Genomic DNA, 57,076 nt, shown 5'->3' with positions numbered 1-57,076 from the left:
CCGCCCAGGTCCCGCTCGGCGTCGCAGGACCCGCCCTCGGCTTCGGCGTAGGTCTCGGGCTGCCGGTCGTCCCCGGCGTCGTAGAACACCCGGGACTCGCAGTCCTGGTCGGAGGGCCCGGCGAACGGGAGCAACAACTGGGCGGCGACCCAGAGCCAGATGCCCGACGCCGCGGCGAGCAGGCCGAAGCCCCAGGCGAGCCGCCGGGCGGCCTTCTCACGGAAGTCCCGGTCGTACACCAGTGCACTCATGCGCCCGAAGCTAGCAAGCGGCCCCCGCCCCGGGCTGCGGGGGGCGGCGAGGACGGCACGGGACAGAAGCCGAAAACGGATGCCGAAGGGCAATCCGGGCGACTGGCCCGGGCCTTGGGCCACCCGCCCGCGCGGCCCCGGTGAAGCCGAGACGAATGGTGCGTCACATCTGCAGGGGGGACGGCGAGTCGCTGCCGAATACCTGATAGACAGTGGATATTCACGGCCCGACCGGCCGTACGCCTTTGACGGCTCCTGGGGGGATCGCCGCACTGTGAAGCCGCTTCACCGTCACCTCGTCAACACCTCGCGCAAGGTCCTGTGCACGGCCGCCCTCGCGGCCAGTCTCACCACCGCAGCGGTCGTGAGCACCCCGACGACCGCCGACGCGGGCGAGTCCGAGCCGACGCCGGACAGCCCCCAGGCCGCCGACCGCGGCGACGCGCGGCTGGACCTGCCCGGGGAGGTCGCCGACCCGCAGGTGCCCGCGGGCGCCGCGACGCAGGAGGGGGCCAACGGCATACCCGCCACCGCCCTCGACGCCTACCAGCGCGCCGGGCTGTCGGTGGCCGCCGCGCTGCCCCACTGCCAGCTGCCCTGGGAACTCCTCGCCGGCATAGGCCGGGTCGAGTCCGTGCACGCCTCCGGATACGGCCTCAAGACCGACGGCTCCACCGAGAAGCCGATCCGCGGCCCGCGCCTCGACGGCAACGGCTTCGCCGAGATCCGCGACACCGACCGGGGCGAGTGGGACGCGGACGTCGTCTACGACCGCGCCATCGGCCCGATGCAGTTCATCCCCTCCACCTGGCGGACCTGGGGAGCCGACGGCAACGGCGACGGCAAGCGCGACCCCAACAACCTCTACGACGCGGCGCTCGGCGCGGGCCTCTACCTGTGCGCCGGCGACAAGGACCTGACGAACGCCGCCAAGCTCGACCAGGCGATCCTCAGCTACAACAACTCGCGCGAGTACGTGAACACGGTGCTCGGCTACATGCGCCAGTACCAGGCCGGCGGCGCCGCCGGGGTCCCGAACCCGCCCGTCGGGAACTACCCGACCACGCCGCCCGGCACCCTGCCCACCCCGCCGCCCCGGACCACCCCGCCGGTGACCGTCACCCCGCCGGCGCCGGTCAGGCCGACGACCCCGCCGGTGAAGCCCACGACCCCGCCGGTGACGCGGCCCGAGAAGCCCGTACCGCCCGCCGCGCCGCACCTGGCCGAGCTGACGCTGCTGGGCGGCGCGGGACTCAAGGCCGAGACCGGAGCGGCCTTCGCCGACGTCCCCAAGGTGAAGGTGGTCCTCAGCGACGGCAAGCCGGCCGTGGGCCAGGACGTCGTCTTCACGGTCGAGTCGGACACCACCGGCGGCACCGCCTTCCCGAAGGCGCCCGTCGACTCCCTCGTGGTCAAGACGGACGCGTCGGGCACCGCTGCCGCCCCCGGCCTCAGGGCCGGCGCCAAGCCCGGCACCTTCACGCTGCGAGCCTCCGCCTACGACAAGGTCGGCGGGCTCACGGTGAACGTCACCGGCACGGTCACGGCGAAGCCGGTCGTCGACCTGCTGGCCCGCCCGGCGGGCTCGAAGGCGCTGACGGCGGTCGCCGGCACGAGCTTCAAGGACGTGGTGCTCCTCGCCACCGCGCAGGGCGAGCCGCTCGCCGTGAGCGGAGTCCTCGCCGAGCTGGTGGAGAAGAAGGACGGCGCGTGGGTCCCGGTGGACCCGGCGACGGCGAAGGGCCCGTACTTCAAGGGCGCCGGGGAGGGGGAGAAGGTCACCCGCCTGGAGCTCCCCGCGACCGGCCCCGACGGGAAGATCGTCCTGCCGGCGCTGATCACGGCCGCGGACCTCGCCCCGGGCACCTACCACCTCCGCCTGACCACCCCGGACAAGGTCGCCCTGGTCCTGGACCTCGAGGTGACCGCCGCCACGGCGACCACCCCGCCGACCACCTCGCCGACCACTCCGCCGGCGGACCCGGCGAAGGACCCGGCGAAGACTCCGGCCAAGACCGCCTGACCCCCGGCCCGACGGCCGCCGCCGCGAGGGCCGCGGCCGGTCCGGGCCGGCACGCACGTACGGCTGTGGGCCCCGGCACCGGGAGAACGGTGCCGGGGCCCACAGCCGTACCCGCCACCACGCCCGGGAGGCACAAGGCAGGAGCCCCGCCGCTCTGCTCGCGCAGAGGGGACGGGGCTCCTTGGGTACTGCTTCCAACCGCGATGAGGTTGGCCCAGGCGACTAGGCCGGGGTGACGTTCTCCGCCTGCGGGCCCTTCGGACCCTGCGTGACGTCGAAATTCACCGTCTGGTTCTCTTCCAGGGAGCGGAAGCCAGCGGCATTGATCGCGGAGTAGTGGACGAAGACATCCGGGCCGCCGCCGTCCTGGGCGATGAAGCCGAAGCCCTTTTCAGCGTTGAACCACTTGACGGTTCCGGTAGCCATGAGCCCTCCTATGGGCCAAAGGGTCGCCCTGCTCCAGAACCTGCTAAGAAGTCTGAAAACTACAAAAGCCTGCGGGTCACATTCTCCGCAGGCCTCGTACTGCAAGGGAAACCAAACTGCAACTTGCGACGAGCCTAGCACGCACCCTCGGGCCAGGACCAGAGGGAAAGATCACGTCACCCGGACGTTTGAGACCCGCCGGAACGCTGACGTGAGGAGGGGGGCTAGTCTCGCGATGTGGACGTCTATCGCAGCCGGCCCCGCGTCGGCCACATTCAGTTCCTGAACTGCCTGCCCCTCTACTGGGGGCTGGCCAGAACCGGCACGCTGCTGGACCTGGAGCTGACCAAGGACACCCCCGAGAAGCTGAGCGAGCGCCTCGTCGCGGGCGACCTCGACATCGCCCCCATCACCCTCGTCGAGTTCCTCCGCAACGCCGACCAGCTCGTCGCCTTCCCCGACCTCGCCGTCGGCTGCGACGGGCCCGTGATGTCCTGCGTGATCGTCTCGCAGGTGCCGCTGGAGCAGCTCGACCGCGCCCGCGTGGCCCTCGGTTCGACCTCCCGGACCTCCGTACGCCTCGCCCAGCTGCTGCTCACCGAGCAGTACGGGGTGCGGCCCGACTACTACACCTGCCCCCCCGACCTGGGGGTGATGATGCAGGAGGCCGACGCGGCGGTGCTGATCGGCGACGCCGCCCTGCGCGCCTCCCTGCACGACGCCCCCCGGCTCGGCCTGGCCGTGCACGACCTGGGGCAGATGTGGAAGGAGTGGACCGGGCTGCCGTTCGTCTTCGCCGTCTGGGCCGCCCGCAAGGACTACCTGGCCCGCGAGCCCCTCGTCGTCGAGAAGGTCCACGAGGCCTTCCTCGCCTCCCGGGACGTGTCCCTGGAGGAGGTCACCAAGGTCGCCGAACAGGCGGCCCGCTGGGAGGCCTTCGACGCCGAGCTCCTGGAGCGGTACTTCACCACCCTCGACTTCCGCTTCGGCCCCGAGCAGTTGGCCGGAGTACGGGAATTCGCGCGGCGCACCGGACCCACGACGGGCTACCCGGCCGATGTCGCCGTGGAGTTGCTGAACACCGTCCGTCTGTAGTCCCCGGGGGCCCGGGGCGGGCGAATGGCAGGTTTACCGCGAATTCCCGCCCTTTTCGCATTCCGGTCGCCCGGCGGGAATGCGAAAGGGAATGCGGGCCGGGAAGACCGGCGCCCCGGTAAGGCCCGGACCAGGAGCCGCCGCGCCCCCGAAGCCCTAAGGTGCTTCAGGGGCCGGGCCGTGCGGGAGGTTCGGTCCGGGAACGCGGGGGAGGGGGACGCGATGCAGCCGCTCGAAGCCGGCGAACCGCGGACCATCGGCGCCTACCGGCTGCTCGGCCGGCTCGGCGCGGGTGGCATGGGCCGGGTCTACCTGGGGCGCAGTGCGGGCGGCCGGACCGTCGCCGTGAAGATCGTGCACCCGCACTTCGCCGCCGACGAGGAGTTCCGGGCCCGGTTCCGCCGCGAGGTCGAGGCCGCCCGGCGGGTGGGCGGCGAGTGGACCGCCCCCGTCCTGGACGCGGACCCGGGGGCGGCCGTGCCGTGGGTGGCCACCGGATATGTGGCCGGACCCTCCCTGGACCGGGCGCTGACCTCGCACGGGCCGCTGCCCGAGCGCTCGGTGCGGGCGGTCGGCGCCGGGCTCGCCCGGGCCCTGGTCGCCGTACACGGGCTGGGCCTCGTCCACCGGGACGTGAAGCCGTCCAACGTGATGCTGACCCTGGACGGGCCGCGGCTCATCGACTTCGGGATCGCCCGCGCCACCGACGGGACGGCCTCCCTCACCTCCACCGGGGTCTCCGTCGGTTCGCCCGGCTACATGGCGCCCGAGCAGATCCTCGGCAAGGGCGTCACCGGCGCGGCCGACGTCTTCTCGCTCGGCGCGGTGCTGGCCTTCGCGGCGACCGGGCGGCCTCCCTTCACCGGGGACAACTCCGCCACCCTCCTCTACAAGGTCGTGCACGAGCCGCCCGAGCTGGGCGACGTCCCCGCCGGGCAGCTCCGCGAGCTCATCGGCGCCTGCCTGGCCAAGGCGGCCCCCGACCGGCCCGCCCCCGGGGAGGTCGCCGCGGCCCTCGGCGACGCCCTGGGCACCCCGGGCTGGCTCCCGGGGCCCCTCGTCGAGGAGGCCAGCCGGGCCGCGGTGGCCCTGCTCGACCTGGACGCGGCGGCGCCCGAGCACCCCTCGGGGCCGGTGCCCTTCACCACCCCCTCCTACGGCGGCGCGGCCGACCCCGGCGCCGGCTTCGGGGCGCCGGACCCCTCGTACCGGGACCCGTACGGCCCGGCCGGGACCGGCTCCGGACCGCATCCGGCGACGCCGGGCCCGTACGGACGGCCCGCCCCGGGGCCCACCGGCCCCGCTGCGGCGGCGGGCGTTCCCGGCCCCCGGAGCGCGCCCGACGGGCGGCGGCTCAGCGTGAGCGCCGCCGGACGGCGGTTCAGCTGCACCGTGGTGCTCGCCGCGGCCGCCGTCCTGGCGGCGGTCTCCGGCGGCCTGTACGGCCTCGGCCTGCTGCCCGGCGGCGACCGAGGGGGACGCGACGTGGCCGGCGACACCGGTCCCTCCGCCTCCCGGACGCCCGCCCCGGCGGGCAGCGCGCCGGCCACCCCGCGCGCGAGCGACAGCCCGGGCACGGGCACCGGCCCGACGGCGAGCGGCCGGCCGCCCGAAGGAACCCGCGACGACGTCCCCCGAGAGTTCGTCGGCACGTGGAAGGGCACGGCCACCACCAACCTGGGGGCCACGGTGGAGTTCGAGATCACCATCCGGGCCGGCCGGGTCGGCAGCGTCGTCGGCCGGGACAAGTCCGTCGTCCCGCTCCTCGGCACCGACTGCAGCGGGGACTGGAAGCTGGCCTCCGCCACCGACCGCTCCCTCGTCCTGGACACCTCGGGCGGCCCCAACCCGGCTCCCGGCATCTGCTCGGGCGGCTCCGCCGACGAGCGCTTCACCCTCAACCCGGGCGGAACGCTGCACTACCGGTCGGGGGACAAGGCTGCCGGAAATCCCGAGGGAGACCTCACCCGAAGCCCCTGACGGGCCCGCGGCGGCGCTGGCGTAGGCTGGATCGGTCCGGACCTTGACACACCGCCGAAAGGTGACGCACCGGTGACCGACCAGGCCGCTCTCCAGTCTGTCCTCGACCGCGCCGCCGCGGGAGGCCGGATCACCCGGGAAGAGGCGCTCGACCTCTACCGCCACGCGCCGCTGCACGCACTCGGCCAGGCAGCCGACGCCGTGCGCCGCCGCCGCTACGCCGGTACCGAGCACATCGCGACGTACATCATCGAGCGCAACATCAACTACACGAACGTGTGCGTCACGGCGTGCAAGTTCTGCGCCTTCTACGCGGCCCCCAAGGACGCGAAGAAGGGCTGGTCCCGCGACCTCGACGACATCCTGCGCCGCTGCGCGGAGACCGTCGAACTGGGCGGCACCCAGATCATGTTCCAGGGCGGGCACCACCCGGACTACGGCGTCGAGTACTACGAAGAGCACTTCGCCGCCATCAAGAAGGACTTCCCGCAGCTGGTCATCCACTCCCTCGGCGCGTCCGAGGTCGAGCACATGGCCCGCATCTCCGGCGTCTCCGCCGAGGAGGCCATCGCCCGCATCCACGCGGCCGGCCTCGACTCCTTCGCCGGCGCCGGCGCCGAACTGCTGCCGGAGCGACCGCGCACCGCGATCGCCCCGCTCAAGGAGTCCGGCGAGCGCTGGCTGGAGATCATGGAGATCGCCCACCGGCTCGGCGTGGAGTCCACCTCCACCATGCTGATGGGCACCGGCGAGACCAACGCCGAGCGCATCGAGCACATCGCGATGATCCGGGACACCCAGGACCGTACGGGCGGCTTCCGCGCCTTCATCCCGTACACCTACCAGCCCGAGAACAACAAGCTCAAGGGCCGCACCCAGGCGACGATCTTCGAGTACCTGCGCATGATCGCGATCGCGCGCCTCTTCCTCGACAACATCGCCCACATCCAGGGCTCCTGGCTGACCGTCGGCAAGGAGGCGGGCCAGCTCTCGCTGCACTACGGCGCCGACGACCTGGGCTCGATCATGCTGGAGGAGAACGTCGTCTCCTCGGCCGGTGCCAAGCACCGCTCCAACCGCCAGGAGATCATCGACCTCATCCGCAAGGCGGGCCGCACCCCGGCGCAGCGCGCGACCACGTACGAGCACCTGCTGGTGCACGACGACCCGGCGAACGACCCGGCCGACGACCGCGTGGTCTCGCACATCTCCTCCACCGCCCTCGAAGGCGGCACGGCGCACCCCGAGCTGAAGCTCATCTCGACGAACTGACCCGGCCGTGCTGACGCTCCACACCGCCGAACTCCTCGTCCCCGGGCCGGGATCCGCCCCCGTGCCCGGCGGCGCGGTCCTCGTCGAAGGGGACCGGATCGCCCGCACCGGGCCGTACGCGGACCTCGCCGCGTCGCACCCGCACGCCCGCTGCCGGCGCTGGCCCGGGGTGCTCACGCCGGGCCTGCTGGTCCGCGGCGCGGACGAGCTGCTGGAGCGCACGTACTACCCGGACGACCCGTACGAGGTCGCCGAGCTCGGCACGGAACCGGTCACCGGCGAGGCCGCGCTGGCCGAGCTGAGGATGACCGAGGCGCGGTGGGGCCACAGCGCCCGGCGCGGTACGCAGAAACTCCTCGCGCGCGGCGTCACGGCCGTCACCGGCCGCTTCGCGATCGCGGCGGTGCGCACGGCCGTGGTCCGCTCGGGGCTCACCGTCCTGCCCCCGGCGGCGGCGCAGGCCGGAGTTCCCGCGTCCCTGGACCCGTTCGCCGGGCGGGACGCCGCCGAGGAGGCGTTCCACGGGGTGCTGGAGCCGGGCGCCCCGGCCCGGTTCGCGGTCTTCGCGGCCGCGGATCCGGCGGAGCTGCTGGAGCGGGGCGCGACCAGCTGCGTGGCCACCGTCATCGGGGGCCGGCTGCTGCACCGTCGTCGCTGAGCGGGGGGCAGTGGGGGGCCGTGCGCAGGTCCTCGCGGGCGAGGGCCGCCAGCAGGCAGGCCTGGAGGCGGCTGATCCCGCCCAGCTTGGCCCGTATGTTCACCACGTGGAACTTGACCGTGCTGACGGACAGCCGCAGCTCGACCGCGAGCTCCGCGTTGGAGGCGCCGGTGGCCAGGCACAGGAACACGGCCGACTCCTGCTCGGTCAGCTGGGCCCGGGCCGGAGCCGGCACGCCGTGCGGGGGGAACCACGTGGGGACGCTGAAGCTGACGACGCGCACGGTTTTCCACTCCTCGGCCCCCGGCCGGCCCATCCGGTGGCCGGCCCTCCCGGTTATGGGACGCTCGGGCCGGACAGATAAGTTCCGCTCGCACTGTACGGCCAGGCATTGGCCGTACAGCCCTGGAGCCCCTTGATCTGCTGCATCATCGCGGGCGCGGGCTGGCCGGGGCCCGGGCAGCTCTCGTGGCCGCGGCCGATCTCGTGCCCGACCTCGTGGTTCACGATGAGCGCCCGGTACTCGTCGACCGGGCCGTTGAACTGCGGTGATCCCTCCTGCCAGCGCTTGAGGTTCACCACGACGGTGTGTCCGGCCCGGCAGTTGGTCTCGCCGATCAGCTCGGGGGTGACCACCTCGCACAGCCGGTCGGTGGTCGTCGGGGTGGCGATCTTGACGGTGAAGTCGACCTGCTGGCCCGGCCCGACCAGCTGGAAGGCGTACGCCGGGTCCTTGGTCCAGCCGCGCGGGTCGCCGAGGATCTTCTCCACGGCGCGGGCGGCCGTGTCCGGGTCGACGCCGCTGTTCTCCTCCACCTCGATCCGCCAGCGCAGCGCGGTCCCCGCGCCCTGGGGCGGCCCGGAGGCCGCGGAGGGCTTGAAGGTGCCCGGGCCGGAGGCCGGGACGGCCGTGGTGGACGGGGCAGCGCTCGTCGGCGCCGTGGACGGCTTGGGCGCCACCGGACTCTGCGCCGGGGGCGCGGCGGAGGAGCGCTTCGGCACGGGGGCCGCCTTGCCGCCCTGCGGGGCGGCCGCGCCGGACCCGTCCGCGGGGCTCTCCCCGGCCTCCGGTGTCCGGGCGGCGGCCGCGGGCTTGCCGGAGACCCCGGCGGAGTCCTCGCCGGGCACCATCGCGTAGCCGGTCGCGGAGACCGCGAGGAGGGCCGCTGAGCCGAGGATCGTACGCCGCAGCCGCGTCCGCCGCTGTGCCCGGCGCCGGGCGCGCGGGCTGAGGGAGGAGCGACCGGTGGAATGGCCTGCCGGCATCGTGAAGCCCTTTGCTCGGCGGCCGCTGCCGGACCGGCCGCCACGGGGGCCACGGTCCGGAGGTGACCCTCACCGGGCCGCACCCGGCCAGTCAACTCGGCCGCGGGGCATCGGCGTAACTGGCCTTCGGGCCAGTTGTGCGATTGGGAGCCGGTGTGGGCGGGTATACCGGGTGGCCGCCGCGCATGCCGGACACCGCCGGCCCGCCCCGGACACCGCCGGCCCCCTCCGTGCGCCCCGGCCCGCTCCGTGCGCCCGGCGTTCCGTCCCGTGCGGCCCGGCCGCCCCGCTCCGCCCCCGGGGCCCCGGCCGAGCCGCCGCGTCCGGGGGCGCCGCGGCCTGAGAGGATGGGCCCGTACCCGATCCGCATCGCACACCGAGGGGCGAACACCAGTGACTAGGGCTTCCCTGGACAAGCAGCCGCACGAAGTCGCCTCCATGTTCGACGGGGTCGCGGCGAACTACGACCTCACCAACGACGTCCTCTCGCTCGGCCAGGCCCGGCTGTGGCGCAAGGAGGTCGCCAAGGCGGTCGGCGCCCGCCCCGGGCAGAAGGTCCTCGACCTCGCCGCGGGCACCGCCACCTCCTCGCTGCCCTTCGCCGCGACCGGTGCGTACGTGGTCCCCTGCGACTTCTCCCTCGGCATGCTCCGCGAGGGCAAGAAGCGCAACCCCTGGCTGCCGCTGACCGCGGGCGACGCGACGAAGCTGCCGTTCAAGGACGACACCTTCGACACCGTCACGATCTCCTTCGGCCTGCGCAACGTCCAGGACACCGACGCCGCCCTGCGCGAGCTGTACCGGGTGACCAAGCCCGGCGGCAAGGTCGTCATCTGCGAGTTCTCCCAGCCGACCTGGGCGCCCTTCCGCACGGTGTACACCGAGTACCTGATGCGGGCCCTCCCGCCCGTGGCCCGCGCCGTCTCGTCCAACCCCGACGCGTACGTGTACCTCGCCGAGTCCATCCGGGAGTGGCCCGACCAGCCCGCGCTGGCCGCCCTGCTGCAGAAGGCCGGCTGGTCGAAGGCCGCCTGGCGCAACCTGAGCGGCGGGATCGTCGCCCTGCACCGCGGTACCAAGGACTGACACTGCCGTGGACTACCAAACGCTGCTGGAACAGGTCGCGGAGGACATCGCCCCGCTGATCGGCAGCGGGACGCCCGCCGAGTACATCCCGGCGCTCGCGTCCGTGGACCCCGCGCGGTTCGGGATGGCGATCGTCGACCTCGACGGCAACGTCCACGGGGTGGGGGACTGGCAGGTCCCCTTCTCCACCCAGTCGATCACGAAGGTCTTCGCGCTGGCCCTCGCCCTGGCCGAGGGCGGCGTCAGCCTGTGGGAGCGGGTGGGCCGGGAGCCGTCCGGCAACCCGTTCAACTCCCTCGTGCAGCTGGAGTACGAGAACGGCATCCCGCGCAACCCGTTCATCAACGCGGGCGCCCTCGTCGTCACCGACCGGCTGCAGACCCTGACCGGCGACGCGAGCAGCGAACTGCTCGGCTTCCTCCGGAAGGAGAGCGGCAACCCCGACATAGGCTTCGACGCCGAGGTCGCGGCCTCCGAACAGGCACACGGCGACCGCAACGCCGCCGTCGCGCACTTCATGGCCTCGTACGGGAACATCGACAACCCGGTGCCCGCGCTGCTGGAGCACTACTTCTGGCAGTGCTCCATCGAGATGAGCTGCGCCGACCTGGCCCGCGCCGGCCGCTTCCTGGCCCGGCACGGCCTGCGCGCGGACGGCTCACGGCTGCTGACGCGCAGCGAGGCCAAGCAGATCAACGCCGTCATGCTGACCTGCGGGACCTACGACGCCGCGGGCGAGTTCGCCTACCGCGTCGGGCTGCCCGGCAAGAGCGGGGTCGGCGGCGGCATCGTCGCGGTCGTCCCGGGACAGTGCACCATCGCGGTGTGGAGCCCCGGGCTGGACGCCCGGGGCAACTCGGTCGCGGGCGTGGCGGCCCTGGACCGGTTCACCACGCTGACGGGCCTCTCGGTCTTCTGACCTCCGCTGCGGCGCCGGCGGTCGCCCCGGCGCCGGCCGTCGCGGTCAGCTCCCGGACAGTGTCAGCTCGTAGCGCCGGCTGTGGCGCAGGCCGCCCGGGAGCAGGAAGCGGTCCGCCAGGGTCATGCCGAGCCGCTCCGCCACCGCGATCGACCGCTGGTTCTCGTCGTTGATCATCGCGACGACGTGCGGGACGCCCACCGCGCGGACCCGCTCCACGGTGGCCAGCGCGGCGGCGTACGCGTACCCCTTGCCCCACGCGGAGCGGCCCAGCCGCCAGCCGATCTCGATCTCCCCGACCGGTCCCCACTCCTTCTCCCGGGGCCACGGCTGCGCGCCCGCGAAGCCGATCACCGCGCCGTCCGTGTCGAGCAGGGTCCACAGGCAGTGGCCGAGCTGCGCGTCGTGCATGCGCTGGCGCGCGGTGAACTCCTCGTACAGGGACAGTTCGGCGGGCCCGCCGAGGAACTCCATCACCTCCGGGTCGTCGAAGACCCGGTGCCAGGCACGGGCGTCCTCGTCGGTGGGCACGCGCAGCTGCACGGCGGGAAGCGGCCGGGTCGGCGAGGTGGTCATCGGAGGCACCCTTCGGATCGCGATCTCTCTCGCTGCATAGACTGCACACGTCCGGTGCCGTTGGGCACCCTTTATCGAGCCTCCGGGAGATCCCGCAGTGACCGAGCCCCTCTCCGAACACTCCGCGGACGTGATCGTCGTCGGGGCCGGGCCCGCCGGCTCGACCACCGCGTACTACCTCGCCAAGGCCGGATTGGACGTCCTGCTCCTGGAGAAGACCGCGTTCCCCCGCGAAAAGGTGTGCGGCGACGGGCTGACCCCGCGCGCCACCAAGCAGCTGGTCTCCATGGGCATCGACATCTCCGAGGAGGCCGGCTGGCTGCGCAACAAGGGCCTGCGGATCATCGGCGGCGGTCAGCGCCTCCAGCTGGACTGGCCGGAACTCGCCTCCTACCCGGACTACGGACTCGTGCGCAAGCGCGACGACTTCGACGAGACCCTGGCCCGACAGGCCCAGAAGGCCGGCGCCCGGCTCTACGAGCGCTGCAACGTCGGCGAGCCCGTGCGCGACCCGCGCACCGGCCACATCACCGGCGTGCAGGCGAAGCTCGGCGAGGAGAAGACCCCGGTCACCTTCAGCGCCCCGCTCGTCGTCGCGGCCGACGGCAACTCCTCCCGGCTGTCCCTCGCGATGGGGCTGCACCGGCGCGAGGACCGCCCGATGGGCGTGGCCGTGCGGACGTACTTCACCTCGCCCCGGCACGACGACGACTACCTGGAGTCCTGGCTGGAGCTGTGGGACCGGCGCGGCGCGCAGGACCGGCTGCTGCCCGGCTACGGCTGGATCTTCGGCATGGGCGACGGCACCTCCAACGTCGGTCTCGGCATCCTCAACTCCTCCTCCGCCTTCAAGGAGCTGGACTGGCGCGAGGTCCTCAAGGCCTGGTGCGCGTCCATGCCCGAGGACTGGGGCTACACCCCCGAGAACATGACGCAGCCGATCCGCGGCGCGGCCCTGCCGATGGCGTTCAACCGGCAGCCGCACTACACCAAGGGCCTGCTGCTCGTCGGTGACGCGGGCGGGCTCGTCAACCCGTTCAACGGCGAGGGCATCGCCTACGCGATGGAGTCGGGCCAGATCGCGGCCGACGTCGTCGTGCAGGCCCACTCCCGCGCCACCCCGGCGCTGCGCGAACTCACCCTGCACAGCTACCCGAAGGTCCTCAAGGAGACGTACGGCGGCTACTACACGCTGGGCCGCGCCTTCGTGAAGCTGATCGGCAACCCGAAGGTCATGAAGGTGGCCACCCAGCGCGGCCTGACCCACCCGGTGCTCATGCGGTTCACGCTGAAGATGCTGGCCAACCTGACCGACCCGACGGGCGGCGACGCGATGGACCGCATCATCAACGGACTCTCGAAGGTGGCCCCGAAGGCCTGACACGGGCGCGGGGCACGGCCGGGTCCTACGGGGCGGGCCGCGGCGGGGTCTCCCCGGTGCGGCCCGTTTCGCCGTACCGGGGGCCGGCGGGGCCGCTGTACGGGCCGTCGTACGGGGGCCCGGCGTCGTCCCCGGCGCGGTGCACCGCGCGCACGCAGCGGGTGAGCAGCACCAGCCCGCACAGCAGGAGCACCGCCGAGGCGCTCCAGCCGAGGCCGAGGGACAGCGCGTTCCCGGGCTTCTGCCAGGGGCGGGCGGTGCCCAGCAGCCAGCCGCCGACGGCGAGGAGGCCGAGCCCGGACGCGGCCGGGACGGCGGTGGGGTCGCCGCCGCGGGGGTACGCGTGCGGTCGAGCGCTCACGGGACCACCACCTCCGGGTTCGGGGCGGGTCCACGGGACGGACGCGCCGCGGCCATCTTCGCAGGGCACCGGGCGGTGCGGCACGGGCCGTCCGCCGGGCAGGGCTCGTGCAGACGAGGAGGAGGGGAGCGAAACGGCGTGCGCGCACCGACTCGAACCGCTGTCGGGACGCCGAAGGGCCGGCACTCCGCCCCCGAGCGGGGGAGTACCGGCCCTTCCTGACGCTCCGGAGACCGGAGAGCGGCTCAGAGGACGCGCACGGCGCCCGTCGGCTTGTCGTAGCTCAAGGAGCGCTCCACGATGCCGGTGCTGGAGTTCTGCGCGCCGACGAACTTGCCGCCGCCGACGTAGACGGCGACGTGGTACGCGCTGCCCTTGGAGCCCCAGTACAGGATGTCGCCCGGCTGCAGGGCGCTGAGGGACACCGAGGTGCCGGCCGTGGACTGCTGCTGGGACATGCGCGGCAGGGTGATGCCGGCCTGGCGGTAGGCGGCTCCGACGAGGCCGGAGCAGTCGAACGACGAGGGGCCGGTGCCGCCGAGCACGTACGCCTTGCCGACCTGTGCGCGGGCGAAGTTCACGATGGCCGCGGCGGAGCCGGTGGCGGGCGCGGTGACGGTGCCCGTGCCCTGGGAGGGGGCGGTGCTCTTGCCGGAGCCCGAGGTGGACTTCGAGCCCGAGCCGGAGTCGGACGCCGAGGCGGTCGCCAGCGTGGAGCGGGCGGAGCTCCGGTTGGCGCGGTCGGCCGCTTCCTTGCGGTCGGCCTCCTGCTTCGCCTTCTTCTCGGCGTCGGCCTTCTGCTGGGCGTCTTCCTTGGCCTTCTTCGCCTCGGCGGCGGCGCCGGTGCGGGCGCTCTCCTCCTGGGCGGTCAGTTCGCCCTCGACGGCGGCCAGACGGGTGTTCTCGGCCGCGACGGTGACGGCGGAGGAGACGTCGGCGCCGAGGTCCAGGTTGAGGACCGGCATCTCGAGCGTCGTCTCGGCCACGGGCTCTGCGGTCGGGGACGCGCTCGCGGTTCCGGCCATGGCCAGGGTGCTGAGGACGCCACCGGCTACTCCGGCGCGGACCGCGAGCTTCGAGGCGCTGCGGCGGGGCTTCCGGTGGCTGGGTATGTGAGCGGTGTGGGACATGAGGACTAGCGCTATCAGGGCGTCAGGGGTCCCTTCAAGAAACGTGGTCTGCGCCACAGTTGTGCGCGAAGGGGGCTAACCGGGCGCGTCGGTCCTCTTATTGACGCAGTAACGGGCTAATCGGACACACCGTCACAACCCTGTGATCATGTCGTTTCTGCATTAAGTCCGAATTGATCCACGGCCTACCATTCCGCCGGACAGTTGGCCAAGCCCCGTTTCGGAAGCGCCGATTCACCGTGACGCAGGTCACAGTTACGTCACGCCGCGCGGACGTTGTGGCCCCGCTGTGATCCGGCCGTGAAGGCCCCGCGTGGTTCGTGAACGGATGCACGTGCCCGGGCGTCCGTTCTGCCCGACTTCTGCCCCGCGTCCACCTCGGTACGCCGATGGTCCCCCGGTCGGGGGAGGCGAGCTGCCGATAGCACGCGATCCGCACTCTTGCCAATTTGCATGCAAGGGACACACTTGATAGGGGAGGCGCGTCCTCTACCTGCGGTAACGATGATGGATGTCACCATTCGTGACCGTCCGGATGCTTCACGTATGAAGATCACTGCTCATCCGACTTCATGATCGTTCGTCAGGTGGTGGAGATCACAAACTCGTTGTTGTAACCCGTGTCGCAGATCACAGAGAGGCGGGCATAGGATGCGCAGCAGTCCGGCTTGTGAACTGCCTCACATGTGCACGATCTTCGCGAGGCGGGTCACGCCCCCAGCCCACAGCTGGGCGGCACCCCCGGCCGGTACGGCGGTCCAACGGTCAAGGACGACTGGAAGGAGCGAGGAGCGTGAATGCGTACGCGCCCATCCTCGTGCTCGGCGCCCTCGGCGCAGGGTTTGCGATCTTCTCCGTGGTCATGGCCACGCTGATCGGTCCAAAACGGTACAACCGGGCAAAGCTTGAAGCGTATGAGTGCGGCATCGAGCCGACTCCGATGCCGGCCGGCGGCGGTCGCTTCCCCATCAAGTACTACCTGACGGCGATGCTCTTCATCATCTTCGATATCGAGGTCGTCTTCCTTTACCCCTGGGCCGTCACCTTCGACTCCCTGGGGATCTTCGGGCTCGTCGAGATGCTGCTCTTCGTGCTCACCGTCTTCGTCGCCTACGCCTACGTCTGGCGCCGCGGCGGCCTGGAATGGGACTGAGGGGCTGAATTTTCCATGGGACTGGAAGAGAAGCTGCCGAGCGGCTTTCTGCTGACCACCGTCGAACAGGCCGCGGGCTGGGTGCGCAAGTCATCCGTCTTCCCCGCGACCTTCGGCCTCGCCTGCTGCGCCATCGAGATGATGACCACGGGTGCGGGCCGCTACGACCTGGCCCGCTTCGGCATGGAGGTCTTCCGCGGCTCCCCGCGCCAGGCCGACCTGATGATCGTGGCCGGCCGGGTCAGCCAGAAGATGGCGCCCGTGCTGCGCCAGGTGTACGACCAGATGCCCGCTCCCAAATGGGTCATCTCCATGGGGGTGTGCGCATCCTCGGGCGGAATGTTCAACAACTACGCCATCGTCCAGGGCGTCGACCACATCGTCCCGGTGGACATCTACCTGCCCGGCTGCCCGCCGCGCCCCGAGATGCTGATGGACGCGATTCTCAAGCTCCACCAGAAGATCCAGGGCTCCAAGCTCGGCGTGAACCGGGAAGAGGCCGCCCGCGAGGCGGAGGAGGCGGCCCTCAAGGCGCTCCCCACCATCGAGATGAAGGGGCTGCTCCGGTGAGCGAGACACAAGAGCCGGAGAACGGCAGCAACGTCCCCGCTCCGCGGGCCCAGGGCCCCGAGGTCATCGGCGTCCGCACGGGCATGTTCGGCGCGGCGGCAGGCGGCGACACCAGCGGCTACGGCGGCCTGGTCCGCACCGTGGCCCTGCCGGGCGCGAGCAGCCGCCCGTACGGCTCGTACTTCGACGAGGTCGCCGACGAGCTCGAAGGGGCCCTGGAGGAGCAGGACGTGCTCCCCGGGAACGCCATCGAGAAGACGGTGGTCGACCGGGGCGAGCTGACCTTCCACATCGCCCGCGAGCACCTCGTCCGCGTCGCCCGCACCCTGCGCGACGACCCGGCCCTGCGCTTCGAGCTCTGCACCGGCGTCTCCGGGGTGCACTTCCCCGGCGACAAGGGGCGCGAGCTGCACGCCGTCTACCACCTGCGCTCGCTCACCCACGGACGGATCCTGCGGCTGGAGGTGTCGGTCCCGGACAGCGACCCGCACGTCCCCTCGCTGGTCGCGGTCTACCCGACCAACGACTGGCACGAGCGCGAGACCTACGACTTCTTCGGCCTGGTCTTCGACGGGCACCCCGCCCTCACGCGGATCATGATGCCGGACGACTGGCAGGGCTTCCCGCAGCGCAAGGACTACCCGCTCGGCGGCATCGCCGTCGAGTACAAGGGCGCCCAGATCCCGGCTCCCGACCAGCGGAGGTCGTACAGCTGATGTCCACTTCACACGCCTCCTCCCGGGAGACCACCGAAGGCCCCGTCTACACCGTCACCGGCGGCGACTGGGACGAGATCGTCCAGTCGGCGGCCCGTGCGGACGACGAGCGGATCGTCGTCAACATGGGCCCCCAGCACCCGTCCACCCACGGAGTGCTCCGCCTGATCCTGGAGATCGACGGCGAGACGGTCACCGAGGCCCGCTGCGGCATCGGCTACCTGCACACCGGCATCGAGAAGAACCTCGAATACCGGAACTGGACGCAGGGCACCACCTTCGTGACGCGCATGGACTACCTGACGCCGTTCTTCAACGAGACGGCCTACTGCCTCGGCGTCGAGAAGCTGCTCGGCATCACCGACCAGGTTCCGGACCGCGCCACCGTCATCCGCGTCCTGCTGATGGAGCTCAACCGGCTCTCCTCCCACCTGGTGTGCATCGCCACCGGCGGCATGGAGCTGGGCGCGACCACGATCATGATCTACGGCTTCCGCGACCGCGAGCTGATCCTGGACGTCTTCGAGCTGATCACCGGCCTGCGCATGAACCACGCGTTCGTCCGGCCCGGCGGCCTCGCCCAGGACCTGCCCCCGGGAGCGGTCGACCAGCTGCGCGAGTTCGTCAAGACCATGAAGAAGAACCTGCCGGAGTACGACAAGCTCGCCACCGGCAACCCGATCTTCAAGGCCCGCATGCAGGACGTCGGCTACCTGGACCTGACCGGAGCCATGGCGCTCGGCGCCACCGGCCCGGTGCTGCGCTCCGCCGGCCTGCCGCACGACCTGCGCAAGTCGGACCCGTACTGCGGTTACGAGACGTACGAGTTCGACGTCCCGACGACCGAGACCTGCGACTCGTACGGGCGGTTCCTGATCCGCCTGGAGGAGATGCGCCAGTCGCTGCGGATCGTCGAGCAGTGCCTGGACCGGCTGGAGCCGGGGCCGGTGATGGTCGCCGACAAGAAGATCGCCTGGCCGGCGCAGCTCGCCATGGGTCCCGACGGCCTCGGCAACTCCCTCGACCACATCAAGAACATCATGGGCACCTCCATGGAGGCCCTCATCCACCACTTCAAGCTGGTGACCGAGGGCTTCCGGGTCCCCGCCGGGCAGGCCTACGCGGCCGTCGAATCGCCCAAGGGCGAACTCGGCGTCCACGTCGTCTCCGACGGCGGCACCCGCCCCTACCGGGTCCACTTCCGGGACCCGTCCTTCACCAACCTGCAGGCCATGGCCGCGATGTGCGAAGGCGGCCAGGTCGCCGACGTCATCGTCGCCGTCGCCTCCATCGACCCCGTGATGGGAGGCGTCGACCGATGACCGACATCCACCTGGGCATGCCCCGGCTGCCCGCCCCGGACTATCCGGCGGAGGTGCGCGAACGGCTCGCGGCGGACGCCGCCGAGGTCATCGCGCGCTACCCCGACAGCCGCAGCGCGCTGCTGCCCCTGCTCCACCTGATCCAGTCGGAGGAGGGCTACGTCTCGCGCACCGGCATCCGCTTCTGCGCCGACGTGCTCGGCCTGACCACCGCCGAGGTCACCGCCGTGGCCACCTTCTACACGATGTACCGGCGGGAGCCCTCCGGCGACTACCAGGTCGGCGTCTGTACGAACACGCTGTGCGCGGTGATGGGCGGCGACGCCATCTTCGAGGAGCTCAAGGAGCACCTCGGGGTGGGCAACAGCGAGACCACCCCCGACGGCAAGGTCACCCTGGAGCACATCGAGTGCAACGCGGCCTGCGACTTCGCCCCCGTGGTGATGGTGAACTGGGAGTTCTTCGACAACCAGACCCCCGAGTCCGCCAAGGCCCTGGTCGACGACCTGCTGGCCGGCCGCCCGGTCGAGCCGACCCGGGGCGCGCCGCTGTGCACGTACAAGGAGACGGCCCGCATCCTGGCCGGCTTCCCGGACGAGCGCGAGGGCGCCGTGGAGGCCACCGGCGGCGCCGGCCCCGCCTCCCTCATCGGGCTGCGCATCGCCCGCGGCGAGACCCCGCACACCTCGATCGTGCACCCGCGTGGCGAGACGACCACCCAGGGAGGGGAGTGATGGCCGTGTCCACTCCGAAGGAAAGCCGCGGGGACACCTCCCAGCCGGAAACCGGGGGAGGCGGCAGCCCGGAGAAGCTCCTGGCGCCCGTCCTGTCGGCGTTCTGGGACGACCCGCAGTCGTGGACGCTGGCGACCTACCTGCGCCACGAGGGGTACGAGGGCCTGCGCAAGGCGCTCGCGATGACCCCCGACGACCTCATCGCCTACGTGAAGGACTCCGGCCTGCGCGGCCGCGGCGGCGCGGGCTTCCCCACCGGGATGAAGTGGCAGTTCATCCCGCAGGGCGACGGCAAACCGCACTACCTGGTCGTGAACGCGGACGAGTCGGAGCCGGGCACCTGCAAGGACATCCCGCTCCTTTTCGCCAACCCGCACTCCCTCATCGAGGGCATGATCATCGCCTGCTACGCGATCCGCTCCGCGCACGCCTTCATCTACCTGCGCGGCGAGGTCGTACCGGTGCTGAGGCGCCTGCACGAGGCGGTGCGCGAGGCGTACGAGGCCGGATACCTCGGTAAGGACATCCTCGGCAGCGGACTCGACCTCGACATCACGGTGCACGCCGGGGCGGGCGCGTACATCTGCGGCGAGGAGACGGCGCTGCTCGACTCCCTCGAAGGCCGGCGCGGACAGCCCCGGCTGCGGCCGCCCTTCCCGGCCGTCGAGGGGCTCTACGCGTGCCCCACCGTCGTCAACAACGTCGAGTCCATCGCCTCGGTGCCCGCGATCCTGAACAACGGCAAGGACTGGTTCAAGGCGATGGGGACGGAGAAGTCCCCCGGCTTCACGCTCTACTCGCTCTCCGGCCACGTCTCCGGCCCCGGCCAGTACGAGGCCCCGCTCGGCATCACCCTGCGCCAGCTGCTCGACATGAGCGGCGGGATGCGCCCCGGACACCGGCTGAAGTTCTGGACTCCGGGCGGCTCCTCGACCCCGATGTTCACGGACGAGCACCTCGACGTGCCCCTCGACTACGAGGGCGTCGGCGCGGCCGGCTCGATGCTCGGCACCAAGGCGCTCCAGTGCTTCGACGAGACGACGTGCGTGGTGCGGGCCGTCACCCGGTGGACCGAGTTCTACGCCCACGAGTCCTGCGGCAAGTGCACCCCGTGCCGCGAGGGCACGTACTGGCTGGTCCAGCTGCTGCGCGACATCGAGGCCGGCAAGGGCGTCATGTCCGACCTCGACAAGCTGAACGACATCGCCGACAACATCAACGGCAAGTCCTTCTGCGCCCTCGGCGACGGTGCGGCCAGTCCGATCTTCTCCTCGCTCAAGTACTTCCGCGAGGAGTACGAGCAGCACATCACGGGCAAGGGCTGCCCCTTCGACCCCAAGAAGTCGACCCTCTGGGCTGACACGGAGGTGAACGCATGACCATCACCAGCAACGCGCCGGCCGGTGGCGGGGAGGCCGCCGTCCCCCCGGAGAGCCTGGTGTCGCTGACCATCGACGGCATCGAGCTGTCGGTGCCCAAGGGCACCCTGGTGATCCGGGCCGCCGAACAGCTCGGCATCGAGATCCCCCGGTTCTGCGACCACCCCCTCCTCCCGCCGGCCGGCGCCTGCCGCCAGTGCATCGTCGAGGTCGAGGGCCAGCGCAAGCCGATGGCCTCCTGCACGATCACCTGCACCGACGGCATGGTCGTCAAGACGCAGCTGACGTCGGAGGTCGCCGACAAGGCCCAGCGCGGGGTGATGGAGCTGCTGCTCATCAACCACCCGCTGGACTGCCCGGTCTGCGACAAGGGCGGCGAGTGCCCGCTGCAGAACCAGGCGATGTCCCACGGCAACGCCGAGTCCCGCTTCGAGGGCAGGAAGCGGACCTACGAGAAGCCCGTCCCGATCTCCACCCAGGTGCTGCTGGACCGCGAGCGGTGCGTGCTGTGCGCACGCTGCACCCGCTTCTCCAACGAGATCGCCGGCGACCCGATGATCGAGCTGCTGGAGCGCGGCGCGCTCCAGCAGGTCGGCACCGGCGAGGGCGACCCGTTCGAGTCGTACTTCTCCGGCAACACCATCCAGATCTGCCCCGTCGGCGCGCTCACCTCGGCCGCCTACCGGTTCCGCTCCCGCCCGTTCGACCTCGTCTCCTCCCCGAGCGTGTGCGAGCACTGCGCGGGCGGCTGCGCGACCCGGACCGACCACCGGCGGGGCAAGGTGCTGCGCCGCCTGGCCGCCGAAGACCCCGAGGTCAACGAGGAGTGGATCTGCGACAAGGGCCGCTTCGGGTTCCGCTACGCGCAGCGCCCGGACCGGCTCACCACCCCGCTGGTGCGCGGCACCGACGGCATCCTCGCCCCGGCCAGCTGGCCCGAGGCGCTGGAGGCCGCGGCCAACGGGCTGGCCGCCGCGCGCGGCCGCACCGGTGTGCTGACCGGTGGCCGGCTCACCGTCGAGGACGCCTACGCGTACGCCAAGTTCGCGCGCGTGGTGCTCGACACCAACGACATCGACTTCCGGGCCCGCGTGCACAGCGCGGAGGAGGCCGAGTTCCTGGCCGCCTCCGTCGCCGGCACCGGCAAGGACCTCGACGGCGCCGGCGTCACGTACGCCTCGCTGGAGGCGGCGCCCGCGGTGCTGCTCGCCGGCATCGAGGCCGAGGAGGAGGCCCCCGGCGTCTTCCTGCGGCTGCGCAAGGCCCACCGCAAGCACAAGCAGCGGACCTTCGCGCTCGCCCCCTTCACCACCCGGGGCCTGGCCAAGGCGGGCGGCACCCTGCTGGCCGCCGCCCCCGGCACCGAGCCCGAGTGGCTCGACGCGCTGGCCACCCGCGGCGGCCTGGAGGCCGGCGGTTCCGCCGCCGCCGACGCGCTGCGCCAGCCCGGCGCCGTCATCGTGGTCGGGGAGCGCCTCGCCGGCGTCCCGGGCGCGCTGACCGCCGCCGTACGGGCCGCCAACGCCACCGGCGCCGAGCTGGTGTGGATCCCGCGCCGGGCCGGGGAGCGGGCCGCCGTCGAGGCGGGCGCGCTGCCGTCCCTGCTGCCCGGCGGCCGCCCGGCCACCGACCCGCGGGCCCGCGACGAGGTGGCCACCGCCTGGGGCCTGGACGAACTCCCGCACCGCTACGGCCGCGACACCGGCCAGATCGTCGAGGCCGCCGCCACCCGCGAGCTGTCCGCCCTGCTGGTCGCGGGCGTGGAGGTCGCCGACCTGCCCGACCCGGCCCGCGCCCGCACCGCGCTCCAGGAGGCCTTCGTGGTCTCCCTGGAACTGCGGCCCAGCGAGGTCACCGACCACGCCGACGTGGTCTTCCCGGTCGCCGCGGTCGTCGAGAAGCCGGGCGCCTTCGTCAACTGGGAGGGCAGGGTCCGGCCGTTCGAGGCCTCCCTCAAGCCCGAGCAGATGACGCGGCGCCTCGCCCCCGCCGACTCGCGCGTCCTGCACATGCTGGCCGACGCGGCCGACCGGCCGATCGCCCTGCCCGACGTGCACGCCGTACGCCGGGAGCTGGAGCGGCTCGGCCCGTGGGAGGGCGCGCTGGCCTCCGAGCAGTCCACCGACCCGGAGCCGCTGCCCCGCCCCGGAGCGGGCGAGGCGGTCCTCGCGGGCCACCGGCTGCTCCTCGACCAGGGCCGCCTCCAGGACGGCGACGACGCCCTGGCCGGCACCCGGCACGAGGCCAGCGCCCGGCTGTCGGCGGCCACGGCCGCCGAGACCGGCGTCAAGAGCGGCGACGTCCTCGCGGTCACCGGCCCCGCCGGGACCGTGGAACTGCCGCTGCGGATCACCGAGATGCCCGACCGCGTGGTCTGGCTCCCGCTGAACTCCACCGGATCCGGCGTCCTCGCCGACACCGGCGCCCGACCGGGCACCCTCGTGCGCATCGGCCCGGCGACCCCGGCCGGCGCGGGCACCAGCACTGCGGAGGTGGACGCGTGAACGCGGTACAGATCGCCGCGGAGGACCTCTCCCTCTTCGGCCGCGACGTCTGGTGGCTCGTCGTCGTCAAGGCAGTCTTCTGCTTCGCCTTCCTGATGGTGACCGTGCTGTTCTCCATCGTGTGGGAACGCAAGGTCGTCGCCTGGATGCAGCTGCGCATCGGCCCCAACCGGCACGGCCCCTGGGGCATGCTCCAGTCGCTCGCCGACGGCGTGAAGCTCATGCTGAAGGAAGACCTGATCGTCAAGCGGGCCGACAAGGTCGTCTACGTCCTGGCCCCGATCATCGCGGCCATCCCGGCCTTCATGGCCATCGCGGTGATCCCCTTCGGGCCCGCGGGCAACGAGGTCTCCATCTTCGGCCAGCGCACCACGATGCAGCTGACCGACCTGCCCATCGCGATGCTCTACATCCTCGCGGTGGCCTCGGTCGGCATCTACGGCATCGTGCTCGCCGGATGGTCCTCCGGATCGACCTACCCGCTCCTCGGCGGCCTGCGCTCCTGCGCGCAGATGATCTCGTACGAGATCGCGATGGGCGCGGCCTTCGCCTCGGTCTTCCTCTACTCCGGGTCGATGTCGACCTCGGCGATCGTCGAGGCCCAGGCGGACCGCTGGTACATCATCCTGCTGCCGGTCTCCTTCATCATCTACGTGATCACGATGGTCGGCGAGACGAACCGCGCCCCCTTCGACATGCCGGAGTCCGAGGGTGACCTCGTCGGCGGCTTCAACACCGAGTACTCCTCCATCAAGTTCGCGCTGTTCATGCTCGCCGAGTACGTCAACATGGTCACCGTCTCGGCCGTCTCGGTCACCCTGTTCCTGGGCGGCTGGCGGGCCCCGGCGCCGATCTCCACCTACTGGGAGGGCGCGAACCACGGCTGGTGGCCGATGCTCTGGTTCGTCCTCAAGGTGCAGCTCCTCCTCTTCTTCTTCATCTGGCTCCGCGGCACGCTGCCCCGCGTGCGCTACGACCAGCTGATGAAGCTGGGCTGGAAGGTCCTGATCCCGGTCTCGGTGGTCTGGCTGATGCTCGTGGCCACCGTCCGCGCGCTGCGCAACGAGGCCTACGACTTCAGCGAGATCGTCCTCTACGTCGGCGGCGCCGTCGTGGCGATCCTGCTCCTGTCCTTCGTCGTGGACCTCTTCCGCGACAAGCGGGAGAAGGCGGCGGCCCGGGAGGCGGACCACGACGCGGAGCCCTTCGACCCGATGGCGGGCGGGTTCCCCGTACCGCCCAAGCCCGGCCAGCAGCTGGCACCCGTACCGCGCCGGAGGTCCCGCGACGAGCGGGAGCTGATCGTCAGCGGCGGGACGAATTCCGACAGTGACCGAGAGGAGGCTTGAGAGATGTCCGACGACAAGTGGCAGAACCCGGTGGCCGGCTTCGGCGTGACCTTCAAGGCCATGTTCAAGAAGCGCCTCACCGAGCAGTATCCGGAGCAGCAGAAGACCACCGCCCCGCGCTTCCACGGACGGCATCAGCTCAACCGGCACCCGGACGGTCTGGAGAAGTGCATCGGGTGCGAACTGTGCGCCTGGGCCTGTCCCGCCGACGCGATCTACGTGGAGGGCGCGGACAACACCGAGGAGGAGCGCTACTCCCCGGGTGAGCGGTACGGCGCCGTCTACCAGATCAACTACGCCCGCTGCATCCTGTGCGGGCTGTGCGTCGAGGCGTGCCCGACGCGGGCGCTGACCATGACGAACGAGTTCGAACTGGCCGACTCCAGCCGCGAGGCGCTCATCTACACCAAGGAGCAGCTGCTCTCCGGCCTCACCGAGGGCATGGTCGAGGCGCCGCACTCGATCTTCCCCGGCATGGACGACACGGACTACTACCGCGGACTGGTGACGGGCGCCGCCCCGGGCACGGTCCGGCAGGTCGCGGTGTCCAAGGGCGAGACGACGGCGGACGAATCCGAGGAGGTGGGGGCATGAGCACGATCGCCGCTGCGGCCACCTCGCTCACCTCCACCGGTGAGGCCGTGCAGTTCTGGATCCTGGGCACCGTCGCCGTCGTCGGCGCGCTGGCCACGATCCTGATGAAGAAGGCCGTGCACAGCGCGCTGAGCCTGGCCGGGACGATGATCATCCTGGCGGTCTTCTACCTCGCGAACGGGGCGTACTTCCTGGGCGTCGTCCAGGTCGTCGTCTACACCGGCGCGATCATGATGCTCTTCCTCTTCGTGGTCATGCTCGTCGGCGTCACCGCCGCCGACTCCCTGACGGAGACCATCAAGGGCCAGCGCTGGCTGGCCGCCCTGTGCGGACTCGGCTTCGGGATCCTGCTGATCGCCGGCATCGGCAACGCCGGGATCACCCACTTCAACGGGCTCGGCCGGATCAACTCCGGCGGCCACGTCGAGGGCCTGGCCCAGCTGATCTTCACCAAGTACGTCTTCGCCTTCGAGATCACCGGCGCGCTGCTGATCACCGCCGCCGTCGGCGCGATGGTGCTCACCCACCGCGAGCGCACCGAGCGGGCCGCCACCCAGCGCGAGCTCGCCGACCGGCGCGTGCGGGACGGCGTCCAGCTCCCGCCGCTGCCCGCCCCCGGCGTCTACGCCCGGCACAACGCGGTGGACGTCCCGGGCCTGCTGCCGGACGGCACCCCGTCCGAGCTGACGGTCAACCAGACCCTGCGGGCCCGCGGCCAGATCCGGGACGTCTCCGGCCAGGCCCTGGACGACCTCAAGGCGCTGGAGCAGGCCTCCGCGGAGCGCCTCGGCCGTGAGGAGGCCTCGAAGTGAACCCGGTCAACTACCTGTACCTGGCGGCCCTGCTGTTCACCATCGGCGCGGCCGGCGTGCTGATCCGGAAGAACGCGATCGTGCTGTTCATGTGCGTCGAGCTGATGCTCAACGCCTGCAACCTCGCCTTCGTGACCTTCTCCCGCATGCACGGCAACCTCGACGGCCAGATCATCGCCTTCTTCACGATGGTCGTCGCCGCCGCGGAGGTCGTGGTGGGCCTCGCGATCATCGTGTCCCTGTTCCGTACCCGCCACTCGGCCTCGGTCGACGACGCCAGCCTGATGAAGCTGTAAGGGGCGTTCACCGTGGAGAATCTGATTGCGCTGCTGGTGGCGGCGCCCCTGCTCGGAGCGGTGGTGCTGCTGTGCGGCGGCCGGCGCCTCGACAAGACCGGCCACTGGATCGGCACGCTGCTGGCGGCCGTGTCCTTCGGCATCGGGGTCGCGCTGTTCGCCGACATGCTGGGACGCGGCGCCGAGGACCGCACCCTGCACCAGTTCCTGTTCAGCTGGATTCCGGTGGAGGGCTTCCAGGCCGACATCGCGTTCCAGCTCGACCAGTTGTCGATGACGTTCGTCCTGCTCATCTCCGGGGTGGGCACGCTCATCCACGTGTACTCGATCGGGTACATGGAGCACGACGAGCGCCGCCGCCGCTTCTTCGGCTACCTGAACCTGTTCGTCGCGGCGATGCTGCTGCTCGTCATCGCCGACAACTACCTGCTGCTGTACTTCGGCTGGGAGGGCGTCGGCCTCGCCTCGTACCTCCTGATCGGCTTCTGGCAGCACAAGCCCAGCGCGGCCACCGCCGCGAAGAAGGCCTTCCTGGTCAACCGCGTCGGCGACATCGGCCTGTCGATCGCGATCATGCTGATGTTCACCACGTTCGGCACCTTCGCCTTCGGCCCGGTGCTCGGCGCGGTCGGCGAGACGTCCGAGGGCACGCTGACGGCGATCGGCCTGATGCTGCTGCTGGCCGCCTGCGGCAAGTCGGCGCAGGTGCCGCTCCAGTCCTGGCTCGGTGACGCGATGGAGGGCCCGACCCCGGTCTCAGCCCTGATCCACGCCGCCACCATGGTCACCGCGGGCGTCTACCTGATCGTCCGCTCGGGCGCCATCTTCAACGGAGCGCCCGACGCCCAGCTGGTGGTCACCGTCGTCGGCGCGGTCACGCTCCTCTTCGGTGCGATCGTCGGTTGCGCGAAGGACGACATCAAGAAGGCCCTCGCGGGCTCGACGATGTCGCAGATCGGCTACATGATCCTCGCCGCGGGCCTCGGCCCGATCGGCTACGTCTTCGCGATCATGCACCTGGTCACGCACGGCTTCTTCAAGGCCGGTCTGTTCCTCGGCGCTGGTTCCGTGATGCACGGGATGAACGACGAGGTCGACATGCGCAAGTACGGCGGCCTGCGCACGTACATGCCGGTCACCTTCGTGACCTTCGGCCTCGGCTACCTGGCGATCATCGGCTTCCCCGGCCTGTCCGGCTTCTTCTCCAAGGACATGATCATCGAGGCGGCCTTCGCCAAGGGGGGCACCCAGGGCTGGATCCTCGGTGGGGTCACCCTGCTGGGCGCCGGCATCACCGCCTTCTACATGACCCGCGTCATGATCCTCACCTTCTTTGGCGAGAAGCGCTGGCAGCCGACAGCCTCCGGCGCGGTGCAGCAGGACGGGACGGTGGCACGTGCCGTGTCCGGCGACGAGCCCGCGGCTTCGCCGCACGGCTCCGGGGAGATGCCCCACCCTCACGAGTCCCCGAAGTCGATGACCATCCCCATGGTCCTGCTCGCCTTCGGATCCGTCTTCGCGGGAGGGTTCTTCAGCATCGGCGACCGCTTCCTGAACTGGCTGGAACCCGTCACCGGTTACGAGCACGGCCACCCGCCGGTCAGCGCCATGGCGGTGACCGCGGCCACCATGGTGGTCCTGGCCGCCGGTGTCGCGATCGCCTGGTCGATGTACGGCCGGCGGCCCGTCCCGGTGGTCGCCCCGCGCGGTTCGGTCCTCACCCGGGCCGCCCGCCGGGACCTCTACCAGGACGACTTCAACCACGTCGTGCTGGTGCGCGGCGGGGAGCACCTGACCCGTTCCCTCGTGTACGTGGACCACAGCCTGGTCGACGGAGTGGTCAACGGGACGGCCGCCGGCGTCGGCGGGCTGTCGGGCCGGCTGCGCAAGCTCCAGAACGGCTACGCCCGCAGCTACGCGGTCTCGATGTTCGGGGGCACGGCGATCCTGATCGCCGCGACCCTGCTGATGAGGGCGGTGTGAGATGAATTTCCCGCTTCTGACGGTGACGGCCGCGGTACCCGCGGTCGGCGCGATCCTGACGGCGGCCGTCCCGGCCGCCCGCCGGACGCTCGCCAAATGGCTCGCGCTGCTGTTCTCGCTGGCGACCCTGGCCCTGGCCGTGCTCGTCGCGATCCGCTTCGAGCCGGGTGGAGACCGCTACCAACTGACCGAGTCCCGTGCCTGGATCGCCGACTTCGGCGTCCGCTACGAGCTCGGGGTCGACGGCATCGGCGTGGTGCTCATCGCGCTCACCGCGCTGCTGATCCCCTTCGTGATCGCGGCCGGCTGGAACGACGCCGATCCCCTGGAGACCTCCTCGTCCCGCTGGCGGCCGACGCAGGGCTTCTTCGCCCTGATCCTGCTGGTCGAGGCGATGGTGATCATCTCCTTCGAGGCCACCGACGTCTTCCTCTTCTACATCTTCTTCGAAGCCATGCTCATCCCGATGTACTTCCTCATCGGCGGCTTCGGCGACCGGGCCCACTCGGGGTCCGACGAGAACGCGGCCGCGCAGCGCTCGTACGCGGCGGTCAAGTTCCTCCTCTACAACCTGGCCGGCGGCCTGATCATGCTGGCCGCCGTCATCGGGCTCTACGTGGTCGCCGGGAACTTCTCGCTCCAGGAGATCACCGCCGCCCGCGCCGCGGGCACGCTCGACATGGCGACCAACACCGAGCGATGGCTGTTCCTCGGCTTCTTCTTCGCCTTCGCGGTGAAGGCCCCGCTGTGGCCGCTGCACACCTGGCTGCCGAACGCGATGGGCGAGGCCACCGCACCGGTCGCCGTCCTGATCACCGCGGTCGTCGACAAGGTCGGCACGTTCGCGATGCTCCGCTTCTGCCTCGGGCTGTTCCCGGAGGCCAGCAAGTGGGCCACCCCGGTGATCCTGGTCCTGGCCCTGATCAGCATCGTCTACGGCGCGCTGGTCGCGGTCGGCCAGCGGGACATCAAGCGGCTGGTCGCGTACGCCTCGATCTCGCACTTCGGCTTCATCATCCTGGGCATCTTCGCGATGACCTCCCAGGGCCAGTCCGGGGCGACGCTGTACATGGTCAACCACGGGATCTCGACGGCGGCGCTGATGCTGGTCGCCGGGTTCCTGATCTCGCGGCGCGGTTCCCGGCTCATCGCCGACTACGGCGGCGTCCAGAAGGTGGCCCCGGTCCTCGCGGGCACCTTCCTGATCGGCGGCCTCGCCACCCTCTCGCTGCCGGGCCTGGCGCCCTTCGTCAGCGAGTTCCTGGTCCTGGTCGGCACGTTCGCCCGGTACCCGGTCGTCGGCATCATCGCCACCACCGGCATCGTGCTGGCCGCGCTGTACACGCTGGTGCTCTACCAGCGGACGATGACCGGCCCCGTGAAGGAGGAGGTCCGCACCATGCCGGACCTGCACCTGCGGGAGGTGCTGGTGGTCGCGCCGCTGATCGTGCTGCTGATCGGACTGGGCGTCTACCCGAAGCCGCTGACCGACATCGTCAATCCGGCGGTACAGCACACCATGTCCGACGTGAAGCAGACCGACCCGGCGCCCGAAGTGGCCGTCGAGGCCGTGCCTGCGAAGAATGGGGAGGCGGCCAAGTGAGCACCGTGACTGCTGCCCAGGGCCTGTGGACTCTGGCGGCCGACGGACCGGTCGACCGGATCCCGGCGCCGGTCATCGAGTACGCGCAGCTCGCGCCCACGCTGATCGTGGTGGGCGCGGCGATCATCGGAGTCCTCGTCGAGGCCTTCGTCCCCCGCAGGTCCCGCTACTACGTCCAGCTGTTCCTCGCCGTCGCCGCGCTGGCCTCGGCCTTCGCGGCGGTCGTCGGCCTCGCCGCCGGCGGGTACGGGAGCACCAAGGCGCAGGTCGCGGCCATGGGCGCCATCGCCGTCGACGGGCCGGCGCTGTTCCTCCAGGGCACCATCCTGCTGGCCTCGATCGTGGCCGTGTTCACGTTCGCCGAGCGGCGCCTGGACCCGGAGGCGCACGGCAACCGGGTCGACTCCTTCGCCGCGCAGGCGGCGTCCGTACCGGGCAGCGAGAGCGAGAAGGCCGCCGTGAAGGCGGGCTTCACCACCACCGAGGTGTACCCGCTGGCGCTGTTCGCGATCGCCGGAATGCTGATCTTCCCGGCGGCCAACGACCTGCTGACGCTGTTCATCGCGCTGGAGGTCTTCTCCCTCCCGCTCTACCTGCTCTGCGCCGTCGCCCGCCGCCAGCGGCTGATGTCGCAGGAGGCCGCGGTGAAGTACTTCCTGCTGGGCGCCTTCTCCTCCGCCTTCCTCCTCTTCGGCATCGCGCTGCTCTACGGGTACGCGGGCTCGGTCTCGTACGCCGCGATCGCCGACGTGGTCGACGGCACGGTCACCAAGGTCGACCCGGCGCTCGCCGCCACCATGGGCAACGACGCGCTGCTGCTGATCGGCGGCGCGCTGATCCTGATGGGCCTGCTCTTCAAGGTCGGCGCGGTCCCCTTCCACATGTGGACCCCGGACGTCTACCAGGGCGCCCCGACCCCGGTCACCGGCTTCATGGCGGCCGCGACGAAGGTGGCCGCCTTCGGCGCCCTCCTGCGCCTCCTCTACGTGGTCCTGCCGGGCCTGCGCTGGGACTGGCGGCCGGTGATGTGGGGCGTCGCGATCGTGACGATGCTGGCGGGCGCGGTGATCGCCGTGACCCAGACGGACGTCAAGCGGCTGCTGGCGTACTCCTCGATCGCGCACGCGGGCTTCATCCTGGCCGGTGTCATCGCGACCTCGGCGGAGGGCGTCAAGTCCGTGCTGTTCTACCTGGGCGCGTACTCCTTCGTGACGATCGGCGCCTTCGCGGTGGTCACGCTGGTGCGCGACGCGGGCGGCGAGGCCACGCACCTGTCCAAGTGGGCCGGGCTGGGGCGGCGGTCGCCGCTGACCGCGGCGGTCTTCGCCGTGTTCCTGCTTGCCTTCGCGGGCATCCCGCTGACGTCCGGCTTCTCCGGGAAGTTCGCCGTGTTCAAGGCGGCCGCGGAGAGCGGTGCCGGGGCGCTGGTCGTGGTGGGCGTCATCTCGTCCGCGATCGCCGCGTTCTTCTACGTCCGGGTGATCGTGCTGATGTTCTTCAGCGAGCCGAAGGCCGACGGCCCGACGGTGGCCGTGCCCTCGCCGCTGACGATGACCACCATCGCGGTGGGCGTCGCGGTCACGCTGGTGCTGGGCGTGGCCCCGCAGTACTTCCTGGAACTGGCCGGGCAGGCGAGCACGTTCGTCCGCTGACCGGTCCCGGCACGGCGCAGGGCCCGGTCCCCTTCGGGGGGCCGGGCCCTGTTGCGTGTGCGGTGTTACTCGGCGGTGCGCCGTTTCGCAGTGATGGCGGTCAGGTCGAGGTCGATGGGGAAGGGAGCCGAGACTTTCAGGCGGTCGTGGAAGATGCCCGCAGTCCCGTAGCTCCCGGTCGACGGGTCCAGTTCGTAGACGTAGACCACGGCGCGACCATCCTTGTTCTCGACGCGCCAGAAGTGAAGAATGCCCGCTTGCGCATACTTGACCGGTTTGACGCCGCGATCACGACCGACGGACTCGGGCGAGACCACTTCGATGGCCAGGCGGACGGACCCCGCAGGGAGCCGGGTCTGGTCCAGGTCGCCCATGGCACTCTCGTCCACGACGATGACATCGGGTTCGGGGCGATTGTGACGATCGATGTCGATCGTGAACTCGCGGAAGACCTCCGAGTCCGGTGGCTGCTGATCCATGAGCTGCCAGGTGAAAAAGTTGACCGCACGCATGTGGAATTGAGTCTGCGGGCTCACGAAGACCAGGCTCCCGTCGATCAGCTCCGTGTGCGGAGGCAGATTCGGAAGCGTGTCCAGGTCGTCGGCAGTCCAGCCGCCCGGCGGGGGGATCGGCCAGCTGTGTTCCGGGTTCATCAGTGCTCCCATGAGCCGGAGTCTCGCGAGTGCCGCCAGCGTATCGCCGGGGATCCGCGCAACACCGTCCTTTTGAGTGAGTCATATGCGGGAAGCACGTGACGGCCCCGGCCGGTGCGGGCTAGTGCCCGTGCGCGTGTCCGGAGCCGCCCGCGGCCGGGGCCTTCTTCGGGCAGGTCAGCGCGGGGTTCCAGTTGTGGAAGCGGCCGGCCGGGTTCTTCTTGTACGCCCACATGTGCAGGTCGTAGTGCTTGGGCATGCCCGCCCAGTGGCCCGGCATGGGCCCGTCGAACGGCAGCCCGAACATGCTCGGCCGGTCGCCGGCGGTCTTCAGGTCCTGGTCCCCGTCGGTCGCCATCCACTCCACCGTCTGGAGCGTGCGACGGCCGTGGCGGTCCTTCTCGCTGCTGTAGAGGAGCGCGGTGGGCTTCGCGGGGTCCATGGAGCCCCAGTTGGCCTGCTTGACGTAGTGGTAGCCCATGGCGCCGACGCCGAACGGGTTGGTCATGCAGGCCGCGCCCTTCGGGACGTACCCGTCCCTGAGCGCCGCGCGTTCGTCCACGTACCTGGCCGTCGCCCGGATCGCCGTCGCCATGTCCTTCATCGCCCTGGAATTGCGCGGGTCGGGCGCGGGCCCCTCGACGCCGTGCGCCGGGGCCACGGCGACCAGGCCGAGCGACACGGTGGCGGCGCAGGCGAGAACGGCCTTCAGGCTGCGTACGGGCATGGCGGCTCCTCCGGGTGGGGGTACGGGGTACGGGTTCCCGAACCGTCCGACCACCATCCCGGTCCCCCGCGCGCGCCGCACGCGGGCCGCACCCAAAGGGGTGCGGCCCGCGTGACGGGGCGTCGTGTGAGGGGGCGTCGGGTACCGGCGCGGCCCGCGCCGCCCCGATCCCGCTAGCGGGAGCCGGTGATGCGGCCGGTGACCTCGCCGAGGCCCACGCGGGTGCCGTCGGGGCCCGGGGCCCAGGCGGTCAGGGTGACGGTGTCGCCGTCCTCCAGGAACGTCCGCTTGCCGTCGGCGAGTTCGATGGCGTCGCGGCCGTTCCAGGTGAGCTCCAGCAGCGAGCCGCGCTGGTCCGCGTCCGGGCCGCTGACGGTGCCGGAACCGTAGACGTCGCCGGTGCGCAGGGAGGCGCCGTTGACGGTCATGTGGGCGAGCTGCTGGGCGGCCGTCCAGTACATCGAGGCGAACGGCGGCCGCGAGACCTCCTGCCCGTTGAGGGAGACGGTGATGTGCAGGTCGAAGCCGCCGGGACGGTCGCCGGCCGCGTCGTCGAGGTACGGCAGGAGCGGGAAGTCCCGGGCGGGAGGGGCGACGCGGGCGGCGTCGAGGGCCTCCAGCGGGGTGACCCAGGCGGAGACGGAGGTGGCGAAGGACTTGCCGAGGAACGGGCCGAGCGGCACGTACTCCCAGGCCTGCACGTCGCGCGCCGACCAGTCGTTGAGGAGGAAGAGGCCGAAGACGTGGTCCTCGAACTCGCCCAGCGCCACCGGACGGCCCCGCTCGGAGGGGGTGCCGACGACGAAGCCGACCTCGGCCTCGATGTCGAGCTTGACGGACGGGCCGAAGACGGGCGCCGCGTCGGCCGGGGCCTTGCGCTGCCCGGAGGGGCGTACGACGTCCGTGCCAGAGACGACGATCGTTCCCGAGCGGCCGTGGTAACCGATCGGCAGATGCTTCCAGTTGGGGGTCAGCGCGTCCCCGTCCGGGCGGAAGATCTTCCCGACGTTGGTCGCGTGGTGCTCGCTGGCGTAGAAGTCGACGTAGTCGGCGACCTCGTACGGCAGGTGCAGCTCGACCGCGTCCAGGGACAGCAGGTGCGGCTCCACGGCCGGGCGGTGGCCGGGGTCGGTGACCCACGCGGTCAGCGCGCGGCGCACGTCGCGCCAGGCGGTGCGCCCGGCGGCCAGCAGCGGGTTGAGGGAGGGCTGCCCGAGCAGCCCGGCGTACGGGGAGCCGAGCGCGGCGGCGGCCGCCCCCGCGTCGAGCACGTGCCCGCCGATGCGTACACCGATCCGGCGGCGGCTCTCCCCGGCGGTCGAGAAGACGCCGTAGGGGAGGTTGTGCGGCCCGAACGGGTCGCCCTCGGGGACATCGAGGGGGCTCTGCTGGGGCATGGGGTGCTGCCTCGCTTTCGACGCGGTCCGGGGGTGTCCCGGGGGCTGGTTGACACGTTACGTGGCTGATGGTGCCTGCGGGAGGCCGGATTCGGGCACTATTTGTAGGACTTGTCCAACGGGGTCCGTATCCTTGGCGCCGTGACTTCCGCCCTCCCCTTTGACCTGATCGCCACCGACCTGGACGGGACTCTGCTGTGCGCCGGTGACACCGTCTCCAACCGCTCCCACCAGGCACTCGCAGCGGCCCGCGCCGCCGGAGCCCGCCACATCATCGTCACAGGACGCCCCGTCCCGCAGGTCCGGCACGTCCTGGACGGCCTCGGCTATTCGGGGCTCGCGGTGTGCGGGCAGGGCGCGCAGGTGTACGACGCGGCGCGCGGGGTTCTGCTGCACTCCGTCTCCATGGACCGGGGGCTGGCCGAGGTGGCCCTCGGCAAGATCGAGGCGGAGATCGGCGAGGTCTACGCGGCGGTCAACCAGGAGGGGGTGGACGCGGAGATGCTGATAGGGCCCGGCTACCGGATGTGGCACCCCCACCTGCCGACGGTCCCGGTCCCGCGCAGGTCGGACCTGTGGTCGGCCCCGATCAACAAGGTGCTGCTCCAGCACCCCGAGCTGGACGACGACGAGCTGACGCGGCTCGCGCGGGCGGTGGTCGGCGACCTGGTGAACGTCACCATGGCCGGCGAGCACACGGTGGAACTCCAGCCGCCGGGCATCGACAAGGCCAGCGGGCTGGCCCGGGCGGCGGAGTTCCTGGGGGCGTCGGCCGCGGGGACGATCGCCTTCGGGGACATGCCGAACGACATCCCGATGTTCGCGTGGGCCGCCCGGGGGGTGGCGATGGCCAACGCGCACCGCGAGCTGTTCGCCGTGGCCGACGAGGTGACGCTGTCCAACGAGGACGACGGCATCGCGGTCGTCCTCGAACGCCTCTTCCCCTGACGGGGCCGCCGCGCACACCGTCCCCGCCGGACGGGCGGTGCCACCGACCGCCTTCCCGCGGCGCCGTTGCGGGGGCTCCGCTCCCGGGCCCCCGCACCTCAGACCGCAGGCGAGGCTGAATGCGGCCGGCGGCCGGGCGGCCCGTCAGCCCGCCGTGCGGGGGAGGCGGCGCTCCCACGTGCGGTGGAAGACGACCTCGTCGCCCTCCCGGCACACCAGCTCGTTCGACGTCAGGAAGCCGCCCTCGTCGCAGCGGATCTCCGACCGGGTCTCGACCCGCGCGTCCCAGCTTAGATCGGGCCTGCGCAGCCGGATCTTCCACCGCGACCGGGTCGTCGCCGACAGCGCGTCCGCCTCCTGGATCTCGTACTCCTCCACCGCGTCCTCGCCGAACTCCAGCCCGTCCGGATAGAGCCGCGTGCCCCCGTACCGCGGGTCCACCTCCAGCCGCCACGTCCCGCGCGCGACGTCCCGTACGACCAGCCGCTCGGGCCGGGGCCCGTCCAGCGTGTCCGGGTGGACCACGCCCAGCGGCTGTGACTGCTCCGGCTCGCCGAAGGTGATCCCGCCGTCCCCGGCGGACCGCGCCCGCACCGGGAGGGTCACCTCGCTGCCCGCCGGGTCCAGGGTCCAGCCCGCCTCGGAGCCGGCCCGCGGCCAGATCCACGGCCAGTACGCGGAGGACAGCGACAGGCGGATCCGGTGGCCCGGCGCGAAGGCGTGCCCGATGCCGTTCAGCTCGAAGGACACGTCCTCGTACGCGCCCGTCGGCCACGGGACGGCCCGGTCCCGGCCGTGGCGCGCGGACAGGTTCAGCGCGCCCCGCGTGACGAGCGTCGAGGAGCCGTCCGGAGCCACGTCGCACAGCCGGGCCACCACCTGTCCGTACGGGACGTCCATCCGCAGCCGCAGGGTCACCGCGGGGCGGCCCAGGATCTCCACCGGCTCGCCCTCGCCCACCGGGAACTCGAAGCAGGCCGACTTCGCGTCCTCCTCGCGCTGGTCGGGCGGCAGGTCGGCCTCGTTGCCGAAGGGGAAGAACCGGCCCGCGTCCAGCCCGGTGTGCTGCGGTGAGGCGACCTCGACCGGCGCGCCCTGGAGCCCGTACGGGACGGGGATCACCGATGCGGACGGCCAGGCCTTCTCGCCGACCCAGCGGCCGGGCAGCTCCTCGTACACGGTGGCCGGCGGGTGCGAGTCGCTGATCCACGAGCGCAGCAGCGGCTCGTCCATCACCCCGGTGTCCTCACCCTTGAGCCAGTGGTCCCACCAGCGCAGGGTCTCCTGGAGGAAGCCGATCGCCGGGCCCGGCGGCAGTCCGCGGTCGGGGTACTGATGCGACCACGGGCCGATCAGCCCCCGGACCCGGTCCGCGGGCAGATGCTCGACCAGCCGCAGCACGGTGTCCCGGTACGGGTCGTGCCAGCCGCCCACCGCGAGGACCGCCGCGCCGACGGCCGCGTAGTCCTCGCAGACGCTGCCGTGGCGCCAGTAGTCGTCCCGGGTCTGGTGCGAGAGCCAGGTGTGGACGAGCGGTTCCACGCCCTCCAGGCGGTCCAGCCACTGCTCCCGCCAGCCGTCGCCCGCGTACAGCGGGTCCGGCGGGCGGGCGGCGAAGGCCAGCATGGTCGCCGCCCAGGCGTGCATGTCCACGGCCAGCACCGAGCCGCCCATGTAGTGCACGTCGTTGTCGAAGCGGTCGTCGGTCGAGCACACGGTCACGACGGCCTTCAGCGCCTCGGGGGCGAGCGCGGCGATCTGGAGGCTGTTGAAGCCGCCCCAGGAGATCCCGAACATGCCCACCGAGCCCGAGCACCACGGCTGCGCCGCCAGCCACTCGACCACGGCGACCCCGTCGGCCAGCTCGCGGGCGTCGTACTCGTCGCCGGGGCGGCCCCCGCTGCACCCGTGGCCGCGCACGTCCACCCGGACCGAGGCGTAGCCGTGGCCCGCGTACCAGGGGTGGCGCTGCCAGTCGCGGGGCGTGGTCCAGTCGGTGAGCCGGTAGGGGAGGTACTCCAGCAGGGCGGGGACGGGCGCGTCCGTCACCGGGCGCCAGATCCGGGCGTAGAGCTCGACGCCGTCGGACAGCGGGATCCGGACATCCTCGCGGGTGGTCTCGTACGGGAGGTCGGTGCGGATGATCATCGGGTGGGGTCGCCAATCGCCTCAGTGGACGGGGTGCATCGTGCGCCGCAGCCAGGGTGCGAGCGCGAGGACGGCCAGGCCGGCGGCCACGGCGAGGGCACCGTTGACGCCGAAGTACACGGGGTGGGAAACCTGGTCGTAGACCTTCACGACCTGGGCCTGGATGCCGTTGGCCAGGGCCAGGGAGAGGAACCAGAGGGCCATCGTCTGGCTGCTGAAGGCCTTGGGGGCGAGCTTGGTGGTGGCCGACATGCCCGAGGTCTCCAGCAGGACGTCGCCGAGGCCGAGCAGCAGGTAGGAGCCGACGATCCACCAGGCGGCCATCCGGTAGGCGTCGCTGTCGTGCCCCGAGGTCGGGACGACCATCAGGAGGAACGACAGGCCGCCGAGGATCACACCGATCGCGATCTTGTTGGAAGCGTGCGGCTGACGGTGGCCCATCCTGGCCCACAGTGCGGCGACGACCGGGGCGAGCGCGACCTCGAAGGCGCCGAGCGCGGAGGCGTACCAGCTCGCGGGGAAGTCGAAGCCGAGGAGGGTGGTGCGGGCGTTGGTGGAGGCCAGCAGCATCATCGTGGAGTACGCCTGGAAGAGGATGAAGTTGAAGGCGACCGAGGCGAGGAAGAGGACGACGTACGGGCGCAGCCGGCCGCGCTCCTGAGCCGTCACCCGCGGGCTGCGGAACATGACGGCGAAGTAGACGACCGGGGCGATCACCGAGACGAGGGTGAGCAGGTCGACGAAGCGGTCCATCGTCAGCAGGCCGGCGAAGGCCAGAAGGGTGGCGGCCGCGGCGAACGCGACACACCCGGCGACGATCCGCCGCACGGCGCGGCGCATCGCGGCCGGCGCGAGCGCGAACTCGGCGGAGTGCCTGCGCCCGGCCAGGTGGCGGCGGCCCGCGACGTACTGGATCAGGCCGAAGGTCATGCCGATGGCGGCCGCGGAGAAGCCCCAGTGCCAGCCCTGGTGCTCGCCGAGCCAGCCGGTGATCAGCGGGCCGGCGAAGGCGCCGATGTTGATGGCCATGTAGTACAGCGCGAAGCCGGCGTCGCGCCGGTCGTCGTCGGTGCGGTACAGCTTCCCCACCATGGTGGCCACGTTGGGCTTGAGCAGGCCGGTTCCGGCGCTGATCAGGCCGAGGCCCACCCAGGTCATGGCGGTCGTGGGGACCGCCATGGCGTAGTGGCCGCAAGCGATCAGGATCCCGCCCCACAGCACGGCCCGGTAGGAACCGAGGATGCGGTCGGCGAGCCAGCCGCCCGCGACGGAGACGAGGTAGACCATGGTCCCGTAGGCCGCCGACACGGAGGCCGCGGTGCCCGGGTTCATCCCCAGGCCGCCGTCGGACACGGCGTCCGCGAAGTAGAGGACGAGGATGGCCTGCATGCCGAGGAACGAGAAGCGTTCCCAGACCTCCAGCCCGGACAGGGTGGCGAGACCGCGCGGGTGGCCGAGGAAGGCGCGGGCGTCCTCGGGCGGCGGCTGGCCTGCCTCCGGCTCCGGGATTTCGTCTGTGTCGGACGCAGTTCTGGACAAAAGGAATTCTCCGCTTGTATCGGCTCCTGAAGAACATACCGGTGCTCTTCGGGCGCTGCGCGGGTCGCGGCCGGACAGGCGCTCTCCGTGATCGAAAACAGACCGGATACGCTGGCTTGAGTGATGGCAGCGACACATCGACAATCCATGTGATCGTCAGCGTGATCGTCAGCAGACAGGAGTACCCCTCGTGACCGTCGTCGGGCCGTTCGGACTGAGCGTGCGGGACCAGGCTCTTGAGACCGATGTCCAGGCGGGACTTGCCGCCGTCGAGGCGGGTCTGCTGGAGGCCACCAAGAGCGAAGTCCCCTTCATCACCGAGGCCGCGCAGCACCTCGTGCGGGCCGGCGGCAAGCGGTTCCGGCCGCTGCTGGTGATGCTCGCGTCCCGTTTCGGCGATCCGTACGCGCCCGGGATCGTGCCGTCCGCCGTGGTGGTCGAGCTCACCCACCTGGCGACCCTCTACCACGACGACGTCATGGACGAGGCGGACGTGCGCCGCGGCGTGGACAGCGCGAACGCCCGCTGGGGGAACTCGGTGGCCGTTCTGACGGGTGACTTCCTGTTCGCCCGCGCCTCGCACATCCTGGCCGACCTCGGTCCCGAGGCCGTGCGCATCCAGGCCGAGGCCTTCGAGCGGCTGGTCACGGGACAGATCCTGGAGACCGCCGGCCCGCGCGACGGCCGCGACCCCGTCGCGCACTACCTCGACGTCATCGCGGGCAAGACCGGCTCGCTGATCGCCGTCTCCGGACGCTTCGGCGCGCTGATGTCCGGCGCCGACGAGTCGGTCGTCGACATCCTCACCCAGTACGGCGAGCGCCTCGGCACCGCCTTCCAGCTCGCCGACGACGTCCTCGACATCGCCTCCGACGCGCACGAGTCCGGCAAGACGCCCGGCACCGACCTGCGCGAGGGCATCCCCACCCTGCCCGTGCTGCGGCTGCGCGAGATCGCGGCGCGCGACGGGCGCGCCGAGGACCTGGAGCTCGTACGGCTCCTGGACGCCGACCTGACGGACGACGCCCGGCACGCCGAGGTCCTGACCCGGCTGCGGGCGCACCCGGCGCTGGAGCAGGCCCGCCGGGACACCGTCCGGTACGCGGAGGACGCGCGCGCCACGCTCGCGCCGCTGCCGGAGTGCTTCGCGAAGTCGGCCCTGGAAGAGCTGTGCGACGCCGTGGTGCACCGCGCCGGCTGATGCCGCCGGCGGAACGTGTCCCTCCGCTGCTCCGACCCCTACGGGTCGGAGCAGGGGCCCCCGCGCCGTGTCATCCCACGGTCGTACGCGCAATTGCGTCCGGGGGCTGACGCCCCGGAGCCGTCGATTTGGTCAGATGGAGTCATCAACCCCACCAGATCGGGTGAGCGCGGCGACACGGGGGTCGCCGCCGTCGACACAGAGGGCAGGGCACTGACATGGCAGCGAACACGAAGACTTCTCGCAAGGTCGCCCGGTACGGCGTACCGGTAGCGGTGGCGGGCATGGCCGCGGCGACCATCGCGATGGTCCCGGCCTTCGCCAACGCCGCGGGACCCGACCTGCCCAAGGTGACGGCGCAGGAGCTTATCGAGAAGATCGCGGCATCGGACGTACAGCAGCTGTCCGGCACGGCCAAGATCAGCACCGACCTGGGCCTGCCGAAGCTCGCGACCGGGCTGCTCGGCGGCGGCGGCGTCGCGGGCGGATCGGCCGACCCGGAGGACAAGGTCGCCCAGCTGGCGAACGGCACGCACACCGTCCGTGTGGCCGCCGACGGCCCGGACCGCCAGAAGCTGACCTTCCTGGACGGCAAGGACGAGTACAGCCTCATCCACAACGGCAACGACGTGTGGGGCTACGACTCCCAGTCGAACGAGGTCTTCCACGAGAAGAACGCGGACAAGGCCGGGGCCGGGGAGCACAAGACGGGCGACCGCCTCGGCGGCGCCTCGCCCCAGCAGCTGGCCCAGGAGGTCCTGAAGGCCGCCGGGACCACGACGGACGTCAGCGTCGGCGACACCGCGCAGGTGGCCGGGCGGGACGCCTACCAGCTCGTGCTCAAGCCCAAGCAGACCGGCTCCACGGTCGGCTCGATCAAGATCGCCGTGGACGCGAAGAACGGCGTGCCGCTGCGCGTCCAGCTGCTCTCCGCCCAGGGCGGCAAGCCCATCGCCGACGCGGGCTTCACCCAGATCGCCTTCACCAAGCCGGCGGCCGACACCTTCGCCTTCACCCCGCCCAAGGGCGCCAAGGTGACCGAGGGCGCGGACGGGCCCGCGGCGGGCAAGGACGCCCACGACAAGGGCCTCAAGGCCCTGGAGTCCTTCCCGGGCCTCGGCCAGCTGGCCGGCGGGAACGGCGAGGGCGACGTGAAGGTCCTCGGCGAGGGCTGGTCGACCGTCGCGCGGATCGACACCGGCGCGGGCGCGAACCTCAAGGACCTGGAGAACGACAAGAACACCCCGAAGGAGGCCAAGCAGTTCCTGAACTCCCTCGGGGAGAAGGTCACCGGGAAGTTCGGCGAGGGCCGGATCCTGTCCACCCGCCTGGTCAACGCCCTGATCACGGACGACGGCACGGTCTACGTCGGCGCGGTCACCAAGGACCAGCTGGTCAAGACGGCCGACACGGCCAAGTAGGGCGGCGCGCGGCCGCACGCACGACGGGGGTGGCCCGGGACCTGTGTCCCGGGCCACCCTTCTGCCGTAGCCCTCCTGCGCACGCCCGCCCCCGCTGTACGGTGGTGGGATGTCGAGACACGTCACCATCCGCCTGGACGAGGACTTCCACGAACGCCTGAAGGCGCGCGCGGCGGCGCTGGGAACGACGGTCACCGCGCTGATCACCGAGGTCACGGAACGCGAACTCGACGACGACCGGAAGGACTTCCTCTCCGGGATCGAGGAGTTCGCCGACCACTGGGGCTATTTCCAGGAGCGGTTCGGCAATTGAAGATCACCATGGAATGGGCCTGGACCGCCCTGGCCCACCATCTCCCGTCCGATCCCGCGGTGTGGGACCCCTCAGGGGTGGCCGCCGCGGTCGCCCGGCACCAGAACGACCTCGTCCTGGTACCCGAACAGCCCGCCCCGGACACCGCGTGGCGGGCCGCTGCGTTTCTGCACACCCTCGCGGTGTGCCCGGCGCTGGAATCGCCGATGAACGAGTTCTACGCGGCCGCCGCGACCCGCTCGTACCTGCGCGTGGCCGGAGCCGAGCAGCTCCCCTCCCCGGAGGTCCTCGGCGATCTCGTCGAGGCGGCGAAGCTCGGCCGGGTGGACGTGGCCGGGGTGGCCGCGGAACTGCGCGCCCGCATACAGGAGCCGCTGTCGGCCTCGCTGCGGTCCCGCACGGAGGGTGCGTAGCACCCCGTACGCCCGGCGGGCCCCGTACGCGGCTGCCGCCGCCGCTCCCGCGCCGGGGAGGCGGGGTGAGCGGCGGCGGCCCGGGCGGTCGGCTGCCGGTGGTACCTGCGGCCGGGTGCTAGAAGGTGATCTTCCAGCTGTTGATGTAGCCGACGTCCTGGGCGGCCACGTCCTTCACCTGAAGCTTCCAGACGCCGTTGGCGACCTCGCTGGAGGCGTTGACCGTGTACGAGGCGATGACGTTGTCGGCCGAGTCCGAGGCGGAGTTCTTCAGCCGGTAGGCCGTGCCGTCCGGGGCGAGCAGGTCGATCACCAGGTCACCGCGGTAGGTGTGGACGATGTTGACGTCGACCTTGGTGGTGGCGGGCGCGTTGCCCGCGACGCCGGAGACAGTGATCGGCGAGGTGACCGCGGCGGCCGGCGAGTCCGGGATGTTCACGTCCGCGGTGTTCTCGAACGACTGGCCGGGCGGGACCGGGGTGGAGGCCCCGAGGTTCCAGACCGCGTAGGCGACGGCGTCGGCGTTGCGGTCCAGGGCGGTGTCGTTGATGTTCGTCAGCGAGTCGCAGGACGAGTGGTAGCAGCGGTCGAAGGCCTGACCGGAGGTGCCGCCCCACTTCTGGGCCTGGGCCGCGGTCTTCGTCCGGCTGGCGCCGGTGAACAGGCCGCCGACCGGGATGCCCACGTTCTTGAAGGACGCGTGGTCCGAGCGGCCGTCGCCCTCGGTCTCGATCTCCGTCGCGACGCCGAGGCCCGCGTAGTAGTTCTTGAAGGTCTGCTCGATGGTCGGGTCGTCGTCGTAGACGAAGTAGCCCGGGTTCGGCGAGCCGATCATGTCGAAGTTCAGGTACCCGGCGAACTTCGAGCGCTCGGCGGCCGGCAGGTTGTTGACGTAGTACTTCGACCCGATCAGGCCGAGCTCCTCCGCGCCCCACCAGCCGAAGCGCAGGTGCTTCGTGGGCTGGAGGCCGGCCCGGGAGACGGCGAGGGCGGTCTCCAGGACGGCCGCGCTGCCGGAGCCGTTGTCGTTGATGCCCGCGCCGGACGTCACCGAGTCGAGGTGGGCGCCGGACATCAGGACCGAGTTCGGGTCGCCGCCCGGCCAGTCGGCTATGAGGTTGTAGCCGGTGGCGCCGCTGGAGGTGAAGGTCTGCAGCGTGGTGGTGAAGCCCGCCGCGTCGAGCTTGGCCTTCACGTAGTCGATCGAGGCCTTGTAGCCGGGCCGGCCGTGCGCGCGGTTGCCGCCGTTGTTCGCGGCGATGGTCGAGAGCTGCGACAGGTGGGCCTTGACGTTGGCCAGCGGAATGTCGGGCGGCGTCGGCGCCGCGGTGACCGCCGAGGGGGCGGCCAGTGCGGCGGGGGCGGTGGAGGCGAACAGGCCCGCGACCGCGAATGCGGTCACGGCTGCGAGGCGCCGGGAGACGGACAGGCTCATGTGGGGGCTCCGGGATTCCGCGGGGATTTGACGGAACGAGCGGTAGAGCGGGTGAGCGATAGTGCGTCAGTGCGAGCCTGATGTTCAGCGAGAGCATGACTGTCCGTCAAGACCACAATCCGGTCAGGTCAGTTCGGAAAACGGACGATCCCCGGTACGGGAGTTCCGTACCGGGGATCGTGGGGGCGTTGTGCGTGCGGTTACGCCGGTTCGCGGGCCGGCGCCGCCACCGCGACGGGGGCGACTTCGAGCCGTACCCGCGAGCGGCGCGCCGTGCGCAGCGCTTCCCAGGTCAACAGGGCGAGCGCCGCCCACACCAGGGCGAATCCGGCCCAGCGCTCGGGCGGCATGGCCTCGTGGAAGTAGAGGACGCCGAGCCCGAACTGGAACACCGGGGCCAGGTACTGGAGCAGGCCGAGGGTCGACAGCGGGACCCGGATCGCGGCCGCCCCGAAGCACACCAGCGGGATCGCGGTGACCAGCCCGGTGGCGGCGAGCAGCACCGTGTGCCCGGCCCCCTGCGAGGCGAAGGTGGACCGGCCCTGTGTGCCCAGCCACAGCAGGTAGCCGAGGGCGGGCAGGAACAGCACGGCCGTCTCGACGGCGAGGGACTCCAGGCCGCCCATGTTGAGCTTCTTCTTGATCAGGCCGTACGTCGCGAAGGAGAAGGCCAGGATCAGCGAGATCCACGGCGGGCGCCCGTACCCGACGGCGAGCACCAGCACGGCGACGACGGTGATCCCGACCGCCGCCCACTGCACCCGGCGCAGCCGCTCACCGAGCACCAGCACCCCGATCGCGATGCTGACCAGCGGATTGATGAAGTAGCCGAGGCTCGCCTCGACGACGTGGCCGCTGTTGACGGACCAGATGTACAGGCCCCAGTTCACGGTGATGACCGAGGCGGCCAGCGTCGTCAGGACGAGTTTGCGCGGCTGGCGGAGCAACCCCCGTATCCAGCCCCAGCGCCGCAGCGCGAGCAGGGCGATCCCGACCACGGCGAGGGACCACACCATGCGGTGGGCGAGGATCTCGATCGCGCCGGCCGGCTCGAGGAGCGGCCAGAACAGGGGGACCAGCCCCCACAGGCCGTATGCGGCGAAGCCGCTGAGCAAACCCGTGCGCTGCTCGGTCCGTGGCTTCACGGGTCCTCCTGTGCGATTTCCGGCCAACCTCACGACGGTAACGCCGCGCGGGCCGGATGTCATGCCCGTTCCCGCAGGAGACTCATGACAGCCCGGGGGTCGCCGTGTCGGCCGCGGGCCCGGGGTGGGGCCCGGGCGCGGCCGGAATCAGGCCAGGGCGGTGCGCACGGCCTCGGCCAGCAGGGTCGTCGGCCGCCCGATCAGGCGGGCCAGGTCCCCGGAGGTGCCCGCCAGGCGGCCGCGCGCGATCGCCGCGTCCACGTCGACGAGGATCGCCGCGAAGGCCTCGGGGACCCCGGCGCCGGTCAGGACCGCCAGGTGCTCGGAGGCCGGGACGGCGGTGTACGTGATCTCCCGGCCCGTCTGCGCCGACAGCTCCGCGGCGTACTCCGCGAGGCTCCAGGCGGTGTCCCCGGAAAGCTCGTAGGCCCGGTTCAGGTGGCCCTCTCCGGTCAGCACCACGGCCGCGGCGGCGGCGTAGTCGGCCCGCGCCGCGGAGGCGACCCGGCCCTCGCCCGCGCTGGCGAGGACGGTGCCCCGCTCCAGGACGCCGGTCAGCTGTCCGGTGTAGTTCTCGTGGTACCAGCCGTTGCGCAGGAAGGTGTACGGCACCCCGGAGTCGAGGACGGCCTGCTCGGTGGCCCGGTGCTCGGCGGCCAGGTCGAAGTCGGCCTCGGGGCCGCCGAGGACTCCGGTGTAGGCGAGCTGCGCCACGCCCGCGGCCCGGGCGGCCTTGAGCACGGCGGTGTGCTGGGCGACGCGGCGCCCGATCTCGTTGCCGGAGACGAGCAGCACCCGGTCGCCGGAGTGGAAGGCGTCCGCCAGGGCGGCGGGGTCGTCGTAGTCGGCGAGGCGGACGTCCACGCCGCGCCCGGCCAGGTCGGCGGCCTTCCCGGGGTCGCGGACGACGACGGCGACCCGGTCGGCGGGGACGCGGGCCAGCAGCTCTTCGACGACGAGACGGCCGAGGGATCCGGTGGCTCCGGTGACGACGATGCTCATGATTGCTCTCCTCGTAGGGCGGGGCGGTAGTAGCCACCCTACGGTAAGCGCTAACTTTTAGAAAGTGCATTGGCCGGTTCCGGGTGTACGTCATCGCGGCCAGTCGCTGAGGGCGCGCACATGATCACGGCGTCCCGGCGAGGCACAGCGGGGCGCCGATGGCCCGGACGTCAGGACGACGGCTACCGGCGATCGTGATCTGGGAGTCCGACCCGGTCACGAAGTCCCCGTCGTGGGCGGCGAGGACGCGCCGAGGAGCTGTTGTCCGAGGTGGGGCCTTTCGTCGTCTCTCACCACCAGTACGGGGCAGGGGGCGTGTTCGACGCAGTAGCGGCTTACTGAGAGATCGGCCCTTCCGGCGAGCAGCGGGGCAACTTCCCGCAGGCGTTCACCCACCTGGCCCTGATCGACGCGGCCCTCGCCCTGGACGAGGAGCTCGACCGCGTCGAGGGCATCACCGGCTGACGGTGCGCGCGGCGCGGGTCACTGTCGCGGCGCCCCTGACGAGGTCTCCGTCCCGGCCCGGCCGGCGCGCGGCAGCAGAGTCCCGGCGATCAACCCGCCCACGCCGACGACCGCGAGCGCCGCCATCGCCGCCGCGTACGCGCCCGTGCTCAGCCCCGACACCAGGATCGTGCCCGCCACGGCCGTGCCGAGCGAGGAGCCGAGGTTGGAGATGCTGCGCGACAGGCCGGAGATTTCGCCCTGCTGCGTTTCGGGGCAACACGACCGGACCACGTTGACCGACGGGGTGAGCATCACTCCCAGGCCCAGTCCGATCAGCAGCAGGCCGGGGGTGAACGCCCACGCGCCGGGCGATCCGGCCACCAAAGCGATGCCCACCAACGAGGGCGGGCCGCCGCCCGCGCCCGTGGCCGCGTTGGGCCGACCGGGCCGGGCCGGGGGCGTTCAGGGCACGGTTCCCGCAGACCTGACCCGCGCCGCCGTAGGGTCGGACCTCGCCTCTCTGCGCGAGACGGGCGTGAGGAGTACGGATGAACGGCTGGGCCGTCGTGATCGCGGGGGGTGCGGTCGTCGGCTATGGGGCGCTCTCGCGCCGCTTGTCGACCACGGTGCTCTCGGGACCGCTGGTCTTCATGCTCGTCGGTCTGGCGATCGGCCCGCTGGGACTGTCCCTGCTGGACCGGGCGACGGATCCCGAGGTCACGCGGACGCTCCTGGAGAGCGCGCTGGTGCTCCTTCTGTTCGCGGACGCGGCGGGGATCAGGGCCCGGGACCTGCGCCGGGAGAAGTTCCTGCCGCTGCGGCTGCTCGTGGTCGGCCTGCCGGTCACGATGGCTCTGGGCTGGCTGGTCGCCTGGCCGCTGCTGCCCGGCCTGAGCGTGTGGGAGCTGGCCCTGGCCGCCGTCATCCTCGCACCGACGGACGCCGCACTCGGGCAGCAGGCCTTCTCCAACAAGCGGGTGCCCCGGCTGGTCCGCGGCGGCCTGACCATCGAATCCGGTCTGAACGACGGCCTGGCCCTTCCGTTCTTCGTCCTGGCACTCGCGGCGGCGGGTGGGGGCCACGACCATCCGGGCGTGGCCGAGACGTTCCTGCGCGCGCTGCTGCTGAGCGGCGCGATCGGAATCGCGGCCGGCTGGACCGGGGCGAGCCTGTTGCGCTGGTCGCTCGCCCGCGGGTGGAGCGGCTCCGACTGGCGGCAGTTCCTGGTACTCGCCGTCCCCGTCATCGCGTACGTCCTGTGCGTCACGGTCGAGGGCAGCGGCTTCATCGGCGCCTGGGCCGCCGGCCTGGCCTTCGGCATCCACCTGCGCACCCCCGCCGACCTGGACACCTCTCCCCGGGACTCGGACCCCGCGCAGAGCACCGAGTTCACCGGACGCCTCGGCCTCCTCCTCGCCTCACTGAGCTTCCTCGTCTTCGGCGCGGTCATCCTGGGACCGACACTCCAGCACCTGAACTGGCGCATGGTCCTCTACGCGCTGCTCAGCCTGACCGTCATCCGGATGCTGCCCGTCGCACTCGCCCTGGCCGGCACCGGCCTGCGCCCCGCCTCCCTCGCGTACATCGGCTGGTTCGGCCCGCGGGGGCTCGCCTCCCTCGTGTTCGGCCTGCTCGCCCTCGAAGAGCATCTGCCGGGGGGAACCCTGCTGAGTGACGTCATCGCCGTGACCGTGGGTCTGAGCATCATGCTCCATGGAGCATCGGCTCCCCTCCTGGGCGACCGCTACGGCACGTGGTTCACCCGGACACTCCGCAAGGAACCGAACCTGCGGGAGAACGCCCTCGCGCGGGACGACGGCCCACACTGAGGGGTTCAGCGGCCTTCTCGCCGACGCCCTCCCGGCTGACCTGATCCCGCCCGTCGGCATCACCGACGACACCCCTGGTCATCCTCCGCCTCTGACCGCACAGCGGCCGGCAAGGCCGGCGCCCGTACCGGTCGCGCTGAGCGCCAGGTCCGCGACGGGTCCGTGCGCGCCCGTTCCCGTACGCACCCGTTCTCGTGCGCGCCCGTTCCCGGACGCACCGGTGCCCGGACCTCCGCTTCGGGAGGGCCGGGCACCGGTGCGGACGCCGTGCGGCTCAGCCGACGACGGTCCAGGTGTCGTTGCCGGTCAGCAGGGCACCGAGGTCGCCCTTGCCCCTCTGCTCGACGGCCGTGTCGAGCTGCTCGGCCATGAGGGTGTCGTAGACCGGCCGTCCGACGCTGCGGAAGACCCCGATGGGGGTGTGGTGCAGCGTGTCGGGGTCGGCCAGCCGCGACAGCGCGAACGCGTGGGTGGGGCTGGTGCCGCTCGCGTCGTGGACCAGGATCCGCCCCTCGTTCTCCGGGGTCACGGCGACCACCTCCAGGTCTCCGGTGGCCGGATCGCGGACCACGCCCTTGGCCCCGTCGGCGCCGAACCGGATCGGCTTCCCGTGTTCCAGCCGGATCACGGCCTCCTCGGCCTGGTCCTTGTCCTTGAGGACCTCGAAGGCGCCGTCGTTGAAGATGTTGCAGTTCTGGTAGATCTCCACCAGTGCCGTGCCCTGGTGGTCGGCCGCCTGGCGCAGGACCTCGGTCAGGTGCTTGCGGTCCGAGTCGACGGTCCGGGCGACGAAGCTGGCCTCCGCGCCGATCGCGAGGGACACCGGGTTGAAGGGCGCGTCCAGCGAGCCCATCGGGGTCGACTTGGTGATCTTGCCGACCTCGGAAGTGGGGGAGTACTGCCCCTTCGTCAGGCCGTAGATCCGGTTGTTGAACAGCAGGATCTTGAGGTTGACGTTGCGCCGCAGCGCGTGGATCAGGTGGTTGCCGCCGATGGAGAGGGCGTCGCCGTCCCCCGTCACCACCCACACCGACAGGTCGCGGCGCGAGGTGGCCAGCCCGGTCGCGATGGCCGGGGCGCGGCCGTGGATGGAGTGCATCCCGTAGGTGTTCATGTAGTACGGGAAGCGGGAGGAGCAGCCGATGCCGGAGACGAAGACGATGTTCTCCTTCGCCAGCCCCAGCTCGGGCATGAAGCCCTGCACGGCGGCGAGGACCGCGTAGTCACCGCAGCCCGGGCACCAGCGGACCTCCTGGTCCGACTTGAAGTCCTTCATGGACTGCTTGGCCTCGGCCTTCGGCACGAGGGACAGCAGGGTCGGCGGTGGCGTCGGCGGTGGCGTCGGCGTCGGGTGGGGGGCGTCGGTCACCTCAGTCATTGATGGCCTCCTCGAGGACCGTCGCGAGCTGCTCCGCCTTGAACGGCATTCCGTTGACCTGGTTGTACGACTGGGCGTCGACCAGGTATTTCGCCCGGATCAGAGTGGCGAGCTGTCCGAGGTTCATCTCCGGCACCACGACCTTGTCGTAACGCCCCAGGACCTCGCCCAGATTCTTCGGGAAGGGGTTCAGGTGGCGCAGGTGGGCCTGCGCGACGGGCCGGCCGGCCACGCGCAGCCGGCGGACGGCGGCGGTGATCGGGCCGTACGTCGAGCCCCAGCCGAGGACGAGCGTGCGGGCCCCGTCCGGGTCGTCCACGTCCAGGTCGGGGACGGCGATGCCGTCGACCTTGGCCTGGCGCGTACGGACCATCAGGTCGTGGTTGGCCGGGTCGTACGAGATGTTGCCGGTGCCGTCCTGCTTCTCGATCCCGCCGATGCGGTGTTCGAGGCCGGGGGTGCCGGGCACGGCCCAGGGGCGGGCCAGGGTCTCCGGGTCGCGCTTGTACGGCCAGAACACCTCGGTGCCGTCGGCCAGCTCGTGGTTGGGCCCGGCGGCGAACGGGACCTTCAGGTCCGGGAGGTCGTCGACGTCCGGAATCCTCCAGGGCTCCGAACCGTTGGCGAGGTAGCCGTCCGAGAGCAGGAACACCGGCGTCCGGTAGGCGAGCGCGATCCGGGCCGCGTCCAGGGCGGCGTCGAAGCAGTCCGCCGGGGTGCGCGGGGCCACGATCGGGACCGGAGCCTCGCCGTTGCGCCCGTACATGGCCTGGAGAAGGTCGGCCTGCTCGGTCTTGGTCGGCAGGCCCGTGGACGGGCCGCCGCGCTGGATGTCCACGATCAGCAGCGGCAGCTCCAGCGAGACCGCGAGCCCGATCGCCTCCGACTTCAGGGCCACACCCGGCCCGGAGGTGGTCGTCACGGCGAGCGCGCCGCCGAAGGCCGCCCCCAGGGCGGCGCCGATGCCGGCGATCTCGTCCTCGGCCTGGAAGGTCCGTACGCCGAAGTTCTTGTGCCGGCTCAGCTCGTGCAGGATGTCGGAGGCCGGGGTGATCGGGTACGAGCCCAGGTAGAGCGGCAGATCGGCCTGGCGGCCGGCCGCGATCAGCCCGTAGGACAGCGCCAGGTTCCCCGAGATGTTGCGGTAGGTGCCCGTCGGGAAGGCGCGGGTGGCGGGCGCGACCTCGTAGGAGACCGCGAAGTCCTCGGTGGTCTCGCCGAAGTTCCAGCCCGCCCGGAACGCGGCGACGTTGGCCTCCGCGATGTCCGGCCTCTTCGCGAACTTCTGCCGCAGGAACTTCTCGGTCCCCTCGGTGGGCCGGTGGTACATCCATGACAGCAGGCCCAGCGCGAACATGTTCTTGCTGCGCTCGGCCTCCTTGCGGGAGAGCCCGAACTCCTTCAGCGCCTCGACCGTGAGGGTCGTCAGCGGCACGGGGTGGAGGTTGTAGGCGTCGAGGGAGCCGTCGTCGAGGGGGGAGGTCTCGTAGCCCACCTTGGCCATGGGGCGCTTGGTGAACTCGTCGGTGTTGACGATGATCTCCGCGCCGCGGGGCACGTCCCCGATGTTCGCCTTGAGGGCCGCGGGGTTCATCGCCACCAGCACGTTCGGCGCGTCGCCGGGCGTCAGGATGTCGTGGTCGGCGAAGTGGAGCTGGAAGGAGGAGACGCCCGGAAGCGTTCCGGCGGGGGCGCGGATCTCGGCGGGGAAGTTCGGGAGCGTCGAGAGGTCGTTGCCGAACGACGCCGTCTCCGAGGTGAACCGGTCACCGGTGAGCTGCATGCCGTCACCCGAGTCGCCCGCGAACCTGATGATCACACGATCGAGGCGGCGTACTTCCTTGCCGCCCGGACCCGCCGGAGTGCGCTGTCCGCCGACAACCGCATCCCCGGCCCCGTCGGCCTGCTCGGCCGGGCTGCTGACCTGGCTGGTCACTGAACTGGACCTCCTTCGAGGCGTGGGCACCCCTTGGAATCCACCCTACGTCCGTAGGAGTGCACTCCCCTGGAGCGGCCACATTCTGGACCGTCGGACCGTACCTTGAGACGACCCGGCCGGTATGCCATGTCTGACAAAGTGTCAGTCGATCAGGACTTCAGATAGGTGAGAACGGCCAGTACGCGCCGGTGATCCCCGTCACTCGGGGACAGACCCAGCTTCATGAAGATGTTGCTGACGTGCTTCTCCACCGCGCCGTCGCTCACCACCAGCTGCTTCGCCACGGCGGAATTGGTGCGTCCCTCGGCCATCAGCCCCAGGACCTCGCGCTCCCGCGGGGTCAGTCCCGCCAGCACGTCCTGCTTGCGGCTGCGGCCCAGCAGCTGCGCGACGACCTCGGGGTCCAGGGCCGTACCTCCCCGGGCCACCCGCACCACCGCGTCGAGGAACTCCCGCACGTCGGCCACCCGGTCCTTGAGCAGATACCCCACCCCGGTGGAGGAACCGGCGAGCAGTTCGGTCGCGTACTGCTCCTCCACGTACTGCGACAGCACGAGCACGCCTATGCCCGGATGGTCGCGCCGCAGCCGGACGGCCGCCCGTACGCCCTCGTCGGTGTGGGTCGGCGGCATCCGTACGTCGGCCACCACCACGTCCGGCAGCGCGTTCTCCGCGGCCAGCTCGTCCACCGTCTTGATCAGGGCCTCGGCGTCCCCGACGCCGGCGACGACGTCGTGCCCCCGGTCGGTCAGCAGGCGGGTCAAGCCCTCCCTCAGCAGCACCGAATCCTCGGCGATGACCACCCGCACCCTGTCTTCCACGATTCAGCAGCTCCCGCGTCCACTCGTACCCGTACTACCCGGCTCAGCCAAGCATCCCAGCCTCAAGCCCGGATCAAGGCAGAGCCGGGACAACGGGTGCGGGTACGGGGGGAGTTTTCACATACGGAGGAACCGCACGCGGCCCCGGCCCGCCCGGCGGCCCCCCGGCGGGGGAGCCGCCAGGGCGGTCGGGGCGCGGTCTCGGGGCCGCTGCGGGAGCGCGGGCCGCGACCGGCGGGGGTGTGCGGGGGGCTGCGCCCGGAGGGGGAGCGCGGGCGGCTGCCGCCGGGGGTGTGCGGGGGTCACGACAGGCCGGGGGTGTGCGGGGGTCACGACCGGCCGGGGTGTGCGGGGGTCACGACCGCCAGGGGAGTTCCGCGGTCACCGTCGTGCCCCCGTCCGCGGGCGAGTCGACCACCAGGACGCCGTCCACCGCGTCCAGCCGCTCCGACAGGCCCGCCAGCCCCGTCCCGGACACCGGGTCCGCGCCGCCCCGGCCATCGTCGGAGACCTGGATCAGCAGCCGCTCCCCGGACTTCCACACGTCCACCGCGGCCGACCGAGCCGAGGCGTGCTTGCTGATGTTCTGCAGCAGCTCCGAGACCGTGAAGTACGCGATCCCCTCGATCGCCGCCGCGGGCCGCGCCGGCAGGTCCACGGCCACCCGCACCGGCACCGCGCACCGGGAGGCCACCGCGGACAGCGCCGCGTCCAGCCCCCGGTCGGTCAGCACGGCCGGATGGATCCCGCGAGCCAGGTCACGCAGCTCCCGCAGGGCGGTCTTCACCTCCCCGTGGGCCTCGTCCACCATCCGAGCCGCGGCCTGCGGGTCCTCCAGCAGCTTCTCCTTCGCCAGCCCCAGGTCCATGGCCAGCGCCACCAGCCGGGCCTGCGCCCCGTCGTGCAGGTCGCGTTCGATGCGCCGGAGGTCGGCCGCGGCGGTGTCCACGACGACCCCCCGGTCGGACTCCAGCTCGACGACCCGGGTGTCCAGCCGGGACGGCCCGAGCAGCCCGCCGACCAGGACCCGGTCGATGGTGGTCAGGGCCCGGAACACCCACGGGGTGGCGAGCGTGAACACCAGCCCGACCAGCGAGGTCAGGACGATCGCGGCGGGGGAGTCCAGGTAGTAGGCGTAGTCGCCGTTCTGGAACAGCTGAAGACCGGGCTCGTCGGTGAAGGCCGGGATCACCCAGAACCACAGCGGGTACAGCAGGTAGGTCCAGCCGACCGCCCAGAACACCACTGCCACCACGAACCCGAACACCGCCCACGGGAAGTGGACCAGGCAGTACAGCACGTGCCGCCAGGCGCTCCCGCTCTTGAGCAGCGCGCCCATCGCGGAGAGCGCCCCGCTCTTCTTCGGCCGGACCGGCGCGGGATCGGCGACAGACACCCCGAGCAGCGTGCGGACCCGCGCCCGCTCCAGGTGGCCGAACCCGCGGCACATGGCCAGTACGCCCGCCAGGACCGGGATGCCGAGGAAGGTGACGAGCAGCCCCGCGCCGAGGCTCACCCCGGTGACCGCCAGCGAGAAGTACAGGACGCTCAGCGGCATCCCGCTCAGCAGGTACCCGAACTCGCGCCAGGTCCGCGCCGCGAGCGGAGCCCGCAGTACCGCGCCGAACCCGCCCCCCGTGCCGCCGCCGCCCTCGCCGTTGCCCATGATTCCGACCCGCCCTCTCCGCCGAACCCGCCCGTGCTTCCTTGCTTCCTTACGCCTCCACCCTGCCGTCCGGGCCCCCGCCGAACCATGCGGCGGGTGGGCCTCTCCATCCGGGGGATAACCCCACCCAGAACCCGGGCGGCAGCGCCCCGCGGCCCCGCGAGGGCTCCGGGCCGGGGCCGGGCTTCCGGGCCGGTGCCGGGTTCCGCGGCCCCGCGGCCCCGCCAGGGCTCCGGGCCGGGGCCGGGCTTCCGGGCCGGTGCCGGGTTCCGCGGCCCCGCAGGGAGCCGGGCCGCGCCGCTGTTCTCCGCCGGGGCTCCGGGGCCGGGCCGGCCGCCTCCGCCGGGCACCGGGCCGTACCCCCCTGTAGAGCCCCACCGCCGCAGAGCCCCTGCCGGGGCGGGCCGGGCCGGGGAACGCAGAAGGACCCCCGCCCACACCCCGGACGGGAGTCCCACGGTCACGCTACGGGCGGTCGGGCGGTCGGGCGGTCGGGCGGGACCGGAGTCCCGCGGCCATGCGCCCGGTCGGGCCCCGGCCCGGTCGGTGTGTCCGGGCCGGCGGTTCCGGCGCGGCGGCCCGGTCAGTGCACCCGGACCGGCGGTCCCGGCGCGGCGGCCCGGTCGCGCCACGGCAGTTCCGCCGTGACCACCGTCCCCGCGCCCTCGGGGGAGTCCACGACGAACACCCCGTCCACCGCCTCCAGCCGCTCCGCGAGCCCCGCCATGCCCGTACCACCGGCCGGCCGGGCCCCACCGCGACCGTCGTCCGAGACCCGGATCAGCAACCGCGCCCCGGACTTCCACACCTCCACGCCCGCGCTCCGCGCGCCCGCGTGCTTGCTCACGTTCTGCAGCAGCTCCGACACCACGAAGTACGCGATCCCCTCGATCGCCTCCGCCGGCCGCGCCGGCAGGTCCACCGCCACCTTCACCGGCACCAGGCACCGCGCGGCCACCGACGACAGCGCCGCGTCCAGCCCCCGGTCGGTCAGCACGGCCGGGTGGATCCCCCGCGCAAGGTCCCGCAGTTCGCGGAGCGCCTGCTTCACCTCCCCGTGGGCCTCGTCGACCATCGCCGCCGCGCCCTCCGGGTCCTCCAGCAGCTTCTCCTTCGCCAGGCCGAGCCCCATCGCCAGCGCGACCAGCCGGGCCTGCGCCCCGTCGTGCAGGTCCCGCTCGATGCGCCGCAGGTCGGCCGCCGCCGTGTCCACGACGACCCCCCGGTCGGACTCCAGCTCCGCGATCCGCCGCTCCAGCTCGTCGGAGGGCGAGAGCAGCCCCCGTACCATCGCCCGGTCCACGTTCGCCAGCGCCCGCACCACGTACGGCAGCACCGGCCACAGCACGAACAGCCCGGTCAGCACGACGGTGAAGGTCAGCACCCCCCACGGCAGCCGGATCAGCTCGAACAGCACCGTCCGCCAGGCCACCGGATCCCTGAGGGTCGTCCACAGCCAGGGGAAGAAGCCGCCGGTGCGCTGCGGCCCGGGGATCGGGCTCGGTTCGTCCACCCGCACCCCGAGCAGCGCCCGGGCCCGGCCCCGCTCCAGCCGTCCCAGCTGCCGGGACAGGAAAAGACCGCCGGCGAGCAGCGGGAGTCCGACCGCGGTCACGGACAGACCGCCCGAGACGCTGACCATGACCACCGCGTAGACGAAACCGACCAGCGCCACCGGCAGATTGCTGAGCAGGTGGGCGATCTCCTTCCACGTCACGGCGCCGAAGGCGGGGCGTACGGGCGGCGGGCGGTCGTCGCCGGCGGCTTCTTTGGTCAGATCGCTCGCGGTCATGCGGCACAGCCTGCCAAGCGGCCCCGGCTGATGCCATGGGGTGGCCGGGGTGCTGTGAACGGGGGATAACCCCACCCCGCGGAAGGCAGGCCCTAGACTCCCGTCCGTAACAGATCGTCGACAGCGGCCGAGGAGCGAAGACGGACGTGTCCGAACCAACGGTATCGACCGTGACCGTGCTCGCCGCGGACTACTTCCGGAGTTATTCGGTCGTCGGCCTGCTCGCCGTCCTCGGTGTGCTCTTCGTGACGGTGGCCTTCACCGCGAACCGTCTGCTGCGGCCCTCCGTGCCCACCCCCGAGAAGCTGCTGACGTACGAGTGCGGCGTCGACCCGGTCGGCGAGGGCTGGGCCCACACCCAGGTCCGCTACTACGTCTACGCCTTCCTCTACGTCGTCTTCGCCGTCGACTCGATCTTCCTGTTCCCCTGGGCGACCGTGTTCGCCGCCGCCGGCTACGGCGCCACGACGCTCGTGGAGATGTTCGTCTTCCTGGGCTTCCTGGCCGTCGGCCTGCTCTACGCGTACAAGAAGGGCGTCCTCGAATGGACGTGACACCGGCCCGGCCGGAGCTGCTCCCCGAGCCGAAGCGGCTCGGCGTGCTCTCCCGCCTCGCCCCCGAGCCCATGAAGGTGGTCCTCAACTGGGGCCGCCGCTACAGCCTGTGGGTCTTCAACTTCGGCCTCGCCTGCTGCGCGATCGAGTTCATCGCCGCGTCGATGGCCCGGCACGACTTCATCCGCCTGGGGGTCATCCCCTTCGCGCCCGGGCCCCGCCAGGCCGACCTCATGATCGTCTCGGGTACCGTCACCGACAAGATGGCCCCGGCCGTCAAGCGGCTGTACGAGCAGATGCCGGAGCCGAAGTACGTCATCTCCTTCGGCGCCTGCTCCAACTGCGGCGGCCCGTACTGGGACTCGTACTCGGTGACCAAGGGCGTCGACCAGATCATCCCCGTCGACGTCTACGTACCGGGCTGCCCGCCGCGCCCCGAGGCGCTCCTCCAGGGCATCCTCAAGCTTCAGGAGAAGATCGCCCGCGAGTCCCTGGCGGAGCGCTACGCGCAGTCCCCGTCCGTCGGGCAGCTCACCAGCGGCCTGGTCACGCCCCCGCCCGCCCCGGGAGCCGGCGCGTGAACCTCTACGACTCCCTGCCCGACGCGGCGTCCACGGTCTTCGGCGAGGAGGCGGTGGGCTCGTACGCGTACGACGTCCTGACGGTCGACGTCCCCCTCGGCTCCTGGATCCCCTCCCTCGAAATCGCCCGGGACAAGCTGGGCTGCACGTACTTCGACTGGCTGAGCGCGGTCGACGAGCCGGGCACCGGCTTCCGGATCTGCGCGCACGTCGTGTCGCTGGAGAACCACCGCGTACGCCGCCTGCTGCTGCGCACCACCGTCCCGCACACGGCACCGAAGCTGGCCTCCGCCGTCGCCGTCTACGCGGGGGCGGAATGGCACGAGCGCGAGACCTTCGAGATGTTCGGGGTGGTCTTCACCGACCACCCGCACCTGGTCCCGCTCCTCCTTCCGGAGAACTTCGAAGGGCACCCGCTGCGCAAGGACTTCGTCCTGGCGGCGCGCGTCGCCAAGGCCTGGCCGGGTGCCAAGGAGCCGGGCGAGGGCGCCGACCCCGACGGTCCGAAGCGCCGCCAGATGCTTCCGCCGGGCGTCCCGGACCCCAACGACTGGGGCCCGATGAAGGGACAGCTCCCGCCGGCCCCGGCCCGCCCGGCCCGCGGCGCGCGCGCCGCGGGCGCGGCCGGCGCCGCCC

At 71.8% G+C, this 57,076-nt stretch carries 52 protein-coding genes (1 of these 52 cut by a window edge); 31 read left to right on the top strand and 21 right to left on the bottom strand.

Features of this window, described 5'->3' with window-relative positions; all coding sequences use genetic code 11:
• On the bottom strand, nucleotides 1-251 hold the 5' portion of the coding sequence (locus ACFWW8_RS30055) for a hypothetical protein (protein ID WP_386533615.1). The gene continues 148 nt to the left of window position 1, outside the view; only the first 251 of its 399 coding nucleotides appear in the window; its start codon is at nucleotides 249-251; the stop codon falls past the left edge of the window.
• A 274-nt stretch (nucleotides 252-525) separates the two neighbouring features.
• Between ACFWW8_RS30055 and ACFWW8_RS30050 the strand changes: the two genes are divergently transcribed.
• The gene (locus ACFWW8_RS30050; protein WP_386533612.1) at nucleotides 526-2,274 is read left to right on the top strand and encodes a lytic murein transglycosylase; all 1,749 of its coding nucleotides are present in this window, start codon (nucleotides 526-528) and stop codon (nucleotides 2,272-2,274) included.
• 222 nt (nucleotides 2,275-2,496) lie between these two features.
• Here the strand turns inward: ACFWW8_RS30050 and ACFWW8_RS30045 are convergent, their stop codons facing one another.
• The gene (locus ACFWW8_RS30045; protein WP_351275452.1) at nucleotides 2,497-2,700 is read right to left on the bottom strand and encodes a cold-shock protein; all 204 of its coding nucleotides are present in this window, start codon (nucleotides 2,698-2,700) and stop codon (nucleotides 2,497-2,499) included.
• Between the two features lie 237 nt (nucleotides 2,701-2,937).
• On the opposite strand from ACFWW8_RS30045, the gene ACFWW8_RS30040 reads away from it, so the two are divergent.
• The 4 genes from ACFWW8_RS30040 to ACFWW8_RS30025 all read left to right on the top strand — a co-directional run bounded on the left by ACFWW8_RS30040 (nucleotide 2,938) and on the right by ACFWW8_RS30025 (nucleotide 7,705).
• Nucleotides 2,938-3,795, top strand: coding sequence for a menaquinone biosynthetic enzyme MqnA/MqnD family protein (locus ACFWW8_RS30040; RefSeq protein WP_386533610.1), 858 nt, complete (start codon nucleotides 2,938-2,940; stop codon nucleotides 3,793-3,795).
• A gap of 222 nt (nucleotides 3,796-4,017) precedes the next feature.
• A complete protein-coding gene (locus ACFWW8_RS30035; protein WP_386533608.1) occupies nucleotides 4,018-5,775 on the top strand; it encodes a protein kinase in 1,758 nt (585 codons plus the stop codon).
• A gap of 72 nt (nucleotides 5,776-5,847) precedes the next feature.
• On the top strand, nucleotides 5,848-7,047 hold the full coding sequence (gene mqnC / locus ACFWW8_RS30030) for a cyclic dehypoxanthinyl futalosine synthase (protein ID WP_386533605.1): 1,200 nt from the start codon (nucleotides 5,848-5,850) through the stop codon (nucleotides 7,045-7,047).
• 7 nt (nucleotides 7,048-7,054) lie between these two features.
• Nucleotides 7,055-7,705 carry a hypothetical protein gene (locus tag ACFWW8_RS30025; RefSeq protein WP_386533602.1) on the top strand — a complete coding sequence of 217 codons (651 nt, stop codon included), beginning with the start codon at nucleotides 7,055-7,057 and terminating at the stop codon, nucleotides 7,703-7,705.
• Here ACFWW8_RS30025 and ACFWW8_RS30020 read toward each other — a convergent pair.
• On the bottom strand, nucleotides 7,671-7,988 hold the full coding sequence (locus ACFWW8_RS30020; protein ID WP_386533599.1) for a response regulator transcription factor: 318 nt from the start codon (nucleotides 7,986-7,988) through the stop codon (nucleotides 7,671-7,673). The two genes, ACFWW8_RS30025 and ACFWW8_RS30020, sit on opposite strands and share 35 nt — an antisense overlap.
• 53 nt (nucleotides 7,989-8,041) lie before the next feature.
• Nucleotides 8,042-8,971 (bottom strand): DUF3152 domain-containing protein, encoded by a 930-nt coding sequence (locus tag ACFWW8_RS30015; RefSeq protein ID WP_386533596.1) that lies wholly within the window; start codon nucleotides 8,969-8,971, stop codon nucleotides 8,042-8,044.
• Nucleotides 8,972-9,364: 393 nt separating this feature from the next.
• Here ACFWW8_RS30015 and ACFWW8_RS30010 point away from each other — a divergent pair, with 393 nt between their 5' ends.
• Nucleotides 9,365-10,057 carry a demethylmenaquinone methyltransferase gene (locus ACFWW8_RS30010; protein WP_386533593.1) on the top strand — a complete coding sequence of 231 codons (693 nt, stop codon included), beginning with the start codon at nucleotides 9,365-9,367 and terminating at the stop codon, nucleotides 10,055-10,057.
• 7 nt (nucleotides 10,058-10,064) lie between these two features.
• The gene (locus ACFWW8_RS30005; protein WP_386533590.1) at nucleotides 10,065-10,976 is read left to right on the top strand and encodes a glutaminase; all 912 of its coding nucleotides are present in this window, start codon (nucleotides 10,065-10,067) and stop codon (nucleotides 10,974-10,976) included.
• 45 nt (nucleotides 10,977-11,021) lie between these two features.
• Here the strand turns inward: ACFWW8_RS30005 and ACFWW8_RS30000 are convergent, their stop codons facing one another.
• On the bottom strand, nucleotides 11,022-11,552 hold the full coding sequence (locus tag ACFWW8_RS30000) for a GNAT family N-acetyltransferase (protein WP_386533587.1): 531 nt from the start codon (nucleotides 11,550-11,552) through the stop codon (nucleotides 11,022-11,024).
• A gap of 97 nt (nucleotides 11,553-11,649) precedes the next feature.
• Between ACFWW8_RS30000 and ACFWW8_RS29995 the strand changes: the two genes are divergently transcribed.
• A complete protein-coding gene (locus ACFWW8_RS29995; RefSeq protein ID WP_267724050.1) occupies nucleotides 11,650-12,933 on the top strand; it encodes a geranylgeranyl reductase family protein in 1,284 nt (427 codons plus the stop codon).
• A gap of 25 nt (nucleotides 12,934-12,958) precedes the next feature.
• On the opposite strand, the gene ACFWW8_RS29990 is transcribed toward ACFWW8_RS29995, so the two are convergent.
• A complete protein-coding gene (locus ACFWW8_RS29990; protein ID WP_386533583.1) occupies nucleotides 12,959-13,294 on the bottom strand; it encodes a hypothetical protein in 336 nt (111 codons plus the stop codon).
• Nucleotides 13,295-13,539: 245 nt separating this feature from the next.
• On the bottom strand, nucleotides 13,540-14,424 hold the full coding sequence (locus ACFWW8_RS29985) for a C40 family peptidase (protein WP_386533580.1): 885 nt from the start codon (nucleotides 14,422-14,424) through the stop codon (nucleotides 13,540-13,542).
• 793 nt (nucleotides 14,425-15,217) lie between these two features.
• Between ACFWW8_RS29985 and ACFWW8_RS29980 the strand changes: the two genes are divergently transcribed.
• From ACFWW8_RS29980 to nuoN, 14 genes are read left to right on the top strand one after another with little or no spacing between them, the layout of a single operon-like run.
• Nucleotides 15,218-15,577: an NADH-quinone oxidoreductase subunit A gene (locus tag ACFWW8_RS29980; RefSeq protein WP_031145920.1), complete on the top strand. Its 360-nt coding sequence runs from the start codon at nucleotides 15,218-15,220 to the stop codon at nucleotides 15,575-15,577.
• Nucleotides 15,578-15,592: 15 nt separating this feature from the next.
• A complete protein-coding gene (locus ACFWW8_RS29975; RefSeq protein WP_007265818.1) occupies nucleotides 15,593-16,147 on the top strand; it encodes an NADH-quinone oxidoreductase subunit B family protein in 555 nt (184 codons plus the stop codon).
• Nucleotides 16,144-16,863: an NADH-quinone oxidoreductase subunit C gene (locus ACFWW8_RS29970; protein ID WP_267724072.1), complete on the top strand. Its 720-nt coding sequence runs from the start codon at nucleotides 16,144-16,146 to the stop codon at nucleotides 16,861-16,863. The genes ACFWW8_RS29975 and ACFWW8_RS29970 overlap by 4 nt, the downstream gene beginning before the upstream one ends.
• Complete coding sequence (locus tag ACFWW8_RS29965; protein ID WP_386533576.1) at nucleotides 16,863-18,185, top strand: NADH-quinone oxidoreductase subunit D; 1,323 nt, start codon at nucleotides 16,863-16,865, stop codon at nucleotides 18,183-18,185. Before ACFWW8_RS29970 ends, ACFWW8_RS29965 begins: the two co-directional genes overlap by 1 nt.
• A complete protein-coding gene (gene nuoE / locus ACFWW8_RS29960; RefSeq protein ID WP_386533573.1) occupies nucleotides 18,182-18,919 on the top strand; it encodes an NADH-quinone oxidoreductase subunit NuoE in 738 nt (245 codons plus the stop codon). The genes ACFWW8_RS29965 and nuoE overlap by 4 nt, the downstream gene beginning before the upstream one ends.
• Nucleotides 18,919-20,298 carry an NADH-quinone oxidoreductase subunit NuoF gene (nuoF, locus tag ACFWW8_RS29955; protein WP_386533570.1) on the top strand — a complete coding sequence of 460 codons (1,380 nt, stop codon included), beginning with the start codon at nucleotides 18,919-18,921 and terminating at the stop codon, nucleotides 20,296-20,298. Before nuoE ends, nuoF begins: the two co-directional genes overlap by 1 nt.
• On the top strand, nucleotides 20,295-22,802 hold the full coding sequence (locus tag ACFWW8_RS29950) for an NADH-quinone oxidoreductase subunit G (protein ID WP_386533567.1): 2,508 nt from the start codon (nucleotides 20,295-20,297) through the stop codon (nucleotides 22,800-22,802). Before nuoF ends, ACFWW8_RS29950 begins: the two co-directional genes overlap by 4 nt.
• Nucleotides 22,799-24,151, top strand: a complete 1,353-nt coding sequence (gene nuoH, locus ACFWW8_RS29945) for an NADH-quinone oxidoreductase subunit NuoH (protein ID WP_386533564.1) — start codon at nucleotides 22,799-22,801, stop codon at nucleotides 24,149-24,151. Before ACFWW8_RS29950 ends, nuoH begins: the two co-directional genes overlap by 4 nt.
• A 3-nt stretch (nucleotides 24,152-24,154) precedes the next feature.
• Complete coding sequence (gene nuoI, locus ACFWW8_RS29940) at nucleotides 24,155-24,745, top strand: NADH-quinone oxidoreductase subunit NuoI (RefSeq protein ID WP_386533561.1); 591 nt, start codon at nucleotides 24,155-24,157, stop codon at nucleotides 24,743-24,745.
• Entirely contained in the window at nucleotides 24,742-25,557 is an 816-nt protein-coding gene (locus ACFWW8_RS29935; RefSeq protein WP_386533558.1) for an NADH-quinone oxidoreductase subunit J, read from the top strand. Before nuoI ends, ACFWW8_RS29935 begins: the two co-directional genes overlap by 4 nt.
• Nucleotides 25,554-25,853 (top strand): NADH-quinone oxidoreductase subunit NuoK, encoded by a 300-nt coding sequence (nuoK, locus tag ACFWW8_RS29930; protein WP_007265827.1) that lies wholly within the window; start codon nucleotides 25,554-25,556, stop codon nucleotides 25,851-25,853. Before ACFWW8_RS29935 ends, nuoK begins: the two co-directional genes overlap by 4 nt.
• Before the next feature lie 12 nt (nucleotides 25,854-25,865).
• A complete protein-coding gene (gene nuoL / locus ACFWW8_RS29925) occupies nucleotides 25,866-27,836 on the top strand; it encodes an NADH-quinone oxidoreductase subunit L (protein ID WP_386533556.1) in 1,971 nt (656 codons plus the stop codon).
• 1 nt (nucleotide 27,837) lies between these two features.
• Nucleotides 27,838-29,439, top strand: coding sequence for an NADH-quinone oxidoreductase subunit M (locus ACFWW8_RS29920; RefSeq protein WP_386533553.1), 1,602 nt, complete (start codon nucleotides 27,838-27,840; stop codon nucleotides 29,437-29,439).
• 5 nt (nucleotides 29,440-29,444) lie between these two features.
• Entirely contained in the window at nucleotides 29,445-31,091 is a 1,647-nt protein-coding gene (gene nuoN / locus ACFWW8_RS29915) for an NADH-quinone oxidoreductase subunit NuoN (protein ID WP_386533634.1), read from the top strand.
• Between the two features lie 65 nt (nucleotides 31,092-31,156).
• Here the strand turns inward: nuoN and ACFWW8_RS29910 are convergent, their stop codons facing one another.
• From ACFWW8_RS29910 to fahA, 3 genes are all read right to left on the bottom strand, one after another.
• Nucleotides 31,157-31,756, bottom strand: coding sequence for a Uma2 family endonuclease (locus ACFWW8_RS29910; RefSeq protein WP_386533551.1), 600 nt, complete (start codon nucleotides 31,754-31,756; stop codon nucleotides 31,157-31,159).
• A gap of 109 nt (nucleotides 31,757-31,865) precedes the next feature.
• Complete coding sequence (locus ACFWW8_RS29905; RefSeq protein WP_386533548.1) at nucleotides 31,866-32,471, bottom strand: hypothetical protein; 606 nt, start codon at nucleotides 32,469-32,471, stop codon at nucleotides 31,866-31,868.
• A 173-nt stretch (nucleotides 32,472-32,644) separates the two neighbouring features.
• Complete coding sequence (gene fahA / locus ACFWW8_RS29900; RefSeq protein WP_386533546.1) at nucleotides 32,645-33,868, bottom strand: fumarylacetoacetase; 1,224 nt, start codon at nucleotides 33,866-33,868, stop codon at nucleotides 32,645-32,647.
• A gap of 141 nt (nucleotides 33,869-34,009) precedes the next feature.
• Here fahA and ACFWW8_RS29895 point away from each other — a divergent pair, with 141 nt between their 5' ends.
• Complete coding sequence (locus tag ACFWW8_RS29895; RefSeq protein ID WP_386533543.1) at nucleotides 34,010-34,816, top strand: HAD family hydrolase; 807 nt, start codon at nucleotides 34,010-34,012, stop codon at nucleotides 34,814-34,816.
• Nucleotides 34,817-34,960: 144 nt separating this feature from the next.
• On the opposite strand, the gene ACFWW8_RS29890 is transcribed toward ACFWW8_RS29895, so the two are convergent.
• Entirely contained in the window at nucleotides 34,961-36,964 is a 2,004-nt protein-coding gene (locus tag ACFWW8_RS29890; protein WP_386533541.1) for a CocE/NonD family hydrolase, read from the bottom strand.
• A 21-nt stretch (nucleotides 36,965-36,985) separates the two neighbouring features.
• A complete protein-coding gene (locus tag ACFWW8_RS29885) occupies nucleotides 36,986-38,503 on the bottom strand; it encodes a peptide MFS transporter (protein WP_386533539.1) in 1,518 nt (505 codons plus the stop codon).
• A gap of 190 nt (nucleotides 38,504-38,693) precedes the next feature.
• Here ACFWW8_RS29885 and ACFWW8_RS29880 point away from each other — a divergent pair, with 190 nt between their 5' ends.
• The 4 genes from ACFWW8_RS29880 to ACFWW8_RS29865 all read left to right on the top strand — a co-directional run bounded on the left by ACFWW8_RS29880 (nucleotide 38,694) and on the right by ACFWW8_RS29865 (nucleotide 41,851).
• Nucleotides 38,694-39,704 carry a polyprenyl synthetase family protein gene (locus tag ACFWW8_RS29880; protein WP_386533537.1) on the top strand — a complete coding sequence of 337 codons (1,011 nt, stop codon included), beginning with the start codon at nucleotides 38,694-38,696 and terminating at the stop codon, nucleotides 39,702-39,704.
• A gap of 218 nt (nucleotides 39,705-39,922) precedes the next feature.
• Nucleotides 39,923-41,125, top strand: coding sequence for an outer membrane lipoprotein carrier protein LolA (locus ACFWW8_RS29875; RefSeq protein WP_386533534.1), 1,203 nt, complete (start codon nucleotides 39,923-39,925; stop codon nucleotides 41,123-41,125).
• Nucleotides 41,126-41,234: 109 nt separating this feature from the next.
• Nucleotides 41,235-41,438 carry a hypothetical protein gene (locus ACFWW8_RS29870; protein WP_386533531.1) on the top strand — a complete coding sequence of 68 codons (204 nt, stop codon included), beginning with the start codon at nucleotides 41,235-41,237 and terminating at the stop codon, nucleotides 41,436-41,438.
• Entirely contained in the window at nucleotides 41,435-41,851 is a 417-nt protein-coding gene (locus ACFWW8_RS29865) for a hypothetical protein (protein ID WP_383925952.1), read from the top strand. Before ACFWW8_RS29870 ends, ACFWW8_RS29865 begins: the two co-directional genes overlap by 4 nt.
• A gap of 118 nt (nucleotides 41,852-41,969) precedes the next feature.
• On the opposite strand, the gene ACFWW8_RS29860 is transcribed toward ACFWW8_RS29865, so the two are convergent.
• From ACFWW8_RS29860 to ACFWW8_RS29845, 4 genes are all read right to left on the bottom strand, one after another.
• A complete protein-coding gene (locus ACFWW8_RS29860) occupies nucleotides 41,970-43,286 on the bottom strand; it encodes a M28 family metallopeptidase (protein WP_386533528.1) in 1,317 nt (438 codons plus the stop codon).
• Nucleotides 43,287-43,486: 200 nt separating this feature from the next.
• Nucleotides 43,487-44,431, bottom strand: coding sequence for an EamA family transporter RarD (gene rarD / locus ACFWW8_RS29855; RefSeq protein WP_386533526.1), 945 nt, complete (start codon nucleotides 44,429-44,431; stop codon nucleotides 43,487-43,489).
• A gap of 147 nt (nucleotides 44,432-44,578) precedes the next feature.
• On the bottom strand, nucleotides 44,579-45,433 hold the full coding sequence (locus tag ACFWW8_RS29850; protein ID WP_386533523.1) for an SDR family oxidoreductase: 855 nt from the start codon (nucleotides 45,431-45,433) through the stop codon (nucleotides 44,579-44,581).
• Between the two features lie 483 nt (nucleotides 45,434-45,916).
• On the bottom strand, nucleotides 45,917-46,261 hold the full coding sequence (locus ACFWW8_RS29845) for a hypothetical protein (RefSeq protein WP_386533520.1): 345 nt from the start codon (nucleotides 46,259-46,261) through the stop codon (nucleotides 45,917-45,919).
• A gap of 167 nt (nucleotides 46,262-46,428) precedes the next feature.
• On the opposite strand from ACFWW8_RS29845, the gene ACFWW8_RS29840 reads away from it, so the two are divergent.
• Entirely contained in the window at nucleotides 46,429-47,709 is a 1,281-nt protein-coding gene (locus tag ACFWW8_RS29840; RefSeq protein ID WP_386533519.1) for a cation:proton antiporter, read from the top strand.
• A 274-nt stretch (nucleotides 47,710-47,983) separates the two neighbouring features.
• Here the strand turns inward: ACFWW8_RS29840 and ACFWW8_RS29835 are convergent, their stop codons facing one another.
• From ACFWW8_RS29835 to ACFWW8_RS29815, 5 genes are all read right to left on the bottom strand, one after another.
• Nucleotides 47,984-49,087 carry a 2-oxoacid:ferredoxin oxidoreductase subunit beta gene (locus ACFWW8_RS29835; RefSeq protein ID WP_386533518.1) on the bottom strand — a complete coding sequence of 368 codons (1,104 nt, stop codon included), beginning with the start codon at nucleotides 49,085-49,087 and terminating at the stop codon, nucleotides 47,984-47,986.
• Nucleotides 49,080-51,023, bottom strand: coding sequence for a 2-oxoacid:acceptor oxidoreductase subunit alpha (locus ACFWW8_RS29830; protein WP_386533515.1), 1,944 nt, complete (start codon nucleotides 51,021-51,023; stop codon nucleotides 49,080-49,082). The genes ACFWW8_RS29835 and ACFWW8_RS29830 overlap by 8 nt, the downstream gene beginning before the upstream one ends.
• Nucleotides 51,024-51,175: 152 nt before the next feature.
• Complete coding sequence (locus ACFWW8_RS29825) at nucleotides 51,176-51,835, bottom strand: response regulator transcription factor (RefSeq protein WP_324290260.1); 660 nt, start codon at nucleotides 51,833-51,835, stop codon at nucleotides 51,176-51,178.
• Nucleotides 51,836-52,202: 367 nt separating this feature from the next.
• On the bottom strand, nucleotides 52,203-53,513 hold the full coding sequence (locus tag ACFWW8_RS29820; protein ID WP_386533513.1) for a sensor histidine kinase: 1,311 nt from the start codon (nucleotides 53,511-53,513) through the stop codon (nucleotides 52,203-52,205).
• 583 nt (nucleotides 53,514-54,096) lie between these two features.
• Nucleotides 54,097-55,305 carry a sensor histidine kinase gene (locus tag ACFWW8_RS29815; RefSeq protein WP_386533510.1) on the bottom strand — a complete coding sequence of 403 codons (1,209 nt, stop codon included), beginning with the start codon at nucleotides 55,303-55,305 and terminating at the stop codon, nucleotides 54,097-54,099.
• 146 nt (nucleotides 55,306-55,451) lie between these two features.
• Here ACFWW8_RS29815 and ACFWW8_RS29810 point away from each other — a divergent pair, with 146 nt between their 5' ends.
• The 3 genes from ACFWW8_RS29810 to ACFWW8_RS29800 all read left to right on the top strand — a co-directional run.
• Nucleotides 55,452-55,859: an NADH-quinone oxidoreductase subunit A gene (locus ACFWW8_RS29810; protein WP_386533508.1), complete on the top strand. Its 408-nt coding sequence runs from the start codon at nucleotides 55,452-55,454 to the stop codon at nucleotides 55,857-55,859.
• Nucleotides 55,850-56,440, top strand: a complete 591-nt coding sequence (locus ACFWW8_RS29805) for an NADH-quinone oxidoreductase subunit B (protein WP_386533505.1) — start codon at nucleotides 55,850-55,852, stop codon at nucleotides 56,438-56,440. The genes ACFWW8_RS29810 and ACFWW8_RS29805 overlap by 10 nt, the downstream gene beginning before the upstream one ends.
• A partial coding sequence (locus ACFWW8_RS29800) for an NADH-quinone oxidoreductase subunit C (protein WP_386533502.1) occupies nucleotides 56,437-57,076 on the top strand: 640 nt, incomplete at its 3' end. The genes ACFWW8_RS29805 and ACFWW8_RS29800, both read left to right, overlap by 4 nt.

Origin of the sequence: Streptomyces sp. NPDC058701, from assembly GCF_042715295.1 — a bacterium.
Taxonomy (GTDB): domain Bacteria; phylum Actinomycetota; class Actinomycetes; order Streptomycetales; family Streptomycetaceae; genus Streptomyces.
The sequence above is the reverse complement of the archived record's forward strand: the minus strand, read 5'-3'. Positions and strand labels throughout refer to the sequence as shown.

Bases quoted from the DNA above. Each gene is read 5' to 3' on its own strand.
- ACFWW8_RS30045 (WP_351275452.1), bottom strand. From the start codon at position 2,700: ATGGCTACCGGAACCGTCAAGTGGTTCAACGCTGAAAAGGGCTTCGGC.
- ACFWW8_RS30035 (WP_386533608.1), top strand. From the start codon at position 4,018: ATGCAGCCGCTCGAAGCCGGCGAACCGCGGACCATCGGCGCCTACCGG.
- ACFWW8_RS30015 (WP_386533596.1), bottom strand. From the start codon at position 8,971: ATGCCGGCAGGCCATTCCACCGGTCGCTCCTCCCTCAGCCCGCGCGCC.
- ACFWW8_RS30000 (WP_386533587.1), bottom strand. From the start codon at position 11,552: ATGACCACCTCGCCGACCCGGCCGCTTCCCGCCGTGCAGCTGCGCGTG.
- ACFWW8_RS29985 (WP_386533580.1), bottom strand. From the start codon at position 14,424: ATGTCCCACACCGCTCACATACCCAGCCACCGGAAGCCCCGCCGCAGC.
- ACFWW8_RS29975 (WP_007265818.1), top strand. From the start codon at position 15,593: ATGGGACTGGAAGAGAAGCTGCCGAGCGGCTTTCTGCTGACCACCGTC.
- ACFWW8_RS29965 (WP_386533576.1), top strand. From the start codon at position 16,863: ATGTCCACTTCACACGCCTCCTCCCGGGAGACCACCGAAGGCCCCGTC.
- nuoE (WP_386533573.1), top strand. From the start codon at position 18,182: ATGACCGACATCCACCTGGGCATGCCCCGGCTGCCCGCCCCGGACTAT.
- nuoF (WP_386533570.1), top strand. From the start codon at position 18,919: ATGGCCGTGTCCACTCCGAAGGAAAGCCGCGGGGACACCTCCCAGCCG.
- ACFWW8_RS29950 (WP_386533567.1), top strand. From the start codon at position 20,295: ATGACCATCACCAGCAACGCGCCGGCCGGTGGCGGGGAGGCCGCCGTC.
- nuoI (WP_386533561.1), top strand. From the start codon at position 24,155: ATGTCCGACGACAAGTGGCAGAACCCGGTGGCCGGCTTCGGCGTGACC.
- ACFWW8_RS29935 (WP_386533558.1), top strand. From the start codon at position 24,742: ATGAGCACGATCGCCGCTGCGGCCACCTCGCTCACCTCCACCGGTGAG.
- ACFWW8_RS29920 (WP_386533553.1), top strand. From the start codon at position 27,838: ATGAATTTCCCGCTTCTGACGGTGACGGCCGCGGTACCCGCGGTCGGC.
- ACFWW8_RS29910 (WP_386533551.1), bottom strand. From the start codon at position 31,756: ATGGGAGCACTGATGAACCCGGAACACAGCTGGCCGATCCCCCCGCCG.
- ACFWW8_RS29905 (WP_386533548.1), bottom strand. From the start codon at position 32,471: ATGCCCGTACGCAGCCTGAAGGCCGTTCTCGCCTGCGCCGCCACCGTG.
- fahA (WP_386533546.1), bottom strand. From the start codon at position 33,868: ATGCCCCAGCAGAGCCCCCTCGATGTCCCCGAGGGCGACCCGTTCGGG.
- ACFWW8_RS29890 (WP_386533541.1), bottom strand. From the start codon at position 36,964: ATGATCATCCGCACCGACCTCCCGTACGAGACCACCCGCGAGGATGTC.
- ACFWW8_RS29875 (WP_386533534.1), top strand. From the start codon at position 39,923: ATGGCAGCGAACACGAAGACTTCTCGCAAGGTCGCCCGGTACGGCGTA.
- ACFWW8_RS29870 (WP_386533531.1), top strand. From the start codon at position 41,235: ATGTCGAGACACGTCACCATCCGCCTGGACGAGGACTTCCACGAACGC.
- ACFWW8_RS29860 (WP_386533528.1), bottom strand. From the start codon at position 43,286: ATGAGCCTGTCCGTCTCCCGGCGCCTCGCAGCCGTGACCGCATTCGCG.
- ACFWW8_RS29850 (WP_386533523.1), bottom strand. From the start codon at position 45,433: ATGAGCATCGTCGTCACCGGAGCCACCGGATCCCTCGGCCGTCTCGTC.
- ACFWW8_RS29840 (WP_386533519.1), top strand. From the start codon at position 46,429: ATGAACGGCTGGGCCGTCGTGATCGCGGGGGGTGCGGTCGTCGGCTAT.
- ACFWW8_RS29835 (WP_386533518.1), bottom strand. From the start codon at position 49,087: ATGACTGAGGTGACCGACGCCCCCCACCCGACGCCGACGCCACCGCCG.
- ACFWW8_RS29820 (WP_386533513.1), bottom strand. From the start codon at position 53,513: ATGGGCAACGGCGAGGGCGGCGGCGGCACGGGGGGCGGGTTCGGCGCG.
- ACFWW8_RS29815 (WP_386533510.1), bottom strand. From the start codon at position 55,305: ATGACCGCGAGCGATCTGACCAAAGAAGCCGCCGGCGACGACCGCCCG.
- ACFWW8_RS29805 (WP_386533505.1), top strand. From the start codon at position 55,850: ATGGACGTGACACCGGCCCGGCCGGAGCTGCTCCCCGAGCCGAAGCGG.